The sequence below is a fragment of the Streptomyces sp. NPDC001927 genome, from assembly GCF_053594455.1.
This window is the reverse complement of sequence record NZ_JBSFEN010000012.1, coordinates 111,397-167,487: the sequence shown is the minus strand read 5'-3', so window position 1 is coordinate 167,487 and position 56,091 is coordinate 111,397. Positions and strand designations below refer to the sequence as shown.

At 72.3% G+C, this 56,091-nt stretch carries 51 protein-coding genes (2 of these 51 cut by a window edge); 29 read left to right on the top strand and 22 right to left on the bottom strand.

What is annotated here, in order from left to right; all coding sequences use genetic code 11:
• The 5 genes from ACWCO8_RS30285 to ACWCO8_RS30265 form a co-directional block, all read right to left on the bottom strand.
• On the bottom strand, nt 1-2,208 hold the 5' portion of the coding sequence (locus ACWCO8_RS30285; RefSeq protein WP_451034939.1) for an efflux RND transporter permease subunit. Its footprint begins 948 nt before the window's first position; the window shows 2,208 of its 3,156 coding nt (coding positions 1-2,208); its start codon is at nt 2,206-2,208; the stop codon falls past the left edge of the window.
• A gap of 148 nt (nt 2,209-2,356) precedes the next feature.
• The gene (locus ACWCO8_RS30280) at nt 2,357-3,049 is read right to left on the bottom strand and encodes a response regulator (RefSeq protein ID WP_451034938.1); all 693 of its coding nucleotides are present in this window, start codon (nt 3,047-3,049) and stop codon (nt 2,357-2,359) included.
• Nucleotides 3,046-4,314: a sensor histidine kinase gene (locus ACWCO8_RS30275; protein WP_451034937.1), complete on the bottom strand. Its 1,269-nt coding sequence runs from the start codon at nt 4,312-4,314 to the stop codon at nt 3,046-3,048. The genes ACWCO8_RS30280 and ACWCO8_RS30275 overlap by 4 nt, the downstream gene beginning before the upstream one ends.
• A gap of 87 nt (nt 4,315-4,401) precedes the next feature.
• The gene (gene pspAA / locus ACWCO8_RS30270) at nt 4,402-4,680 is read right to left on the bottom strand and encodes a PspA-associated protein PspAA (RefSeq protein WP_451034936.1); all 279 of its coding nucleotides are present in this window, start codon (nt 4,678-4,680) and stop codon (nt 4,402-4,404) included.
• 42 nt (nt 4,681-4,722) lie between these two features.
• On the bottom strand, nt 4,723-5,520 hold the full coding sequence (locus ACWCO8_RS30265) for a PspA/IM30 family protein (RefSeq protein ID WP_362013434.1): 798 nt from the start codon (nt 5,518-5,520) through the stop codon (nt 4,723-4,725).
• A 269-nt stretch (nt 5,521-5,789) separates the two neighbouring features.
• Here ACWCO8_RS30265 and ACWCO8_RS30260 point away from each other — a divergent pair, with 269 nt between their 5' ends.
• Together ACWCO8_RS30260 and ACWCO8_RS30255 are read left to right on the top strand one after the other, a co-directional pair.
• Entirely contained in the window at nt 5,790-6,386 is a 597-nt protein-coding gene (locus tag ACWCO8_RS30260; protein WP_451034935.1) for a DUF3043 domain-containing protein, read from the top strand.
• A 50-nt stretch (nt 6,387-6,436) separates the two neighbouring features.
• Nucleotides 6,437-7,216 (top strand): class I SAM-dependent methyltransferase, encoded by a 780-nt coding sequence (locus ACWCO8_RS30255; RefSeq protein WP_362013610.1) that lies wholly within the window; start codon nt 6,437-6,439, stop codon nt 7,214-7,216.
• A gap of 69 nt (nt 7,217-7,285) precedes the next feature.
• On the opposite strand, the gene ACWCO8_RS30250 is transcribed toward ACWCO8_RS30255, so the two are convergent.
• Nucleotides 7,286-7,495, bottom strand: coding sequence for a hypothetical protein (locus tag ACWCO8_RS30250; protein WP_451034934.1), 210 nt, complete (start codon nt 7,493-7,495; stop codon nt 7,286-7,288).
• Between the two features lie 91 nt (nt 7,496-7,586).
• Between ACWCO8_RS30250 and ACWCO8_RS30245 the strand changes: the two genes are divergently transcribed.
• The 3 genes from ACWCO8_RS30245 to ACWCO8_RS30235 all read left to right on the top strand — a co-directional run bounded on the left by ACWCO8_RS30245 (nt 7,587) and on the right by ACWCO8_RS30235 (nt 11,803).
• On the top strand, nt 7,587-8,789 hold the full coding sequence (locus ACWCO8_RS30245) for a bifunctional adenosylcobinamide kinase/adenosylcobinamide-phosphate guanylyltransferase (RefSeq protein ID WP_362013440.1): 1,203 nt from the start codon (nt 7,587-7,589) through the stop codon (nt 8,787-8,789).
• A gap of 62 nt (nt 8,790-8,851) precedes the next feature.
• Nucleotides 8,852-9,949, top strand: a complete 1,098-nt coding sequence (cobT, locus tag ACWCO8_RS30240) for a nicotinate-nucleotide--dimethylbenzimidazole phosphoribosyltransferase (protein WP_451034933.1) — start codon at nt 8,852-8,854, stop codon at nt 9,947-9,949.
• 93 nt (nt 9,950-10,042) lie between these two features.
• Nucleotides 10,043-11,803 (top strand): phosphatidylglycerol lysyltransferase domain-containing protein, encoded by a 1,761-nt coding sequence (locus ACWCO8_RS30235; RefSeq protein WP_451034932.1) that lies wholly within the window; start codon nt 10,043-10,045, stop codon nt 11,801-11,803.
• Between the two features lie 646 nt (nt 11,804-12,449).
• Here the strand turns inward: ACWCO8_RS30235 and ACWCO8_RS30230 are convergent.
• A complete protein-coding gene (locus ACWCO8_RS30230) occupies nt 12,450-13,286 on the bottom strand; it encodes a hypothetical protein (protein ID WP_451034931.1) in 837 nt (278 codons plus the stop codon).
• Between the two features lie 67 nt (nt 13,287-13,353).
• Here ACWCO8_RS30230 and cobS point away from each other — a divergent pair, with 67 nt between their 5' ends.
• Nucleotides 13,354-14,121, top strand: coding sequence for an adenosylcobinamide-GDP ribazoletransferase (gene cobS / locus ACWCO8_RS30225; RefSeq protein WP_451034930.1), 768 nt, complete (start codon nt 13,354-13,356; stop codon nt 14,119-14,121).
• Here cobS and ACWCO8_RS30220 read toward each other — a convergent pair.
• From ACWCO8_RS30220 to ACWCO8_RS30205, 4 genes are read right to left on the bottom strand one after another with little or no spacing between them, the layout of a single operon-like run.
• Nucleotides 14,118-14,750, bottom strand: a complete 633-nt coding sequence (locus ACWCO8_RS30220) for a spherulation-specific family 4 protein (RefSeq protein WP_451034929.1) — start codon at nt 14,748-14,750, stop codon at nt 14,118-14,120. The two genes, cobS and ACWCO8_RS30220, sit on opposite strands and share 4 nt — an antisense overlap.
• 9 nt (nt 14,751-14,759) lie before the next feature.
• On the bottom strand, nt 14,760-16,157 hold the full coding sequence (locus ACWCO8_RS30215) for a hypothetical protein (protein WP_451034928.1): 1,398 nt from the start codon (nt 16,155-16,157) through the stop codon (nt 14,760-14,762).
• Nucleotides 16,154-17,674, bottom strand: coding sequence for a GT4 family glycosyltransferase PelF (gene pelF, locus ACWCO8_RS30210; RefSeq protein WP_451034927.1), 1,521 nt, complete (start codon nt 17,672-17,674; stop codon nt 16,154-16,156). The genes ACWCO8_RS30215 and pelF overlap by 4 nt, the downstream gene beginning before the upstream one ends.
• A 55-nt stretch (nt 17,675-17,729) precedes the next feature.
• The gene (locus tag ACWCO8_RS30205; protein ID WP_451034926.1) at nt 17,730-19,760 is read right to left on the bottom strand and encodes a hypothetical protein; all 2,031 of its coding nucleotides are present in this window, start codon (nt 19,758-19,760) and stop codon (nt 17,730-17,732) included.
• Between the two features lie 324 nt (nt 19,761-20,084).
• On the opposite strand from ACWCO8_RS30205, the gene ACWCO8_RS30200 reads away from it, so the two are divergent.
• The 6 genes from ACWCO8_RS30200 (at nt 20,085) to ACWCO8_RS30175 (ending at nt 29,979) form a co-directional block, all read left to right on the top strand.
• Nucleotides 20,085-21,590: a leucyl aminopeptidase gene (locus tag ACWCO8_RS30200; protein WP_362013457.1), complete on the top strand. Its 1,506-nt coding sequence runs from the start codon at nt 20,085-20,087 to the stop codon at nt 21,588-21,590.
• 285 nt (nt 21,591-21,875) lie between these two features.
• Entirely contained in the window at nt 21,876-23,264 is a 1,389-nt protein-coding gene (lpdA, locus tag ACWCO8_RS30195) for a dihydrolipoyl dehydrogenase (RefSeq protein ID WP_384518324.1), read from the top strand.
• 62 nt (nt 23,265-23,326) lie between these two features.
• A complete protein-coding gene (gene sucB, locus ACWCO8_RS30190; RefSeq protein ID WP_451034925.1) occupies nt 23,327-25,090 on the top strand; it encodes a 2-oxoglutarate dehydrogenase, E2 component, dihydrolipoamide succinyltransferase in 1,764 nt (587 codons plus the stop codon).
• Between the two features lie 131 nt (nt 25,091-25,221).
• Nucleotides 25,222-25,845: a GntR family transcriptional regulator gene (locus ACWCO8_RS30185; RefSeq protein ID WP_362013462.1), complete on the top strand. Its 624-nt coding sequence runs from the start codon at nt 25,222-25,224 to the stop codon at nt 25,843-25,845.
• Between the two features lie 414 nt (nt 25,846-26,259).
• Complete coding sequence (aceE, locus tag ACWCO8_RS30180; RefSeq protein WP_451034924.1) at nt 26,260-28,965, top strand: pyruvate dehydrogenase (acetyl-transferring), homodimeric type; 2,706 nt, start codon at nt 26,260-26,262, stop codon at nt 28,963-28,965.
• Between the two features lie 51 nt (nt 28,966-29,016).
• Entirely contained in the window at nt 29,017-29,979 is a 963-nt protein-coding gene (locus tag ACWCO8_RS30175) for a helix-turn-helix transcriptional regulator (protein ID WP_451034923.1), read from the top strand.
• A gap of 7 nt (nt 29,980-29,986) precedes the next feature.
• On the opposite strand, the gene ACWCO8_RS30170 is transcribed toward ACWCO8_RS30175, so the two are convergent.
• Nucleotides 29,987-30,907 (bottom strand): SDR family oxidoreductase, encoded by a 921-nt coding sequence (locus ACWCO8_RS30170; RefSeq protein ID WP_451034922.1) that lies wholly within the window; start codon nt 30,905-30,907, stop codon nt 29,987-29,989.
• Between the two features lie 100 nt (nt 30,908-31,007).
• Between ACWCO8_RS30170 and ACWCO8_RS30165 the strand changes: the two genes are divergently transcribed.
• Nucleotides 31,008-31,535, top strand: coding sequence for a DUF4240 domain-containing protein (locus ACWCO8_RS30165; RefSeq protein ID WP_384518834.1), 528 nt, complete (start codon nt 31,008-31,010; stop codon nt 31,533-31,535).
• A 67-nt stretch (nt 31,536-31,602) separates the two neighbouring features.
• Here the strand turns inward: ACWCO8_RS30165 and ACWCO8_RS30160 are convergent, their stop codons facing one another.
• On the bottom strand, nt 31,603-32,388 hold the full coding sequence (locus ACWCO8_RS30160) for an SDR family NAD(P)-dependent oxidoreductase (RefSeq protein ID WP_451034921.1): 786 nt from the start codon (nt 32,386-32,388) through the stop codon (nt 31,603-31,605).
• 154 nt (nt 32,389-32,542) lie between these two features.
• Between ACWCO8_RS30160 and ACWCO8_RS30155 the strand changes: the two genes are divergently transcribed.
• Nucleotides 32,543-33,196, top strand: coding sequence for a TetR family transcriptional regulator (locus tag ACWCO8_RS30155; protein WP_451034920.1), 654 nt, complete (start codon nt 32,543-32,545; stop codon nt 33,194-33,196).
• Nucleotides 33,197-33,199: 3 nt separating this feature from the next.
• On the opposite strand, the gene ACWCO8_RS30150 is transcribed toward ACWCO8_RS30155, so the two are convergent.
• Entirely contained in the window at nt 33,200-33,703 is a 504-nt protein-coding gene (locus ACWCO8_RS30150) for an N-acetyltransferase family protein (protein WP_451034919.1), read from the bottom strand.
• A gap of 46 nt (nt 33,704-33,749) precedes the next feature.
• On the opposite strand from ACWCO8_RS30150, the gene ACWCO8_RS30145 reads away from it, so the two are divergent.
• Together ACWCO8_RS30145 and ACWCO8_RS30140 are read left to right on the top strand one after the other, a co-directional pair.
• Nucleotides 33,750-34,646, top strand: coding sequence for a TIGR01777 family oxidoreductase (locus ACWCO8_RS30145; protein ID WP_362013474.1), 897 nt, complete (start codon nt 33,750-33,752; stop codon nt 34,644-34,646).
• 190 nt (nt 34,647-34,836) lie between these two features.
• Nucleotides 34,837-36,204 (top strand): NAD(P)/FAD-dependent oxidoreductase, encoded by a 1,368-nt coding sequence (locus ACWCO8_RS30140; RefSeq protein ID WP_451034918.1) that lies wholly within the window; start codon nt 34,837-34,839, stop codon nt 36,202-36,204.
• 22 nt (nt 36,205-36,226) lie between these two features.
• On the opposite strand, the gene ACWCO8_RS30135 is transcribed toward ACWCO8_RS30140, so the two are convergent.
• Together ACWCO8_RS30135 and ACWCO8_RS30130 are read right to left on the bottom strand one after the other, a co-directional pair.
• On the bottom strand, nt 36,227-37,705 hold the full coding sequence (locus ACWCO8_RS30135) for a regulator (RefSeq protein WP_451034917.1): 1,479 nt from the start codon (nt 37,703-37,705) through the stop codon (nt 36,227-36,229).
• A 206-nt stretch (nt 37,706-37,911) separates the two neighbouring features.
• Nucleotides 37,912-38,823, bottom strand: coding sequence for a hypothetical protein (locus ACWCO8_RS30130; RefSeq protein WP_451034916.1), 912 nt, complete (start codon nt 38,821-38,823; stop codon nt 37,912-37,914).
• A 288-nt stretch (nt 38,824-39,111) separates the two neighbouring features.
• Here ACWCO8_RS30130 and lipB point away from each other — a divergent pair, with 288 nt between their 5' ends.
• The 4 genes from lipB to ACWCO8_RS30110 all read left to right on the top strand — a co-directional run bounded on the left by lipB (nt 39,112) and on the right by ACWCO8_RS30110 (nt 42,244).
• Nucleotides 39,112-39,930, top strand: coding sequence for a lipoyl(octanoyl) transferase LipB (lipB, locus tag ACWCO8_RS30125; protein WP_451034915.1), 819 nt, complete (start codon nt 39,112-39,114; stop codon nt 39,928-39,930).
• A gap of 126 nt (nt 39,931-40,056) precedes the next feature.
• The gene (gene lipA, locus ACWCO8_RS30120; protein WP_362013482.1) at nt 40,057-41,025 is read left to right on the top strand and encodes a lipoyl synthase; all 969 of its coding nucleotides are present in this window, start codon (nt 40,057-40,059) and stop codon (nt 41,023-41,025) included.
• 291 nt (nt 41,026-41,316) lie between these two features.
• On the top strand, nt 41,317-41,529 hold the full coding sequence (locus ACWCO8_RS30115) for an SCO2195 family GlnR-regulated protein (RefSeq protein WP_362013484.1): 213 nt from the start codon (nt 41,317-41,319) through the stop codon (nt 41,527-41,529).
• A gap of 10 nt (nt 41,530-41,539) precedes the next feature.
• Nucleotides 41,540-42,244 (top strand): DUF4191 domain-containing protein, encoded by a 705-nt coding sequence (locus ACWCO8_RS30110; RefSeq protein ID WP_362013486.1) that lies wholly within the window; start codon nt 41,540-41,542, stop codon nt 42,242-42,244.
• Nucleotides 42,245-42,324: 80 nt separating this feature from the next.
• Here ACWCO8_RS30110 and ACWCO8_RS30105 read toward each other — a convergent pair whose 3' ends face one another.
• Nucleotides 42,325-42,792 carry an RDD family protein gene (locus ACWCO8_RS30105; RefSeq protein WP_362013488.1) on the bottom strand — a complete coding sequence of 156 codons (468 nt, stop codon included), beginning with the start codon at nt 42,790-42,792 and terminating at the stop codon, nt 42,325-42,327.
• Between the two features lie 223 nt (nt 42,793-43,015).
• Here ACWCO8_RS30105 and glnA point away from each other — a divergent pair, with 223 nt between their 5' ends.
• The gene (gene glnA / locus ACWCO8_RS30100) at nt 43,016-44,425 is read left to right on the top strand and encodes a type I glutamate--ammonia ligase (RefSeq protein ID WP_362013490.1); all 1,410 of its coding nucleotides are present in this window, start codon (nt 43,016-43,018) and stop codon (nt 44,423-44,425) included.
• Between the two features lie 188 nt (nt 44,426-44,613).
• Complete coding sequence (locus ACWCO8_RS30095) at nt 44,614-45,435, top strand: excalibur calcium-binding domain-containing protein (RefSeq protein ID WP_451034914.1); 822 nt, start codon at nt 44,614-44,616, stop codon at nt 45,433-45,435.
• A 58-nt stretch (nt 45,436-45,493) separates the two neighbouring features.
• Here the strand turns inward: ACWCO8_RS30095 and ACWCO8_RS30090 are convergent, their stop codons facing one another.
• On the bottom strand, nt 45,494-45,769 hold the full coding sequence (locus ACWCO8_RS30090) for a hypothetical protein (RefSeq protein WP_362013494.1): 276 nt from the start codon (nt 45,767-45,769) through the stop codon (nt 45,494-45,496).
• 148 nt (nt 45,770-45,917) lie between these two features.
• On the opposite strand from ACWCO8_RS30090, the gene ACWCO8_RS30085 reads away from it, so the two are divergent.
• A complete protein-coding gene (locus ACWCO8_RS30085) occupies nt 45,918-46,277 on the top strand; it encodes an arsenate reductase family protein (RefSeq protein WP_362013496.1) in 360 nt (119 codons plus the stop codon).
• 4 nt (nt 46,278-46,281) lie between these two features.
• Here ACWCO8_RS30085 and ACWCO8_RS30080 read toward each other — a convergent pair whose 3' ends face one another.
• Nucleotides 46,282-47,142: an alpha/beta fold hydrolase gene (locus ACWCO8_RS30080; RefSeq protein WP_451034913.1), complete on the bottom strand. Its 861-nt coding sequence runs from the start codon at nt 47,140-47,142 to the stop codon at nt 46,282-46,284.
• A gap of 63 nt (nt 47,143-47,205) precedes the next feature.
• Here ACWCO8_RS30080 and ACWCO8_RS30075 point away from each other — a divergent pair, with 63 nt between their 5' ends.
• On the top strand, nt 47,206-47,658 hold the full coding sequence (locus ACWCO8_RS30075) for a MarR family transcriptional regulator (protein ID WP_451034912.1): 453 nt from the start codon (nt 47,206-47,208) through the stop codon (nt 47,656-47,658).
• A 25-nt stretch (nt 47,659-47,683) separates the two neighbouring features.
• On the opposite strand, the gene ACWCO8_RS30070 is transcribed toward ACWCO8_RS30075, so the two are convergent.
• The gene (locus tag ACWCO8_RS30070; RefSeq protein ID WP_451034911.1) at nt 47,684-48,577 is read right to left on the bottom strand and encodes a Gfo/Idh/MocA family protein; all 894 of its coding nucleotides are present in this window, start codon (nt 48,575-48,577) and stop codon (nt 47,684-47,686) included.
• A 195-nt stretch (nt 48,578-48,772) separates the two neighbouring features.
• Between ACWCO8_RS30070 and ACWCO8_RS30065 the strand changes: the two genes are divergently transcribed.
• From ACWCO8_RS30065 to ACWCO8_RS30050, 4 genes are all read left to right on the top strand, one after another.
• Nucleotides 48,773-50,194 (top strand): hypothetical protein, encoded by a 1,422-nt coding sequence (locus tag ACWCO8_RS30065; protein WP_451034910.1) that lies wholly within the window; start codon nt 48,773-48,775, stop codon nt 50,192-50,194.
• On the top strand, nt 50,191-51,360 hold the full coding sequence (locus ACWCO8_RS30060; RefSeq protein ID WP_451034909.1) for an ARPP-2 domain-containing protein: 1,170 nt from the start codon (nt 50,191-50,193) through the stop codon (nt 51,358-51,360). The genes ACWCO8_RS30065 and ACWCO8_RS30060 overlap by 4 nt, the downstream gene beginning before the upstream one ends.
• A 150-nt stretch (nt 51,361-51,510) precedes the next feature.
• The gene (glnII, locus tag ACWCO8_RS30055; protein ID WP_451034908.1) at nt 51,511-52,542 is read left to right on the top strand and encodes a glutamine synthetase; all 1,032 of its coding nucleotides are present in this window, start codon (nt 51,511-51,513) and stop codon (nt 52,540-52,542) included.
• Nucleotides 52,543-52,883: 341 nt separating this feature from the next.
• Nucleotides 52,884-53,435, top strand: coding sequence for a winged helix-turn-helix domain-containing protein (locus tag ACWCO8_RS30050; protein ID WP_451034907.1), 552 nt, complete (start codon nt 52,884-52,886; stop codon nt 53,433-53,435).
• On the opposite strand, the gene ACWCO8_RS30045 is transcribed toward ACWCO8_RS30050, so the two are convergent.
• Together ACWCO8_RS30045 and ACWCO8_RS30040 are read right to left on the bottom strand one after the other, a co-directional pair.
• Nucleotides 53,436-54,872, bottom strand: coding sequence for a PepSY-associated TM helix domain-containing protein (locus ACWCO8_RS30045; protein WP_451034906.1), 1,437 nt, complete (start codon nt 54,870-54,872; stop codon nt 53,436-53,438).
• Between the two features lie 44 nt (nt 54,873-54,916).
• On the bottom strand, nt 54,917-55,567 hold the full coding sequence (locus ACWCO8_RS30040) for a hypothetical protein (RefSeq protein WP_451034905.1): 651 nt from the start codon (nt 55,565-55,567) through the stop codon (nt 54,917-54,919).
• Between the two features lie 224 nt (nt 55,568-55,791).
• Here ACWCO8_RS30040 and ACWCO8_RS30035 point away from each other — a divergent pair, with 224 nt between their 5' ends.
• Nucleotides 55,792-56,091, top strand: partial view of a DUF1996 domain-containing protein gene (locus ACWCO8_RS30035; protein WP_451034904.1) — the 5' portion only. It continues 1,077 nt past the right edge of the window; the window shows 300 of its 1,377 coding nt (coding positions 1-300); the start codon lies at nt 55,792-55,794; the stop codon falls past the right edge of the window.

The following is a 56,091-nucleotide window of genomic DNA, read 5'->3' as shown; positions in this document are numbered from 1 at the left end:
CCGGACCGCCTGGGCGACGGCCATGCCGAGGGTCGTGTCGTCGAAGCCGAGCTCCGCCGCCTTGGCGTTCGCCTTGACGGAGATCCGCGGCACGGACTGGGAGAGGTCGCTCTGGACGTCGGTGACGTCGTCGAGCTTGGCGACCTCGGCCTTGACCGCCTCGGAAGCCTTCTTCAGGGTGTCCGCGTCGGAGGCCTTGACCACCACGCTGAGGTCCTGGCTGCCGAAGCCGTCGCCGGCCGCGATCGTGGTGTCGCCGATGCCGTCGAGCTTGCCGAGGGCCGCGTCGATCGCGTCCCGGGTCTTCTCGTACGAGGCCGAGTCCTCCAGGGTCAGCTGGTACGAGGCCTGGTTGGCGCCCGTGCCGCCGCCGAACGCGGCCATGAAGCCCGAGGAGCCGACGGTGACCTGGTAGTCCTTCACGCCGTCGGTGTCGGCGATGACCTGCTCGACCTTCTTCGCGGCCGCGTCGGCCGCCGCCAGGCTGGTGCCCGGGGCCAGCTCCTGCTTGATGGACATGACCTCCTGCTCGCCCTGGTCGAAGAAGTTCGTCTTCAGGAGCGGGGCCATGCCGAAGGTGCCGACCAGGACGACGATCGCGATCGCCACGCTGGTGAGCCGGCGCCGGGTCGCGAACCGCAGGACCGGGACGTACAGGCGCTGCAGCCTGCTCTTGTTCTCCTTCTCCTCCGCGAGGCGCCGGGCCTCGTCCGGGTTCTCCGACGTGCCCTTGGGGGCGCGCAGGAACCAGTACGAGAGGACCGGGACGACGGTGAGCGAGACGAGGAGCGAGGCGAGCAGGGCGGCGGTGACCGTCAGGCTGAACGAGCCGAACAGCTCCCCGACCATGCCGCCGACCAGACCGATCGGCAGGAAGACCGCGACCGTGGTGAGCGTGGAGGAGGTGACCGCGCCCGCGACCTCGCGGACGGCGGTGAGGATCGCCGACTGGCGCTCCTCGCCGTAGCCGAGGTGCCGCTTGATGTTCTCCAGGACCACGATCGAGTCGTCGACGACCCGGCCGATGGCGATGGTGAGGGCGCCCAGGGTCAGCATGTTGAGCGAGAGGTCACGGGTCCACAGCACGATCAGGGCCAGGACGACCGAGAGCGGGATCGAGACCGCGGTGACCAGCGTGGAGCGGATCGAGGTCAGGAAGACCAGGATCACCAGGACGGCCATCACGAGACCGAGCGCGCCCTCCGTGGTCAGACCGGAGATCGACTTGGAGACGGCGGGGCCCTGGTCGGAGACGACGGTCAGCTCGGCGCCCGCGCCGAGGTCCTTGCGGAGCTCGGGCAGCTTCTCCTTGACGGCGTCGGAGATGGCGACGGCGCTGCCGTCGTTGTCCATGGTGGCCATCACGGCGAGGCTCGGCTTGCCGTTGGTACGGGTGATGGAGACCCGGGAGGCCTCCTCCTGCTTCACCTCGGCCACGTCGGCGAGGCGGACCGCCTTGCCCTGCTCGGGCTTGATCCGCAGCTCCTGGAGCTGCTGCAGCGAGGTGAAGCCGCCGCCGACCTGGACCGTGCGGCTCTTGCCGTCCTCGGAGAACGAGCCGGCCGGCACCGTGCCGCCGCCGGAGCGGATGGCCTCGGCGAGCTTGCCGGCGTTCAGGCCGGCCGCCGCGAGCTTGGCGTCGTTCGGGGTGACGGAGACCTGGAGGTCCTGGACGCCGTCGATGGAGACCTGGCCGACGCCGTCGATGTCCTCAAGCGCGGGGACGACGGTGCGCTCCAGCTGGTCGGCGAGCGCCTGCTGGTCCTTGTCGGAGGTGACGGCGAGGACGACGGTCGGGATGTCGTCGGTGGAACCGGCGACGACCTGCGGGTCGACACCGTCGGGCAGCGCGACGCGCGCGCGGTTCACGGCCTGCTGGACGTCGGCGACGAGCTGCTTGGTGCCCTCGTCGCCGTAGTCGAAGGTGGCCATGATGACGGCGTTGCCCTCGGAGGCGGTGGACGTGACGCCCTTGATGCCGTCGACGGCCTTGATCGTGGACTCGAGCGGTTCGACGACCTGCTTCTCGACCACATCGGGGGACGCGCCCTGGTAGGGGGCGAGGACCGAGACCATCGGCAGCTCGATCGAGGGCAGCAGTTGCTGCTTCAGCTGCGGGATGGCTATCGCCCCGAAGACGATGGCGACGATGGACATCAGCCCGATCAGGGCCCGTTGCGCGAGGCTGAATCTTGACAGCCAGGACATGGGGTCTCTCTTCTGTGGCGTGCTCGGCAGGCGGGCGGTGATGGGTGCCCGCATCCACGATCAGCCATGAGAGGCAACGGATCCTCGGCCCCGGGGCTCAATTCCTTATGCCGCGCATACCGCGTCTGGAGTACGCCGGGGTACTCCGTCACTCCACCCTTGGACGTACCAGCCCCGACTCGTAGGCGGTGACCACCAGCTGGGCGCGGTCGCGGGCGCCGAGTTTGGCCATCGTCCGGTTGACGTGCGTCTTCACCGTGAGGGGGCTGACCTCCAGGCGTTCGGCGATCTCGTCGTTGGAGTGCCCGCCGGCGACGAGGACGAGGACCTCGCGCTCCCGGGTGGTGAGGGCGGCCAGGCGCTGCGAGTACGCCGGCGCGCCGTCCTCGCCGTCGGGGTCCGAACTGCCGCCCTGGGCGAGGAACTTGGCGATCAGCCCTTTGGTCGCCACGGGCGAGAGCAGGGCCTCCCCGGCGGCGGCGATCCGGATGGCGTTGAGCAGTTCGTCCGGTTCCGCGCCCTTTCCGAGGAAGCCGGAGGCCCCGGCGCGGAGCGACTGCACGACGTACTCGTCCACCTCGAAGGTGGTCAGCATGACGATCCGTACGTCGGAGAGCTCCGGGTCCGCCGTGATCAGCCGGGTGGCGGCGAGCCCGTCCGTGCCGGGCATCCGGATGTCCATCAGGACGACGTCGGCCCGGGTGGAGCGGGCGAGGGCGACGGCCTCGGCCCCGTCGGCGGCCTCGGCGACGACCTCCATGTCCGGTTCGGAGTTCACGAGCACCTTGAAGGCGCTGCGGAGCAGCGCCTGGTCGTCGGCGAGCAGTACCCGGATCGTCATGCGTCCTCCCCCGTACGGGCCGTAGCGGGCAGTATCGCCTGGACCCGGAAGCCGCCGCCGTAGCGGGGTGCCGCGGTCAGCGTGCCGCCGAGGGCGGTGACCCGCTCGCGCATGCCGAGCAGCCCGTGGCCGCCGGTGTCGGTGGACGGCGTCGGCTGCGGCACGCCGTTGTCGAGGACGGTGATCTCAACCGTACGACCGACCCGGATCACGCTCACCTCGGCCTTGGCGCCCGGGCCCGCGTGCTTGCGCACATTGGTCAGAGCCTCCTGGATGATCCGGTACGCGGCGAGGTCGACGGCCGCCGGCAGCCGGAGCGCCGTCGGGGCGCCCCCCGGCCGGTGGCTGAGGGGGGCGGTGTCGTCGTCGGCGCAGGCCAGCTCCACGGGGAGGCCGGCGTTGCGGAAGGTGGTGAGGAGCTCGTCGAGGACGGTGAGGCCGGGCGCCGGTTCGGTGGGGGCCTCGGGGTCGCCGGACTGGCGGAGGAGCCCGACGGTGGCCCGCAGCTCGTCGAGGGCGGAGCGGCTGGCGGCCCTTACGTGCCCGAGGGCCTCCTTGGCCTGGTCGGGCCGCTTGTCCATGACATGGGCGGCCACTCCGGCCTGGACGTTGACCAGGGCGATGTGGTGGGCGACGACGTCGTGCAGGTCGCGGGCGATCCGCAGCCGCTCCTCGGCGACCCGGCGGCGGGCCTCCTCCTCGCGGGTCCGCTCGGCGCGCTCGGCCCTCTCCCGGATGGCGTCGACGAAGGCGCGGCGGCTGCGCACCGCGTCACCGGCGGCCGCGGCCATGCCGGTCCAGGCGAAGACGCCCAGGTTCTCCTGCGCGTACCAGGGCGTCGGCCCGAAGAGCATCGAGGCGCCGGTGAGCACGGCCATGGTGATGAGGCCGACGCGCCAGGTGGTGGGCCGGTCGGTGCGGGCGGCGACCGTGTAGACCGCGATCACGGCGCTCATCACGACGGGCGCGGGCCGGTCGTCGACGATCAGCTCGACGAGGGTGACCGCGCCGGTGAAGGCCAGGACGGCGAGCGGGTCGCGGCGCCGCAGGATCAGGGCGGCGGCGCCGATCACCATGAGGCCCACGCTGCCGATGTCGGGGGTGCGGTCGCCGAAGGTGGGACCGTTCGGGCTGCCGTGGGGGTCGGCGAAGGACGCGGTGATCATGCAGATGAGCGCGCCGAGCGCGAGCGCCGCGTCGAAGGCGAGGGGGTGCGCCCGCAGCCACTGCCGGCCTCGCGGGAAGCCGCTGTCGAGGGTGGTCACGACATGCAACGGTACGGGGTGGAACGCGCCGGTGCCCCGCTCCTCCGGTGGGGAGGGGCGGGGCACCGATCTGTTGGAGAGTCCGGCTCAGCCCGGGATGAGGCCGTCGTCGGAGAGCATCGCGCGGACCTCTTCGAGGGTCGCGTCCGGCGCCGGCAGGATCAGCTCGGAGGGTTCCAGTGCGTCGTCGGGGAGGGGTTCGCCGATCCGGCGGACCTCGTCGAGGAGCGCGGACAGGGTCCGGCGGAAGCCCTCGTCGTCCCCCGACTCCATCTCCGTGAGCAGCTCGTCGTCGAGCTTGTTCAGCTCGGCGAAGTGGCTGTCGGCCAGCTTCCACTGGCCCTCCCCCATGATCCGTACGATCATGACGCGTTCCTTCGGGCTCGTTCCTGCTGGTCGCAGCGGGCTCTACTGCTTGTCGAAACGGGGCTGGGACTGCTGCTGGTCCTGCGGCGTGGCCGTGCCGTTGCCGCCCTCGATGGCCTGCTTCGAGGCCGACGGGCCTCCGGCCAGCTCCGCCTTCATCCGCTGGAGCTCCAGCTCGACGTCCGTACCGCCGGAGAGCCGGTCGAGCTCCGCCTGGATGTCGTCCTTGGCCAGGCCCGACTGGTCGTCGAGCGCGCCCGAGGCGAGCAGCTCGTCGATCGCGCCGGCCCGCGCCTGGAGCTGGGCGGTCTTGTCCTCGGCGCGCTGGATGGCCACGCCGACGTCGCTCATCTCCTCGGAGATGCCGGAGAAGGACTCGGCGATCCGGGTCTGCGCCTGGGCCGCCGTGTAGGTCGCCTTGATGGTCTCCTTCTTCGTACGGAAGGCGTCGACCTTGGCCTGCAGCCGCTGGGCCGCCAGCGTGAGCTTCTCCTCCTCGCCCTGCAGCGTCTGGTGCTGCACTTCGAGGTCGCTCACCTGCTGCTGCAGGGCGGCGCGCCGGGAGAGCGCCTCACGGGCCAGGTCCTCACGGCCGAGCGCCAGCGCCTTGCGGCCCTGGTCCTCGAGCTTGGAGGACTGTCCCTGGAGCTGGTTCAGCTGCAGTTCGAGCCGCTTGCGCGAGGTCGCCACGTCGGCGACGCCCCGCCGGACCTTCTGCAGGAGCTCCAGCTGCTTCTGGTAGGAGTAATCGAGGGTCTCGCGCGGATCCTCGGCCCGGTCAAGGGCCTTGTTTGCCTTCGCGCGGAAGATCATCCCCATACGCTTCATGACACCGCTCATGGGCTTCGCGCGCCCCCTTCTGACGGACTCGGCTCAAGCTCTCCAACAGGATCCACAGTACGGTCCCTGTCTCCATTACCGCACTGTTCGGGGGCGGATGTGCTCCTCCCCAAGGACGACTGCGAGCGGGCTCTCTCCGGCCCAGGGAGTAGATGGACCTCGGGGAAACCGTGCGTGTCGTCCGTGCGTACCCCCACAGACGCGGTCCGATACCAGATCGTTCCCGCCCGCACTGGGGTCCACACCCCCCACCACGTACTCTGGGTTTTGTGTTCCGTAGCCGTTCCAAGGAAGAGAAGGCCGCCACCGACAAGGTGAGCGTGGACTTCTCCAAGCAGACCCGCGACCCCGAGGCCCCCAAGGGCCGCCCGACCCCGAAGCGGAGTGAGGCGCAGACCCAGCGCCGTCGCGCCGCGACGGTGCCGACCGACCGCAAGGAGGCCGCCAAGCGCCAGCGCGAGGCGCGCCGCTCCGACCTGGCCCGGCAGCGCGAGGCGCTGGCGAGCGGTGACGAGCGCTATCTGCCGGCCCGCGACAAGGGTCCGGTCCGCCGCTTCGTGCGCGACTTCGTCGACTCGCGCTTCGCCATCGCGGAGTTCTTCCTGCCGATGGCCGTGGTGATCCTCGTGCTGTCGATGGTCCGCGTCCCGGTGCTGCAGAACGTCTCGCTGCTGCTCTGGCTCGGTGTGATCGTGATGATCGTCATCGACTCGATCGGCATCTGGCTCCGTCTGAAGAAGCTGCTCAACGAGCGCTTCCCGAACGAGCCGAAGCGCGGAGCCGTGGCCTACGGCCTCATGCGTACGCTCCAGATGCGCCGACTGCGACTGCCGAAGCCGCAGGTCAAGCGCGGAGAGCGGCCCTGAGCGCGGACGTCGGCACGGACACCTCCACGTCCGGCACGGCGAGCGGCCCGCTGGCCGCCGCCTCCTCCCCGTGGCCGAGCGGGTACGGCGGGCTGCGCGAAACGGTCCGCCAGGAACTCGTCGCGCGCCAGCTCGACGAGCAGATAGCCGGCCGCTACCCGGTGGGGCAGCGGCTGCGGATCCTCGACGCGGGCATGGGTCAGGGCACCCAGGCCCTGCGCCTCGCCAGGGCCGGTCACACCGTGACCGGCCTGGAGTCGGATCCCGAGCTGCTCAAGGCGGCGCGCGAGGCGCTGGCCACCGAACCGGCCGGGATCCGTGAGCGGGTCCGGCTGATCGAGGGCGACGGCCGCGAGACGGGCGTCCACTTCCTGCCCGGCAGCTTCGACGTCGTGCTCTGCCACGGCGTGCTGATGTACGCGGACGAGCCGGACGCGCTGCTCGCCGGGCTCGCCCGGATGCTGGCGCCCGGCGGTCTGCTCTCCCTGGTCGTACGGAACGCCGACGCCCTCGCCATGCGGCCGGGGCTCGCCGGGGCCTGGTCGGACGCGCTGACCGGCTTCGACTCGGACACGTACACCGACCGCAACGGCGCGAAGGTGCGGGCCGACCGGCTCGACGCGCTGACGTCGACGCTCGCGGGGATCGCGGCGCCGCTGCACACCTGGTACGGCGTACGGGTCTTCACCGACGGCGTGCCCGGCGAGGTGGGCCTGCCGGCCGCCGAGGAGCTGGAACGTCTGCTGACCGCCGAGGACCGCGCGGGGCGGACGGAGCCGTACCGCAGGGTGGCGGCGCTGCTGCACCTGTGCGGGGTACGGGGCGGCTGAGAACGACGCACGGCCCCGGAGGGCCGGGGCCGTGGTCAAGCACGTCCTGGGGCGGTCCCCGGTGTCCTGCTAGCCCTCCGCCGCCTCGCGGAGGGACATCGTGTAGATCTTCGTGTCGTCCTCGAAGAGCGACGCCTGTTCCGTGCCGCCCTCCAGGAGGTCCTTCCAGACCTCACCGATCCAGGACTCGGCGTCGCCCTGGGTCGTCCAGTCCTCCGGTTCCACCGAGGGAGCGGTCTCCGTGCCGTCGGCCTTCTCGAACCGCCACGTCCATGCCATGTCCGCCTCCTGAGGCTCACCGGATGATCGGTTTCCTGCCCGCAGCGTAGCCGGGCGCGCACCCCTCGCGGTGTCGCGGGAGGATCATTGGGTGGAACTGACTCTGCTCGGCACCGGCGCCCCCCTCGGGCTCCCCCGCCCCGAATGCCCCTGCGCCGTCTGCGCGACCTCCCGCGGCCCCCGGGCGCGCGCCGCCACCGCGCTGCTCGTGGACGAGGCGCTGCTGCTCGACCTGACGCCGGGGGCCGCGCTGGCCGCAGCCCGGGCGGGGCACTCGCTGGTCAACGTACGGCAGGTGCTGCTCACGCACCCGCACGACGGGCCCGCGGTGGAGGTGCCTGCCGGGCTTCCGGCAGCCGGAAGGGTGCCGGACGGACGCGAGTTGACGCTCATCAGCGGGCACCGGGTGCGGGCGGTGCCGATGGACTCCCCCGGTACGGGGTACGAGGTGACCTCGGCGGAGGGCGAGCGGCTGCTCTACCTGCCGCCCGGGGGCTCCCCCGCCGGTCTGCCGGAGAACCACCGGCCGCCGTACGACATGGTCGTCATGGACGTCACGGGCCGGCCGGACGCGCTGGCGCGGCTGCGGGCGACCGGGGCGGTCGGGGCGAGCACCGACGTGATCGCCGTCCACCTCGACCACGACGTGCCGAACGGGCGCGAGTTGGACCGGCGGCTCGCGGCGGCGGGGGCGCGGGCGGTCCCGGACGGCACGACGCTGTACGTCGGCGAGTACCACGCCGTGCCCGACGTGCCGCGCCGCACGCTGGTGACCGGCGGCGCGCGCTCGGGCAAGTCGGTGGAGGCCGAGCGGCGCCTGGAGACCTTCCCCGAGGTGCTGTACGTGGCGACGAGCGGGACCCGGGAGGAGGACCCGGAGTGGGCGCAGCGGGTGGCCCTGCACCGGGACCGGCGGCCCGGCTCCTGGCGTACGGAGGAGACCTGCGACCTCGTCCCGCTGCTCGCGACCGAGGGGCCCGCGCTGCTGATCGACTGCCTGTCGCTGTGGCTGACGGACGCCATGGACCAGGTGGGCGCCTGGGAGGACGAGCGGTGGGCGAGCGGGGGCCAGGAGGCGCTGCGCAGGCGGGTGGAGGAGCTGGTGGCGGCGGTGCGCGCCACGTCCCGCACGGTCGTCACCGTGACCAACGAGGTGGGCTCGGGGGTCGTTCCCGCCAGCGCGGCCGGACGGAGGTTCCGGGACGAGCTGGGGCGGCTGAACGCGGCCTTCGGGGACGAGTGCGAGCAGGTCCTCCTGGTCGTCTCGGGGCAGGCGCTGGTGCTGCGCGGGTAGGGTTCGATCACCCATTGGCCACAGCTTGGCCACAGCCGACGTCGACGTCACGAGGACGAGCCTTGAACCTGGACGACTTCTCCGATCTGATCGAGCGCCCCGACGGCGGGGTGCGGCGTGACGCCGAGGAACGCCGGGAGCGGCTGATCGTTCCGCCCGGCGCGCTCGGCCGGCTCGACGAGCTCGGCGAGTGGCTCTCGGCGGCGCAGGGTTCGGTCAAGGTGCGGGCGATCGAGCAGCCGAAGGCGGTGCTCTTCGCGGGCGACCACGGGGTGGCCTCGCTCGGGGTGTCGGGCCGCCCGGCCGGCACGGCGTACGAGCTGGTCCGCTCGGTGCTCGACGGGGCGAGCCCGCTCGCGGTCCTCGCGCGCAGCGCGGGCGTTCCGGTACGGGTGGTGGACGCCGGTCTGGACTGCGAGCCGGAGCTGCTGCCCGCCGAGGTGGTCCGGCACCGGGTGCGGCGCGGCAGCGGCCGGATCGACATCGAGGACGCGATGAGCGCCGAGGAGACCGAGGCGGCGATCCGGCTCGGGGTGGCGATCGCGGACGAGGAGGCCGACTCCGGTACGGATCTGGTGGTGCTCGGCGATCTGAGCGTGGGCGGTACGACGCCCGCGTCGACGCTGATCGCGGCCCTGTGCGGGACGGACGCCTCGGTGGTCACCGGCCGGGGCGGGGCGGGCATCGACGACCTGGCGTGGATGCGCAAGTGCGCGGCGGTCCGGGACTCGCTGCGGCGCGCGCGGCCGGTCCTGGGCGACCAGTTGGCGCTGCTCGGCGCGGTCGGCGGGGCGGACCTGGCGGCGATGACGGGCTTCCTGCTGCAGAGCGCGGTGCGCCGGATGCCGGTGATCCTGGACGGTGTGGTGGGCGCGGCCTGTGCGCTGGTGGCGCAGCGGGCGGCGTTCCGGGCGCCGGACTGGTGGCTGGCGGGTCAGGTGAGCGGTGAGCCGGCGCAGGCGAAGGCGCTGGACCGGATGGCACTCAACCCGCTGCTCGACCACGGCGTCACTGTGGGCGAGGGAACCGGGGCTCTGCTCGCTCTTCCCCTCGTCCAGGCCGCCGCCGCACTGGCGGCGGAGCTGCCCGAGAAGCCGGAGCCGACCACTCCGGAGGACACCTCGGACAGCACGGCGGACTCGCCGGACGAGGAGAACTAGACGGATCAGGGCGCCGGAAGCAGGTCCGCCACATTCGGGCGGGCGCTTCCGGCGCCCCGCCATGACGAGCGATGCCCCATATGATCGCTTTTCATGGGAGAGGTCCGTTTGTCCACCGAAGGAACGCCCAGGGGCACGGCCCGTTCGCGGCGCAGCGCCGCGTTCGCCGTCTGGTACCTGCGCGCCGTCACGTTCATCAATTTCCTGAGCGCCGTGTGGGTCTCCCTCGGCCAGGACCTCCGTCGGCACAACACGGACAACTACTTCACTCCGTACATGCTGACGGCGGGCTTCGCCTCGGGCGTCTTCACGCTCTTCCTGGCGATCACCATGCGCCGCCGCAAGCGCGCCGCGTGGATCCTCAACATCGTCCTCAGCGGGCTCTTCCTGCTGCTCTTCGCCTTCGCGATGTTCTTCCCGGAGATCCGGCAGCACGCCCAGAACTGGATCTCGCTCGTCCTCACCGCCGCGTTCGTCCTCGCGCTGATCCTCGGCCGCAAGGAGTTCTACGCGAAGGGCGACCGCTCCAACCCCTGGCTGGCCGCCGTCGTGGCGGTCGGCGGCCTGCTCGTCACCTCGCTGCTCGCCGCCGTGCTCGTCACCGTCACCAACACCTCCACCGGCACCTCCACCTTCCTGGAGCGCTGGCGGTACGGCGTGATGCGGCTGATCACCCTGGCCGCCGACGACTCGGCCTTCGACGGGATCGCCACCCCCGGCTGGGTCAACGTCGTCATCAACGTGCTCTCCACGCTGCTGATCATCGCCGTGCTCTACGCCGCGTTCCGTTCCCGCCGGGCCGTCGACCCGCTCACCGACGACGACGAGGAGAAGCTGCGGGCCCTCCTCGACAAGAACGGCGACCGCGACTCGCTCGGCTACTTCGCGCTGCGCCGCGAGAAGAGCGTCGTGTGGTCCCCCAGCGCGAAGGCCGCCGTCGCCTACCGGGTCGTCGGCGGGGTCTCGCTCGCCTCGGGCGACCCGATCGGCGACCCCGAGGCCTGGCCCGGCGCGATCGAGCCGTGGCTCGCCGAGGCCCGCGAGCACGGCTGGATCCCGGCCGTCATGGGCGCGAGCGAGGAGGCCGGCACCATCTACGCCCGGCACGGCCTGGACGCCCTTGAGCTGGGCGACGAGGCGATCGTGGAGACCGACGAGTTCACCCTCGAAGGCCGGGCCATGCGGACCGTCCGGCAGGCCTTCAACCGGGTCAAGCGGGCCGGGTACGAGGTACGGATCCGGCGCCACGAGGACATCCCCGCCGACGAGATGGACGCGCTGCTCCGCAAGGCCGACGACTGGCGCGACGGCGCCACCGAGCGCGGCTTCTCCATGGCGCTCGGCCGGCTCGGCGACCCGCGCGACGGGCGGTGCGTGATGCTGGAGTGCTCCGACGAGGACGGCGAGCTGCGGGCGGTGCTCTCCTTCGTGCCCTGGGGGCCGAAGGGGCTCTCCCTGGACCTGATGCGCCGCGACCGGGACTCCGAGAACGGCCTGATGGAGTTCATGGTCATCGAACTCCTCCAGCGCGCCAAGGAGATCGGGATCACCCAGGTCTCGCTCAACTTCGCCATGTTCCGGTCCGTCTTCGAACGTGGCTCGAAGCTCGGTGCGGGGCCTGTGCTGAGGATGTGGCGTTCGCTGCTCAGCTTCTTCTCCCGCTGGTGGCAGATCGAGTCGCTGTACCGCGCCAACGCCAAGTACCGACCGATCTGGGAGCCCCGCTTCATGCTCTTCGAGAAGAGCGCCGACCTGCTCCGCATCGGCCTCGCCGCCGGCCGCGCCGAGGGCTTCCTGGAGGCCCCCGGGCTGCCGAAGTGGATGCACCGCAAGCACCTGGAGGGCCGGCGGTGAAGTCCGCGCTGAAGGGCTTCGCCCGCCGCGAGTGGGGGCCGCTGTACACCGCCGTACGGGACGCGCTCGTCACCAAGAAGTGGCGCGCCATCCCGATGACCCTTGCGGCCGTCTGCCTCACGGCCCTCTTCCAGATCGTGCAGAACCAGGACTGGGGCTACCAGCCGGTCCAGAACATCGGGTCCGTGCGCGCCGAGGACCCGGTGTGGCTGGCCCTGCTGCGTACCCCGCTCTCGCTCTTCGTCCCCGCGCTCGATCTGCCGGTGTGGGGCGCGCTGGCGCAGATCCTGCTGGTCTTCGGTATCGCCGAGATCTGTCTGGGGCGGTGGCGGACCCTCGCCATCGCGTACCTCTCGACGCTGGCCGGGACGCTGTACGCGCGCGTGGGCATCGCGCTCGGCCCGGACAACCCGCTGGGGCTGCCCGCCTCCGACGCGCGGGTCGTGGACACGGGCCCGTCGGCGGCGGTGGTCGGCCTCGCGGTGTACGTCTGCTGGCGCTACCGCGCGCGGTGGACCGGGGCGCTCGTGGTCGTCGCGATGGTGGTGGAGGTGCTGATCAAGAGCAACCTCGCGGGCAAGGAGCACCTCGCGGCGATAGCCGCCGTGCTCGTGCTGATCGCGGTCATGGCCTGGCGCGAGCGCCGTCAGTCCCCACCGCCGGGGCCGGGCGGCGGGGCGGACCCCGAAGACCCTGAAGACCCCGAGGACCCTGCGGACCCCGAGCCGGAGTTGCGACCCGGGACCCGTTCCTGGAAGCCGCCGATCACGTCCTGAGTGCGCCGCCGCACCTTGTCCCAGCGCCGGTCGTGCCGGTAGGTGCGCAGCCGGGACTTGGCGCGGGCGCGGTGGCGCCGGCGGTAGAGGTGGCGGGACCACCAGGAGCCGGGCCGGGCGAGGCGGACGGCGCCGACGATCGCGACGAACGGCACGAGCGTGCCGATGACGGCGAGCCGGAACTTCCCCTTGACCAGCGTGATCAGGACGAAGAGGAAGTTCACGAGGAGCGTCAGGACGAAGGTGCCCCGGTTCTGCCGCTCGTCCGGGGTCAGTTCGTTGACCCCCAGCGGCGAGAAGCCGCCGAGGACCAGCATGACCAGGGCGGCGGTGAACACGACCATCTCGACACTCTGGCGGCCCTGGTCGCTCCAGTAGACGTCGTCGAGGTGCAGGATCAGCGCGAACTCGTCCAGGACGAGGCCCGCGCCGATCCCGAAGACCGCCGCGAAGACGCAGGCCGTGACGCCTTCCCGGCCGCTGGCGACCGCGCCGAAGCCACCGACGACGGTGAGGACGACACCCGGCACGACATGGTGGATGTGCAGCCCGCCGGCGGACTTCACATTGCCGAACGGGCCCTTCCCGGCCCGGATCATCCGCACGATGGTCCGCGTGACCAGGAAGGTGATCATGAAGGAGGCAAGGGCGATGAGCAGCGGGAGCTTCCCCGGCTCGACGAAGTTGCGGTAGAACCAGTGACCCATGCCACCCGCTTCCGATTTGTACGTGATGCGCAATTTACCTCGTGAGGCTCTGCCTTACCCTGCCCGGATGGACGGCCTGCGTTTCGCTTTCGGCACCCTCACCGTGCTGCCCGCCCGCATCACCCGCTGGGACCGGGACGCGGCGCGCGCCGGCATGCTCTGGGCCCCGCTCGCGGGCCTCGTCCTCGGCCTGTTCGCGGCCGCGCTCGGCGGGGTGCTCCTGCTGCTCGGCTCGGGACCGCTGCTCGCCGCGGTCGCCACGACGGCCGTCCCCGCGCTGATGACCCGCGGCCTCCACCTGGACGGGCTCGCGGACACGGCGGACGGGCTCGGCAGCGCGAAGCCCGCCGAGGACGCGCTGCGGATCATGAAGCAGTCGGACATCGGCCCGTTCGGCGTGATCACGCTCCTCTTCGTCCTGCTCGCCCAGGTCGCCGCGCTGTACCAGCTGTACGAGGAGGGCTGGGCGTACGGCACCGTCGGCGCCGCCCTCGCCGCGACCGTCGCCCGCCTCGCCCTGACCCACGCCTCCCGCGAGGGCATCCCGGCGGCCCGCCCCGAGGGCCTGGGCGCGATGGTCGCCGGCACCGTCCCGGTCCGCGCCGCGGCCCTGGTCACGGCGGCCGTCCTGGCGGCGTGCGCCGCGACGGCCGCGCTGTTCTCCCCGTACGACGCCCTGCGCCACGTCCTCGCGGCGGGCGTGGGCCTCGCGGCGGCGGCCCTGCTGCTGCGCCGCTGCGTCCGGCGGTTCGGCGGGGTGACGGGCGACGTCTTCGGCGCGGTCGAGGAGACGGCGGCCACGGCGGTGCTCGTGGCGCTGACGCTGGGCCTCTAGGGACCAGCGACGCGGTCCAAGGCGTGCGGGAGCGTGCCCCAGGGGTGGGCGCCCGTGCCCGGGACCGCGCAGTGGACCCGGGTGGTCGGGAGGGCGTCGCGGGGGGCCGCGTAGACCAGGTGGCAGTAGTGGTCGGCGACCGGCAGGTCGAGGCCCCGGTAGGAGTCCCAGGGGCCCTCGAAGGTGACCAGCAGGTCGGCGAGTTCGGCGTAGCCGGGGTCGGGGTGGGCGCCGTGGTTGAGGACCAGGGTGCGGGCCCCGGCGGCGCGGGCGGCGACGCCGATGCGGCGCACATGGCCGAGCGCCTCGGGCGCGGTCGGCACCTGGTCGAGGAAGGCGCCGTCGGCTCCGTACCAGTCGCGGTGGCGCAGCAGCTCGGCGACGACCTCGCCGTGCGGGCGGCGCCCGTACGCGGTGTCGGTGTAGCCGAGGACGCGGACGCCCGCGGTGCGGAGCCGGGCCGCGAGGGCGGCGAACGCGGGGTCGGGGGCGGTGCCCGCGCCGTTCGCCGGGTTGAGGACGACGCCGTACAGCGACGGCGCCGCCTCGACCACGGCCTCCCAGGCGTCGGGGCGGTCGGCCGGGTGCTCGTAGAAGGGCACGAGAAGGGTGGGGCTGGGGGCGTTCACGAGCCTTCCTCAGACACGGTGGGCGGTCGGTCGGACGAGCAGGGCGCAGGTCAGGACGGCCATGGCGGCGGCCGCCGCCCCCGCGACCAGCGGCCCCGAGGACGGGGCGAGGGTCTGGGCCGCGGCCGCGAGCGTGCACACGGCGGCCGCGCCGCGCACCGCGCCGAAGGCCTGGAGCAGCAGCCCGAGCCAGAGCACCACCCCGACGAGCAGCAGCCCCGACAGCCCGGCCCCGTCGGGCCCGGGGGCTCCGGGCCACAGCAGGACGCCCACGACGGCCAGGGCGAGGAGCACGGCGAGGTACGCGCCGAGGCATTGCGCGAGGGCCCCCGCAGCCGCCCGCCGGAACTCGCGCGCACTGGTCAGGGTCCGCAGCCCGGCGACGCTCAGGCGCCGGAACCGGTGCAGCAGCCACTCGGCGGGCCCCATGGAGAGCGTCAGCGCAAGCACGGGCCCCGCCCCGGTGACGAGCGCCTCGTCACCGCCCGCGTACAGCACGAGCAACCCGGTCCCGAGCCCGAAGAGCCCGTACGGGACGGAGGCGAGGAGCGGCGGGCCCGAGCGGGGGCGGCGGGGGGCGGGGCTCCGTACGCCCCCGCCCCGCAGCACCAGGGCAGCGAAGGTGATCGCCGCCGCCAGGGAGAGGGCCGGGAGGCCGGCCCTCAGGACGTCCGGGACGTCGTACCGGAACGCCGGGACCGCGCCCGCCAGCGGGGCGAGGGCGCAGAGCAGGGCGCGTTCGCGGCCGAGGACGAGGAGGACGGTCGCGGCCGCCAGGTAGAGCGACTGGCCCGTGGCGAACACGACGACCGGCCACTCGCCGGGCCCTGCCACCGCGAGGGCGACCGCCGAGCCGACGAGCGCGCCCGCCGGGGCGCCGACGCGCAGGCTGCGGACGGCGGAGTCCCGGTCACCGAGCCCGAGCCAGGTGTACGCGCGGTGCGACAGGGCCTGGTTCCAGACCCAGCCCGCCACCGCCCCCGCGAGCAGGGGAACCGTTCCCGCACCGCCGAACAGCGGGGCCCCCAGGACGTACGCGAGCCCGGGCAGGGCGAAGACGACGCCCCGCAGCAGACAGCCGCCGAGGCCGTGGTGCCAAGGCCCCGCGGGCGGGGCCTCCGGCTCGGGGTGGCGCCGCTCCACGCGCGCGTAGAGGTCCTCGGCGAGGGCGAACGAGTCGGCGCGGCCGTAGGTGAGCCGGATGTGGTCGTCCGTCATGCCGTCGGACTCCAGGATCGCGGCGATCTCGTCCGGATGCACCGCGACCGCCGCCAACCCGGCCAGCCGGTCCGCGAGTTCGTCGACGGGGTCGGCGGCGAGGATCCCCGCCCCCGCCACCCGCTGGCGCGGGATCACCGGCAGGGTGTCCCGCATCGTGCCGTTCTTCAGCCAGAGGGAACCGCTCATGACAGGGACCCCCCGCCGACGAGTTCAGGCCGCCAGGGGTCGGTGAGCAGCACGGTCCAGTCCTCCGAGGGCTCCGGCGCGGTGGGCACGGGCGGCTCGCCGGCCAGTTCCAGGTAGATCCGGCGGAAGCCGTCCACCGAGCGGTGCAGGGTGAACCGGTCGACGACCCGCTGCCGGGCCCTGCGCCCCAGTTCGGCCCTGCGCTCCCCTTCCCGCAGCAGCTCCGTGACGGCCGCGGCCATCACGGCGGGCTCGCGGGGCGGGACGACGATCCCGGTGTCGCCGACGGCCTCGCGTACCCCGCCGACATCGGTGGAGACCGTGGCCCGGCCGCAGGACATCGCCTCGATCAGCGAGAACGGGAACCCCTCGCTGATCGAGGAGAGCATCACCACGCTCCCGGCCGCGTACGCGCCGGCCACGTCGGAGACCCGGCCCTCGAAGGTGATCCCGTCGGTCACACCCAGCTCGGCGGCGAGCTTCTCCAGGCCGGTGCGGTAGTCCTCGTTGCCCGCCGGGACCGGGCCGAACAACCGCAGCCGCAGCTCCGGGAGTTCGGCGCGGGAGATCGCGTACGCCCTGATCAGCGTCTCCAGATCCTTGATCGGGTCGACACGTCCGCACCAGCTGAGGGTGGGAACCTCCGGCTCGGGCCCCGCGTAGGGGAACGCGTGCGGGTCGACGCCGTTGTAGACGGTCCGGATCCGGGCGGTGGGGGCGCCACCGCGCTCCTCCCAGCGCCGGTTGTACTGGTTGCAGGGGGTGATCAGGTCGGCCTTGCGGTAGCCGAGGGTGTTGAGCTCGCGGTAGAAGCCGAGCATCAGGGCCTTGACGGGCCAGCGCTGGGCCTCGGTGCGGTAGCCGAGGTAGCGCTCGCGGAGATAGATGCCGTGTTCGGTGAGCAGGAAGGGCACCCTTTCGAAGTGCTGGGCGGCGAGCGCCGGCAGCGTCGCGAGGCCGCTGGAGACCGCGTGCGCGACGCTGCCGTCGGATATCCGGGCGGCGAGCGGACGCAGCGCGTGTTCGAGTAAGTCGGTCGCGGTGAGCGCGTCGTGGACCGTGGGCCGGGCGGCCGCGGTCGGCAGATGCGGCATGGTCCAGATCCACATCAGGGAGCGCAGCGCGCCTTCGGAGCGCAGCGCGGCGGTCAGTCCGCCGCGCCGGGCGAGCGCGGCGAGGGCGTAGAGGCCCTCGCCGAAGTCGCAGCCGGCGTCGGGGTCGAGGATGGAGAGCAGGAAGCGCTCGTAGGTGTCGGTGAAGCGGCGCCGCTCACGGCCCCGTGGGGCCCGCCCCCGCTCCGGGGCGGAGCCCCAGAGCGGGAAGGCGGTGTGACGGGAGATGTTCGACGGCAGCTCCCAGGTCACGGGTTCGCGGCCGTTGCCGGTGAGGGCGAGGATCTCGAAGTCGACCTCGGGCATGCCCCGCACGAGCTGGTCGCACCAGGTGCTGACTCCCCCGTGCACGTGCGGATAGGTGCCTTCGGTGAGCATGGTGACGTGACGGCCACGGCTCGGCATGTGCGTTTCCCCCCAGAACGTACGGTGGTCGGTTCGTACGGTCGTACGGTCGTCGTCAGGCCGTCGGGAGCTTGAGCGTGGTCGTGGACTGGAGCGCCTCGGGGGCGGTCCAGGCCGAGCGCGCTCCCGCGTAGGCCGTGCCGAACACCGCCGTACCGAGCAGGAGTTGCTTACGCGTCCCCTCGGGGACGGTGACCGGGGCGGTCACTCCGGAGGGCGCCTTGACGGTGACGGCGGTGCCGATGCGGTACGCCGTGACCTGACCGGCCGCGAGCGCCCGGTCCCAGGCGGCACGGCGGTCGAGCTCGGTGCCGACGTCGCGCTGACGAGGATTCACCAGCGGGGCGTTGTCGGCGTACAGGGCCCGGTAGTCGGCGAGGACCCGGTCGAGGACGGGGTAGAGGATGCGGTCCTCGGCCAGGTTGGACTGGTGGACGTAGTGCGGGCGCGGGTCGTTGGCGACCACGTGCGAGAGGGCCGTGCGGGCCTCCTGCGGGACGATGTGGGCGGCGTACCCGGTGGCGGTGTCGAGCGGGGCGGGCAGGCAGGTGGAGGCCGGGTTGGACTCGCAGATCCCGCTGCCGCCGTCGGCCCGCGAGGTGTAGATCCAGTTGTACTCGTCGGCCATCTCGGCGGCGGTGCCCACGTTGTAGTACACGTTCATCGGGTGGCGCGGGACGGTCTTCGCCGCGCCGACCGCCCGCTGCTGGGGCTCGCGGGAGTTGTCGCTGGCGATCCACTTCACGCCGTTGTCGGCGAGCGCGCCGGCCAGGTACGGGTTGTCCACGGGCTGCTGCGGCGAGGTCTTCAGGCCGGAGTGCTCGCCGGTGACGAGTTCGGTGCGGTCGACGGAGATGCCCTTGGCGACGGCCCAGTTGTGGTTGTCGCGGATCTGCGCGGCGATGGTGCTGCGGCTGGTCCACTGGGTGGCTCCGGCCGCGGTCTTCGCGCACTGCCAGGGGACGGTGCTGGTGTCCTGGACGCAGCCGAGGAAGGGGTGCGTGTAGGTGTGGTTGATCCAGCGGTACTGGGCGCGGTCGGCGATCAGCTTGGCGGCGAGCGGGTCGGCGCCGGCGTGCTCGGTCTTCCACTGCTCGCCCTGGCCGCCGTTGTAGACCATGTCGAGCGTGAAGCCGGCGGCCTTCTGCCAGGCGGCGGCGTACGTGGCGTCGGCGGCGGTCATCCGGACCGGGTTCTCGCCGGCCTCGCCGTCGCCGCCGGGGCAGTCGAAGTCGCCCGGGGTGCAGTTGCGCGCGGTGTCCCAGCGGGCGTCGGGGGCGAAGACGTCGTCGACGTGGACGGAGAAGTAGTTACGGCTCTGGCCGAGGTGGACGCCCTCGGTGAGCCACTCGACGATGCCGCGCGCGAGGACCCGGAACTGCCGCTGGTACTGGTTGTAGGCGAAGGTGACGACGAGTTCGCGGCGCCCGTCGTGGGCGTACTCGCCGATCAGGCTGGCCCGTCCGCCGCCCGACACCGGCACGTCGAGGAGGCTGGTGAAGCCCGCGCGCGGGCGGCCCGCGTAGCCGTAGCTCTCGGTGATGGCGGCGTCGTTGTCCTCGAAGGTCACCGCCCCGTCGAGGTACCGGAAGGGCCCGGCCTTGCCGGCGGCGGTGAGGTCGGCGGTGGCCCCGTCGAGGGAGCCGGAGTAGCCGCCCTCGTTGGTGTAGTCGAGGCCGACGCCCGGGTGGGACCAGGTGTACGCGTCGACCTGCGGGATCTTGAAGGTCGTCTCGTACGCCGCGAGCGCGGCCTGCTCGGCGGAGTCGGGCCCGAACGCCGACTCGTGCGGCAGCACGACGCCCTGGTACTTGGCCCGGGGGCGCCCCGAGACGGTGTCGCTGAGGAAGGCGGCGTTGATGACCGGGCGACCGGAATCGGCCAGATCGACCCGGCGGTACGGGACGCCGGTGGAGCGCAGCTCGGCGACGATCGCCTGCACGGCGCTGCCGCCGTCATCGACCACGAGCACGGTGAGGTCGACCCGAGGCACGGGCGGCGCGGCGGCGCTCGCCCCGGCCGAGGGAACGACGGTCGCGAGGAGCGCGGCGGCGACCATCGCGGCGGTCCTGGCGGTTCTGGGCATGCGGGATCCGGCAGAGTCCATCGTGTGGTGTCCCCCCTCGACAGGCCCGCCGGACGCGGAGGACCTGTGGAGATGATGCGGATGATGCAAAGGAGCGTGTGCTGCCCTTGCGCGAATGAGGCGAGTGTGGACGAGCTCACCGACTCTGAGGGGTAAACGTGAAAGAGACACCACGGATGAGTGAATCACCGTCGCCGTGAGCGAACACGAAGAGCGAGCGTAGGCTCGTTCTCGGCGCTCTCCGGGCCGAAATACGATGCGGCGGGCATGGTCGGCCCATCCCTCGACCGCCACAGAACTCAATGGAAGCGAGATTTCACCACCGTGACTGCTCTCACTCTCAGCACAGCCGGCGCCGCGACGCTGCGCGCGGACGCTCTTGTCGTCGGTGTCGCCAAGTCCGGCAAGGGCCTGGTCGTCGCGCCCGGCGCCGAGGCCGTGGACAAGGCGTTCGACGGGAAGCTGGCCGCCGTCCTGGAGACCCTGGGCGCTGCGGGTGCCGAGGGTGAGGCGACCAAGCTGCCCTCCCCCGCGGGTCTGAAGACCCCCGTCGTGCTCGCCGTCGGTCTGGGCTCCGTGCCCGAGGACGGCGCGTCGTACCGCGCCGAGACGCTCCGCCGCGCCGCCGGTACCGCCGCCCGCACCCTGCACGGCGCCAAGAAGGCCGCCTTCGCGCTGCCCGTCGCCTCCACCGAGGACGCCGAGGCGATCGCCGAGGGCGCGCTGCTCGGCGCGTACGCGTACACCGCGTACCAGGAGTCCAAGGACGCCAAGAAGCCGCTCGGCGAGGTCGCCCTGCTCGGCGGCAAGCCCCGCGACAAGGCCTTCAAGGCCGCCGCGGAGCGCGCGCAGGCGCTGTCCGAGGAGATCAACCGCGCCCGCGACCTGATCAACATGCCGCCGAACGACCTCTACCCCGAGACGTTCGCCGCCATCGTGACGGCCGCCGGCAAGGAGCACGGCCTGAAGGTCCAGGTGCTCGACGAGAAGGCGCTCGACAAGGGCGGCTACGGCGGCATCCTCGGCGTCGGCAAGGGCGCCGTCCGCGGTCCGCGCCTGGTCCGGGTCGCGTACACGCACCCGAAGGCGGAGAAGACCCTCGCCCTGGTCGGCAAGGGCATCACCTACGACTCGGGCGGCATCTCCCTGAAGCCGGCCGGTCACAACGAGACGATGAAGTGCGACATGAGCGGCGCGGCCGCCGTGTTCGCCGCCGTCGTCGCCGCCGCGCGGATCGGTCTGGCCGTCAACGTCACCGGCTGGCTGGCGCTCGCCGAGAACATGCCGTCCGGCAACGCCACCCGCCCCGGCGACGTGCTGCGGATGTACAGCGGCAAGACCGTCGAGGTCCTCAACACCGACGCCGAGGGCCGTCTTGTCCTGGCCGACGCGCTGACCCGCGCCTCGGAGGAGAACCCGGACGCGATCGTCGACGTGGCGACCCTGACCGGCGCGATGGTGCTCGCCCTCGGCAACCGCACCTTCGGGATCATGGCCAACGACGACGACTACCGCACGGCGATCCACGAGACCGCCGAGGAGGTCGGCGAGGCCTCCTGGCCGATGCCGCTCCCCGCCGACCTGCGCAAGGGCATGGACTCCCCGACCGCCGACATCGCCAACATGGGCGAGCGGATGGGCGGCGGCCTGGTCGCCGGTCTCTTCCTGAAGGAGTTCGTCGGCGAGGGCATCACCTGGGCCCACCTCGACATCGCCGGCCCGGCCTTCCACGAGGGCGCCCCGTACGGCTACACCCCGAAGGGCGGCACCGGCTCCTCGGTCCGCACGCTGGTGAAGCTGGCGGAGAAGACCGCCGACGGCGAGCTCTGACCCGTCCGGTGACACGGAGCGCGGCCCCCGGACCCCGGTCCCGGGGCCGCGCGTGTTCACCCTCGACGAAATCCGTACGTTCGTACGGCCCGGTTACCTGTCCGTACGGGCGATCGGCCGGTCTCACACACCGGCCCCGCGTCCCGCCTTCCGGCAACAAGTGCGAAGATGGGTTCTCGGCAGGACAGGGCCCCCACCACAGGGCCGACATAAAAGCGGCCGGACACCAGCCGCCGCCCGGTCACAGGAGACCGGCGACGAGCGCACATGCATGGAGGACGTGACGTGGCGAACGACGCCAGCACCGTTTTCGACCTAGTGATCCTCGGCGGCGGTAGCGGCGGTTACGCCGCGGCGCTGCGCGGAGCGCAGCTGGGCCTGGACGTCGCACTGATCGAGAAGAACAAGCTCGGCGGCACCTGCCTGCACAACGGCTGCATCCCCACGAAGGCCCTGCTCCACGCCGGCGAGGTCGCCGACCAGGCGCGCGAGGCGGAGCAGTTCGGTGTCAAGGCCACCTTCGAGGGCATCGACATCAAGGCCGTGCACAAGTACAAGGACGACGTGATCTCGGGCCTGTACAAGGGTCTGCAGGGTCTCGTCGCCTCCCGCAAGGTGACGTACATCGAGGGCCACGGCCGGCTCTCCTCCCCGACCTCCGTCGACGTGGACGGCCGTCGCGTCGAGGGTCGTCACGTCCTCCTCGCCACCGGTTCCGTACCGAAGTCGCTCCCCGGCCTGGAGATCGACGGCAACCGGATCATCTCCTCCGACCACGCCCTGACCCTGGACCGTGTCCCGGAGTCGGCGATCATCCTCGGCGGCGGTGTCATCGGCGTCGAGTTCGCCTCGGCGTGGAAGTCCTTCGGCACCGACGTGACGGTCATCGAGGGCCTGAAGCACCTGGTCCCGGTCGAGGACGAGAACAGCTCCAAGCTTCTTGAGCGCGCGTTCCGCAAGCGCGGCATCAAGTTCAACCTCGGCACCTTCTTCCAGTCCGCCGAGTACACCGAGAACGGTGTCAAGGTCACCCTGGCCGACGGCAAGACCTTCGAGGCCGAGGTCCTGCTCGTCGCCATCGGCCGCGGCCCGGTCTCGGCCGGTCTCGGCTACGAGGAGCAGGGCGTCGCGATGGACCGCGGCTACGTCCTGGCCGACGAGTACATGCGTACGAACGTGCCGACGATCTCGGCGGTCGGCGACCTCGTCCCGACGCTCCAGCTCGCGCACGTCGGCTTCGCCGAGGGCATCCTCGTCGCGGAGCGGCTTGCCGGTCTGAAGACCGTTCCGATCGACTACGACGGCGTGCCCCGGGTGACGTACTGCCACCCCGAGGTCGCCTCCGTCGGCATCACCGAGGCCAAGGCCAAGGAGATCTACGGCGCGGACAAGGTCGTCGCCCTGAAGTACAACCTCGCGGGCAACGGCAAGAGCAAGATCCTGAAGACCGCGGGCGAGATCAAGCTCGTCCAGGTCAAGGACGGTGCCGTGGTCGGCGTCCACATGGTCGGTGACCGCATGGGCGAGCAGGTCGGCGAAGCGCAGCTGATCTACAACTGGGAGGCGCTGCCGGCGGAGGTCGCGCAGCTGATCCACGCCCACCCGACGCAGAACGAGGCTCTCGGCGAGGCGCACCTGGCGCTGGCCGGCAAGCCTCTGCACTCCCACGACTGACGCTCACGTCATCAACGGGCGCGACGACCACTTCCCGCAATTCGTTAGGAGCAACTGAAACCATGTCGGTTTCCGTAACCCTGCCGGCGCTCGGCGAGAGCGTCACCGAGGGCACCGTCACCCGCTGGCTCAAGGCCGAGGGTGAGCGTGTCGAGGCCGACGAGCCGCTGCTCGAGGTCTCGACCGACAAGGTCGACACCGAGATCCCGGCGCCCGCGTCGGGCATCCTGGCCTCCATCAAGGTGGCCGAGGACGAGACCGTCGAGGTCGGCGCCGAGCTCGCCATCATCGACGACGGCTCCGGCGCTCCGGCCGCCGCGCCGGCTCCGGCCGCCGCCGCTGCCGAGGCCCCCGCCGCCCCGGCCGCTCCGGCCCCCGTGGCCGAGGCCCCCGCCGCTCCGGCTCCCGCCGCCGCTCCGGCCGCCGCTCCCGCCGGTGGCGCGACCGGTACGGACGTCGTCCTGCCGGCGCTCGGCGAGTCCGTCACCGAGGGCACCGTGACCCGCTGGCTGAAGTCGGTCGGCGAGACCGTCGAGGCCGACGAGCCGCTGCTCGAGGTCTCCACGGACAAGGTCGACACCGAGATCCCGGCCCCGGCTTCGGGTGTCCTCCTGGAGATCGTCGTCGCCGAGGACGAGACCGCCGAGGTCGGCGCCAAGCTGGCCGTCATCGGCGCCGCGGGTGCCGCCCCGGCCGCCGCTCCGGCTCCGGCCGCTCCGGCTCCGGCCGCCGCCGCCCCGGCCCCGGTGGCTCCGGCCGCCCCGGCCCCGGCTCCCGCCCCGGTCGCTCCGGCCGCCCCGGTCGCCGCTCCGGCTCCGGTCGCGCCCGCCGCCCCGGTGGCCGCCCCGGCTCCGGTCGCCCCGGCCGCTCCGGCCCCCGCCGCTCAGCCGGTGGACGACGGCGCCTACGTGACGCCGCTGGTCCGCAAGCTGGCCTCCGAGAACGGCATCGACCTGGCGTCCGTCAAGGGCACCGGCGTCGGCGGCCGTATCCGCAAGCAGGACGTCCTCGCGGCCGCCGAGGCCAAGAAGGCCGCCCCGGCCCCGGTCGCCGCCGCTCCGGCCGCCGCCGCGCCGAAGGCCGCCCCGGCCCTCGAGGTCTCCCCGCTGCGCGGTCAGACCGTCAAGATGACCCGCATGCGCAAGGTCATCGGCGACAACATGATGAAGGCGCTGCACGGCCAGGCCCAGCTGTCCTCGGTCGTCGAGGTCGACATCACCAAGCTGATGAAGCTGCGCGCCCGTGCCAAGGACGCGTTCGCCGCCCGTGAGGGCGTCAAGCTGTCCCCGATGCCGTTCTTCGTGAAGGCGGCGGCCCAGGCGCTGAAGGCCCACCCGGTCATCAACGCCCGGATCAACGAGGACGAGGGCACCATCACGTACTTCGACTCGGAGAACATCGGCATCGCCGTGGACTCCGAGAAGGGTCTGATGACGCCGGTCATCAAGGGTGCGGGCGACCTGAACATCGCCGGTATCTCCAAGGCCACGGCCGAGCTGGCCGGCAAGGTCCGCGGCAACAAGATCACCCCGGACGAGCTGGCCGGCGCGACCTTCACCATCAGCAACACCGGTTCGCGCGGTGCGCTGTTCGACACGATCATCGTGCCGCCGAACCAGGTCGCCATCCTGGGCATCGGTGCCACGGTCAAGCGTCCGGCCGTCATCGAGACCGCCGAGGGCACCGTCATCGGCGTCCGCGACATGACGTACCTGACGCTCTCCTACGACCACCGTCTGGTGGACGGCGCCGACGCGGCCCGTTACCTGACGGCCGTCAAGGCGATCCTGGAGGCCGGCGAGTTCGAGGTCGACCTCGGTCTCTAAGGGCACGTGCCTGGCCTCGTGCTTGGCAACGTAACAAGCCTCACCTGCGGCGCCCCCGCCCGGAAGTGTTTCCGGGCGGGGGCGCCGCCGTATTGTCTTGAGTGTCAACGCGTCCCTTAAGGAGGGGCTTCATGAGCGTCCCCGTCGTCCACTCGCTGCGCGAACAGATCCGCGAGCACATCGTGGAGGGCATCGTCAGCGGGCGCTGGAAGCCGGGTGAGCGGATCGTGGAGCGCCGGATCGCCACCGAGCTGGAGGTCAGCCAGACCCCGGTGCGCGAGGCGCTGCGTGAGCTGGAGTCGCTGCGGCTGATCGAGTCCTCCCCCAACAAGGGTGTACGGGTACGGAATCTGACGGCGGCCGACCTGGAGGAGAGCTACCCGGTCAGGGCGGGCCTGGAGCAGATCGCGGCGGAGCTGGCGGCGAACCGGCTGGCGGCCGACTGTTCGGCCCTGGAGCCGCACGTGGCGGCCCTGTACGAGGCGGACCGGGCGGCCGACGGGACGGCGCAGGTGCGGCACACGGTGGGCTTCCACCGCGAGCTGGTGAAGGCGGCCGGGAACAGCGTGCTGCTGCACACCTGGGAGGGCCTGGGCATCGAGGTCTTCACGGCGCTTTCGATCCGCTGGCTGGGCACGGTCCAGAAGTCGTACGCGGAGGAGCACCAGGACCTGGTGGAGGCCTTCCGCCGGGCCGACCCGAACATCGGCGCCCTGGTGAAGGCCCACGTCCTGGGCTGCGCCCCGCGGGCGTAACGCTCCGCAGGGTCACCCCCGGACCTCCCCCACCCCACCCCTTCCCGAAACTCTGCCGGGGCGGGGGGGTGGGGAATGCTGCTTCCGGGGGCTCCGCCCCCGACCCCCAAGCGGCAGCTCCGCGCCGCCCGGCCGCGTGCCGAGCGCCTTCGAAGCCGCCCCACCCACAGACCGCTCATTCGTGCGACTCACCCCTCATCCGCTCCCCCACCTGCGAAAACAAGGCACCGGGTGCCCGATTTCGCGGCACCCTGTGCCGACTTTCGGGTTCCGGGGAAGTTTTTCCCTTCAACACTTTGATCGATCATCGATCGGCGGCTTACAGTCTTCGGCGGGCCGCTACCCGGCCCTTCGCCCTGTCCTGCCAGACAAGGCACCCCTTCTCCACCCCCATCTGTCCGGAAGGCGGCGATCATGACCGATCCCGTAGGCAAGATTCCGAGCGAGCTCGACCAGCTCCCGGACCGTGACACCGAGGAGACCGCCGAGTGGGCGGCCTCCCTGGACGCCGTCACCAAGGCCGCCGGCCCTCACCGGGCCGCCTACCTGATGCGCCGCACGCTCCAGCACGCCGAGGGCGCGGGTCTCGCCCTGCCCAAGCTGCTGGAGACGGACTACGTCAACACCATCCCCACCTCCGCCGAGCCGGCCATCGACGGCGACGAGGAGATGGAGCGCAGGATCACCGCCTGGAACCGCTGGAACGCGGCCGCCATGGTGACCCGCGGCGCCAAGCATGGCGTCGGCGGCCACATCGCCACCTTCGCCTCCGCGGCCTGGCTCTACGAGACCGGCTTCAACCACTTCTTCAAGGGCAAGGAGTCCGGCGACGCCGCCGGCTCCGGCGACCAGCTCTACATCCAGGGCCACGCCTCCCCCGGCATCTACGCCCGCGCCTTCCTCGACGGCCGCCTCACCGAGGCGCACCTCGACAACTTCCGGCAGGAGTCCGGCGGCAACGGTCTGCCCTCCTACCCGCACCCGCGCCGTCTGCCCTGGCTGTGGGAGTTCCCGACCGTCTCCATGGGTCTGGGCCCGCTCTCCGCCATCTACCAGGCGCGCTTCAACCGGTACCTCACCAACCGCGGCATCAAGGACGTCTCGTCCTCGCACGTGTGGGCGTTCCTCGGCGACGGCGAGATGGACGAGCCCGAGTCGACGGCGGCCCTCGCACTCGCCGCCCGCGAGGGTCTGGACAACCTGACCTTCGTCATCAACTGCAACCTGCAGCGCCTCGACGGCCCGGTCCGCGCCAACTTCAAGATCGTGCAGGAGCTGGAGGCCCAGTTCCGCGGCGCCGGCTGGAACGTCGTGAAGTCGCTGTGGGGCAACGCCTGGGACGAGCTCTTCGCGCTCGACACCAACGGCGCCCTCGTCCGCCGCCTCCGCGAGGTCCCGGACGCGCAGGTCCAGACGTACCAGACCCGCGACGCCGCCTACATCCGCCAGGACTTCTTCGGCTCCGACCCCGCGCTCGTCGCGATGGGGCAGCTGCTGAGCGACGACAAGATCCTGGAGTGCTTCCACCTCTCCCGCGGTGGCCACGAGCCCCGCAAGGTGTACGCCGCGTACAAGGCCGCCGTGGAGTTCAAGGGCGCGCCGACCGTCATCCTGGCGCAGACCGTCAAGGGCTTCACCCTCGGTGAGGGCTTCGCGTCGAAGAACGCGAACCACCAGATGAAGAAGCTCAGCACGGACGAGTTCAAGGCCATGCGTGACCTGCTCGACCTGCCGATCTCCGACGCGCAGTTCGTCGACGGCGTGGTCCCCTACGGCCACCCGGGCGCCGACTCCGCCGAGGTCCGCTACCTCCAGGAGCGCCGCGCGGCGCTCGGCGGCCCGGCCCCGGCCCGCCGCGTGCAGCCGCTCGCCCCGCTGCCCGCCCCGGCCGAGAAGACCTTCGCCGCCTTCGACAAGGGCTCCGGCTCGCAGTCGGTCGCGACGACGATGGCCTTCGTCCGGCTGGTGAAGGACCTGGTCCGCGACAAGGAGACCGGCAAGCGCTGGGTCCCGATCGTCCCGGACGAGGCCCGTACCTTCGGTATGGAGTCGCTGTTCCCGTCGCTCGGCATCTACTCGCCGAAGGGCCAGACGTACGAGCCGGTCGACCGCGACCAGCTGATGTACTACAAGGAGGCCGTCAACGGCCAGATCCTCAACGAGGGGATCACCGAGGCCGGTTCGATGGCCGACTTCATCGCCGCGTCCACCGCGTACTCCACGCACGGTGAGGCGATGATCCCGTTCTACATCTTCTACTCGATGTTCGGCTGGCAGCGCACCGCCGACCAGATGTGGCAGCTCGGCGACCAGCTCGGCCGCGGCTTCCTCGTCGGCGCCACCGCCGGCCGTACGACGCTGACCGGTGAGGGTCTCCAGCACGCCGACGGGCACTCCCCCGTCATCGCGGCCACGAACCCGGCCGCCCTGACGTACGACCCCGCGTTCGCCTACGAGGTCGCAGCGATCGTCAAGGAGGGTCTGCGCCGGATGTACGGCGAGGCCGCCGAGGGCGAGGACCAGAACGTCTTCTACTACCTCACGGTCTACAACGAGCCGATGCCGCAGCCGGCCAAGCCGGCCGGCGTCGACGAGGGCATCGTCAAGGGCCTGTACCGCTTCAACACGGCGGAGTCGGCCGGCCTGGACCTCCCGGCGAACGCCGCCCGGATCCAGCTGCTCTCCTCCGGTACGGCCATCCACTGGGCCCTGGAGGCGCAGAAGCTGCTCGCCGCCGAGTGGGGCGTGGGCGCCGACGTGTGGTCCGCCACCTCCTGGACGGAGCTGCGGCGCGACGCGCTCGAGGCCGACGCGGCGCTGCTGCGCGGCGAGGAGCAGGTGCCGTACATCCGCAAGGCGCTGGAGGGCGTGGACTCCCCGGTCCTGGCCGTCTCCGACTACATGCGCCAGGTCCCGGACCAGATCGCGCAGTGGGTCGAGCAGGACTGGTCCTCGCTCGGTGCGGACGGCTTCGGTCTGTCCGACACCCGTGACGCGGCCCGCCGCCACTTCGGTGTCGACGCGCAGTCGATCGTCGTCGCGGCCCTGGCCCAGCTCGCCCGGCGCGGCGAGGTCCCGGCCTCGGCTGTGAAGGAGGCGCGCGAGCGCTACGGCCTGTAAGGGCCTCGGGTCTGCCCCCGGCTTGTCAGTGGCGGCACGCATGATGGGTTCATGCGTGCCGCCCGGCTTATCAAGATGGTGCTGCTCCTCCAGTCCCGGCCCTCGATGACGGCGGCCGAGCTGGCGGAGGAGCTGGAGGTGTCCGAAAGGACCATCACGCGCGATGCCCTCGCCCTCTCGGAGGCGGGGGTTCCGGTGTATGCGGACCGGGGCAGGGCGGGTGGGTACCGGCTGATCGGCGGGTACCGCACCCGGCTCACGGGGCTCGCGCGCGGTGAGGCCGAGGCGCTGTTCCTGTCCGGACTGCCGGGCGCGCTGCGGGACATGGGCCTTGAGGACGCGGCCTCGGCGGCCCGGCTGAAGGTGTCGGCTGCGCTGCTGCCCTCGTTGCGCGACGCCCCGGAGTCGGCGGCCCAGCGCTTCCTGCTCGACGCTCCCGGCTGGTACCAGGAGCCGGACACGCCGGACCTGCTGCCGCCGATCGCGGAGGCGGTCTGGGACGACCGGATGCTCTCCGCCCGCTACCGCCGCGGGGACGGCGAGGTGGACCGTGACCTCGCTCCGTACGGCCTCGTGCTGAAGGCGGGCGTCTGGTACCTGTGCGCGCGTGCGGGTACGGCCCTTCGTACGTACCGGGTGGACCGCTTCACGGCGGTCGCGCTCACGGAGGAACGGTTCGTACGGGACGAGGAGTTCGACCTGTCCGCGTTCTGGGCGGAGCGCGCGGCGGAGTTCGCCCGCTCGATCCTGCGCGCCGAGGTCGAGCTGCGGCTCTCGGAGGCGGGCGCGCGCCGCCTGCCGTACGTGACGGACCGCGCGGCCGCCGAGGAGGCCCTGGCGGGCGGTACGAAGGACGGGGCGGGCCGGACGACGGCGACGCTCCTCGTGGAGAACGAGGAGGTCGCCTTCAGCCAGCTGCTCGCGCTCGGCGCGGAGGTGGAGGTCCTTGGCCCGGAGTCGCTCCGGGCCCGTTTCGTGGCGGCGGCGGAGGGCCTGTCGGCGCTCTACCGATAGTCGGCCGTCACCGGTAGTCGGCCACGTCCGGCTTTCCGCCCGACTCGCCGGCGAGCATGTAGCCCCAGGCGTCCGGCTGGGAGCCGTCCGCGTCCGTGAAGCCGTACACCTTGGCCAGTTGGCCGCTGGAGAGCGACTGGCCGGTCCAGCGGTCCCGGTCGGGGTCGGCGGCGAGGGCGGCGACGGCGCGGCCGACGTAGGTCGGGGACTCGGCGATCTCGAAGCCGGGGATCCTCTCGATGGCGTCCCGCCAGTTCTCCTCCCTCACGCCGAAGGCCGCCAGCATCTGCTCGGAGCGCAGCCAGCCGGGCGTGAGGCAGACCGCGGTGGCGCCGACGTCCTTCAGGTCGTGGGCGAGCGCGAAGGCCATCCGGATCGGGGCGTTCTTGGTGAGGTCATAGAAGAAGTTCTCCCGGAACCGCGTGTTCCATTCGGCGGTGCCGTCGGTCATCTCGACGACGAGTCCGCCCGGGTGGCGGATCAGCAGCGGAAGCGCGAGGCGGGAGGTGATCGCGTGCGTCCGCACGCCGAGCTCCATCATCCGCAGCCCGTCGGTCAGATCGGTCTCCCAGATCTTCAGGCCGAACTTGAGCAGGTGCTCCCCGCCCCACACGTCGTTGACGAGGACGTCGAGCCGGCCCCGCTCCGCGTCGATGCGCGCGATCAGCGCCTCGACCTGGTCGATCTCCAGGTGGTCGGTCGGCACCGCGACGCCCTCGCCGCCGGCCGCCGTCACCAGCTCGGCCGTCTCCTCGATCGTCTCGGTCGCACGGCCGACCTCGCTGACCCTCTCCCGGGTGGTCCGCCCGGTCACGTACACGGTGGCGCCGGCGGCGCCCAGCTGTACGGCGATGGCCCGTCCCGCGCCCCGTGTGGCGCCCGCGACCAGTGCGATCCTGCCGCTCAGCGGCTTCGTTTCGGTCTCCATGGAAGGAGCGTGACAGGAAAGTACGACATCTCCTGTCCGATTTGATTTTGGCTGTTTCCGGGTGCGCCGCCCTCCCCCACGGTCGATGCTGGATGCCGTGATGGACGAAACGGAGTTCTGGGAGATCATCGACTCGACCCGAGAGGCCGCCGAGGGCGATCCCGAGGAACACGCCGACCTGCTCGTCGAGCGGCTGCTGCAGCTCGATCCCGACTCCGTGCTCGACTTCGCCCGCCATTTCGAGGCCCGTTACAACCGCGCGTACCGCTGGGATCTGTGGGGCGCGGCGGCGGTGCTGCTCGACGGGGCGGGCGACGACGCCTTCGACTACTTCCGCTGCTGGCTGATCGGCCAGGGCCGGGAGGTCTTCGAGGGCGCGGTGCACGATCCGGACGCCCTCGCCGAGCTGCTCGACGACTTCGACGAGGAGATCGACGGGGACGGCGAGGAGCTGGGGTTCGCCGCCGACGAGGCGTACGAGCAGCTCACCGGGGCCGAGGCGCCCGACCTCGGGATCCCGCCGCAGCCGGCGGAGCCGGAGGGCGTGGCCTTCGACCTGGCGGACGACGCGGCGCTCGCGGCGCGCTACCCGCGGCTGTGGGAACGGTTCGGCGCGCTGGCGGGCTGAGGATCCGGCGTAAGAGGTACGGACCCGGGGGCCGTCCCACCCCGGGTCCGTACCGGTCCTTGGCGCCTCAGAAGTGCGTGCCGCCGTCGATGCGGACCTCGGTGCCGGTGATGAACTTCCCGTCCTCGCTCGCGAGCATCGCGACGACGCCGGCGACGGTCTCCGGACCGGCGAAGCCCTGGCCGAGGGCGGGGGCGAGCTTCATGAAGAGGGAGAGGTCGGCGTCCTCGGGGAGGCCGGGGCCGACGCTCTGCCGGCTGGCGCCGGTGCCGTCGGTCATGCCCGAGGAGATGGAGCCGGGCTGGACGGCGGTGAAGCGGATGCCCTGCTTGGCGTACTCGGCGGCGAGCGCGTGGGTCATGGACTGGATGCCGCCCTTGCTGGCCGCGTAGGCGGCCATGTACGGGTGGGCGAACTGCGCCGAGGTGGAGGAGAAGTTCACGACGGCGGAGCCGTCGCCCTCGAGGAGGGCCGGGATCGCCTCGCGGATCATCAGGAAGGTGCCGGTCAGGTTGATCCGGACGACCTGCTCGAAGGAGTCCAGGGTGGTCTCATGGGTGTGCGCGGAGCGCAGGATTCCGGCCGCGTTGACCAGCACGTCCAGGCCGCCGAGGGCGGCGACGGCGGCGGCGACGCCCGCGCGCACGGAGCTCTCGTCGGCGACGTTCACGACGACCGTGGTGAGCCGGTCGGCGGCGGCGCCGGCCTTGGCGACGGTGTCCTTGAGGCCGTCCTCGCTGATGTCGGCGGCGACGACGCGGCCACCCTCGGCGAGCATGCGCAGCACGGTGGCCTGGCCGATGCCGGAGCCGCCACCGGTGACCAGTGCGCGGCGTCCTTCGTAGCGGTTCATGTCCTGTCCGACCTCTCGATGACGAGCTTCTCGATGCCCTGATGTCTCGACGCTCTGATGTCTTGATGCAGAGCACACCGTACGCCTAGGTGGCACGTTTTGCCACAGTTGCATGAAATGCAATGTCGGCAGGGGTGGGGCGTACTCTCGTACGGTGAGCACCCAGCCCGCCGCCAGGCCCACCACCAGGTCCGCTTCCCTGACCGAGCGCCGCAAGGCGGCCACCCAGCTCGACATCGCGCGCGCCGCCGCCGAGCTCTTCACCGAGCGCGGACCGGACGGCACGACGGCCGAGGACATCGCGCTGCGGGCCGGGGTCGCGCTGCGGACCTTCTACCGCTACTTCCGCTCCAAGCAGGACGCCGTCGCCCCGCTCCTCGCGGGCGGCGCGGACCGCTGGCGGGAGTCGCTCGCGGCGGCGGAGCCCGGGTCGACCGTGCCGGCCGCCCTCGAACGGTCGATCGCCGAGGCGCTCGCGGGGGCCGACGAGGAGGCCGCCGAGGGGCTGCGCTGGACGCGCGGGCTGCTGCGGGCGGCGGCCGAGGACCCGGCGCTGCGGGCGGTCTGGTACCGGGTCAACCAGGAGTCGGAGGAGAAGCTGCTCGTCGTGGTGGCCGAGCTCGCGGGCCCCGACGCGGACCCGCTGGAGGTACGGCTCGCGGCGGCGGCCGCCACGGACGCGATCCGGGTGGCCCTGGAGGCCTGGGCGGAGACGGACGCCCCGGTCCGGGGCAAGGGCGCCCCGGCCGAACTGGCGGTGCGCTGCCTGCGCGAACTGATGGGCGGTATGGGCCCGTTGAGGCCCTAGCCGCTACGGCGTGAGCGAGCGGCCCATCAGGACGTCGTCCACGTACGCGCCGTCCAGGAAGAACTCGCCGGGCAGGACGCCCTCGACGGCGAAGCCCTCGGCTTCGTAGAGCGCGCGGGCCGGGGCGTTGTGGCCGAGGACGCGCAGGGTGATCCGCCGGGCCCCCTGGCGCCGGGCCTCCGCGAACGCGGCACGCAGCAGCGCACGGCCCACGCCCCGGCCCCGCGCGCTGTCGGCCACGGCGAGCCCCTGGATCTGGCGGACGTGCTGGTTGCAGGCGAGCGGGGTGGCCGGGACGAGCCGCAGATACCCGACGACCACCTTGGCGCCGTCCTCCGCCACCAGGTAGTCCTCGGGCTGGTGCCGCTCGTCGAAGAACGGGCGGTACGGGGGTTCGGGGGCGGGCTGCACGGCGTGCAGCGGCGACCAGGTGGACCGGTCGAGTTCCCCGAGGGCGTCCTCGTCGGCGGGAACGGCCCGGCGTATGCGCGTCTCCGGCGTGATCATGGCGGCCACTGTGCCACGCGCGGGCCCGGAAGGGCAGGATGGGCGCATGGAACGCTCCCGCATCGCCGTCACCGGCGCCTCCGGTCTCATCGGCTCGGCCCTGGTGCGCTCCCTGCGCGCCGACGGCCACCAGGTCTCCCGTCTCGTCCGCCGTCCCGCCAGGACCGCCGACGAGGTCGAGTGGGACCCCGCGCGGCTGTACGTGGACGCGGCCGGGCTCGTCGGCGTCGACGCGGTCGTGCACCTGGCGGGCGCGGGCGTCGGGGAGCGCCGCTGGAGCGAGGCGTACAAGAAGGAGATCCGCGACAGCCGGGTGCTCGGTACGCGGGCGATCGCGCAGGCCCTCGCCTCCCTCGCCGAGCCGCCGAAGGTCCTGGTGTGCGGCACGGCGCTGGGCTACTACGGCGACACGGGCTCGCGCGCCGTGGACGAGAGCGCGCCCGCCGGCGAGGGCTTCCTGCCCTCGGTGTGCGTGGAGTGGGAGGCGGCGGCGGCCCCCGCCGAGGAGGCCGGCATCCGGGTCGCGTACGCCCGCACGGGCCTCGTGGTGGCCGCCGAGGGCGGCGCGTGGGGGCGGCTCTTCCCGGTGTTCCGTGCCGGGATCGGCGGGCGGCTCGGCGACGGCCGGCAGTACTGGAGCTTCATCTCGCTGCACGACGAGGTCGCCGCCCTGCGGCACATGATCGACACCGAGTCGCTGTCCGGCCCGGTGAACCTGACGGCCCCGGAGCCGGTCACCAACCGGGAGGTGACGGCGGCGATGGGCCGGGTCCTGCGCCGCCCGACGCTCTTCGCCGTCCCCGCGCCCGCGCTGCGCCTGGCGCTCGGGGAGTTCGCGACCGATGTGATCGGCAGTCAGCGGGTGCTGCCGAGTCGCCTGTTGGAGTCGGGCTTCTCGTTCGCGTTCCCGACGATCGACGAGTCGATCCGCGCGGCGGCCTGATCCGGGCCTGGGGCCGGGACACAGACTCCGGCGGTGCGACCCCGTGCTCCGTGCACCCCCGCGCGCGCCGCTGGCGCGGGTGGGCGCGGCTGCCCGAGGCTGGCATGCCCTGAATGCGAACGAGGGCATTCCGGGGGCCTGTTGGGGGCATAGGCCTCCCACCAAGCCGCGCCGACCTGGGGAGGGGCACGTGCTCAGTACCGCACGCCACACGGATGTCGTCACGGACGTCGTCATAGTCGGGGCCGGGATCGCGGGACTCGCGGCCGCGCACCGGCTGACCAGCGCCGGACTCGGCGTCACGGTCCTGGAGGCCGGCCCCCGGGTCGGCGGCCGGATGGTCACCGACGACGTCGACGGCTTCCGGCTCGACCGGGTGGGGCCGCTCCTGACGACGTCGTACGCGGAACTGCTCCGCACCCGGGGGCTCGCCGGGGTGACGCTGCGGCCGTTCGCGCCGGGGGCGATGGTGCACAGCGACGGCCGGTACGTGCGGATCGGCGAACCGTTCCCGCACCCGCGCCGCCGTGCGCCGCACAGCCGGGGGTGGGGGTCTCCGCACGCCGCCTGGCGCGTGGGGGGCGCGTACACGGTGGCGCGCGCCCTCGCGAGCGCCCCCCGGAATCCGGCGGCCTCGTTGGACCAGGCGCGCCTCGGCGCGTCCCTGGCACGGCTCGCGGCGACCCCCGTGCAGCGCCTGCTGACGCGTCAGGAGCGGACCGCGCGCGAGGCCCTGACGGCCCGGCTGCCCGCCCGTACGGTCCAGGGCGTGCTGCGGCCGCTGGTCGCGGCCCTGCTCGGCGACCCCGACCTGGGCACGTCCAGCCGCTACGCCGACCTGGCCCTGCGCGCGTTCGCCCGGGGCCGGTTGTCCGTGCCGGAGGGCGGCTCGGGGATGCTGCCCGAACTGCTCGCGGCGGCGCTCCCGGAGGGCACGGTACGGACCGGGGTGCGGGTCACGGAGGTCGGGATCGACCGGGTCGAGACGGCGGAGCACGGGGTGTTCGGCTGCCGCTCGGTGATCCTCGCGACGGGCGCGCGGACGGCGGCCGAGCTGCTGCCGGGGCTGCGGCTGCCGGCCTTCCACGCGGTGACGGTCCTGCACCACACGGCCCCCGAGCCGCCCACGCGGGACCCGGTGCTTCTCCTGGAGTCCGACCCGGGCGGCCCGGTCGCCCACTCGGCGGTCATGAGCGCCGTCGACCCCTCACGCGCGCCCGACGGCCGGGCCCTGGTCACCTCGACGGTCCTGGGCGCCCCGCCCGACGACATGGAGCGCCGGGTGCGCAAGCACCTCGCGACGCTGTACGGGACGTCGACGGACGAGTGGGAGCTGCTCGCGCTCCACCACACGCCCGACGCGATCCCGGCGATGCCCCCGCCGCACGACCCGCGCCGACCGGTCCGGCTGCTCGCCGGTCTCTACGTCTGCGGCGACCACCGCGACACGTCCACCCCGCAGGGCGCCCTCACCTCCGCGCACCGCGCGGCCCACGCGCTCCTCACGGACCTGGGCATCCCGGTCCCGCAGGGCGCTCCGGCGGAGGTCGCGGCCTAGGAGTCCGTAAGGACCGTACGGCTCAGCCGATCGCCGCCACGCGGTCGCGGTAGGTACGGACCGCGGCCGCGTCGCGGTACGGCTCCAGGCGGCGCTCGAAGTCGCGTACGTACTCCAGGGCGCGCGCCGAGCGCATCTCGGAGGCCTGCTGGGCCGCCTCCGCGCCGAGGGCGCAGGCCTGGTCGAGTTCGCCGAGGCCGAGGCGGGCGGAGGCGAGGACCACGCGGCAGAACAGCCGGCTGCGGGCGAAGCCGGGGGCACGGAGCTGGAGGGAGCGTTCGGCGTGCTGGGCGGCGGCGCGGTACTGCTGGAGGTCGCGGTGGCAGTGCCCGAACTCGTCGGCGAGCTGCGCCTCGTCGAAGGGCCGCGCCCAGTACGGCACGTCGTCCCCGGGCCTCGCCGCCTCCAGGGCCCGCTCGGCGCGGGCGAGGGCGGCCCCGCACGCCCGCGCCTCGCCGAGCACGCTGTGCCCGCGCGCCTCGACGGAGTGCAGCAGGGCCTGGACGACGGGCGGGGCGGCCGAGCCGACGCCCTGCTGGGCGACCCGGGCCAGCTGCACGGCCTCGCGCCCGTGGCCGAGGTAGACGGCCTGCCGGCTCATGGTGATGAGGACGTACGAGCCGTACGCCCGGTCCCCCGCCGCCTGCGCGAGCCGCAGCGCCTGGACGAAGTACCGCTGGGCGAGTCCGTGCGCCGCGATGTCGTACGAGGTCCAGCCGGCCAGGCGCGTCAGGTCGGCGGCCGCGGCGAACAGGCGGCGGCCGACGGACTCCCCGTACGTGCCGCGCAGCATCGGCTCGGCCTCGTGCTCCAGGTAGCGCACGAGGGCCTGGCGGGCGTGGCCGCCGCCGTACGCGTGGTCGAGGGTGCGGAACAGCTCGCCGACCGAGCGCAGGGCGGAGATGTCGCCGCTGGAGACCCGCTGCCCGGGCCCCCGGTCCGTACCGCGCTGCCGGGGGACGGAGAGCCGGCCCTGCGGCGGGACGCGCGGGTCCTGGGCGAGCCGGCCGTCCGGACCGAGCCGGCCGTTCGGCGCCGGCGGCTCGCCCCGCGCCACCCGGTCGTCGGCGCGCCCGATCAGCCAGTCCCGGCTGGGGACGACGAGGCCCGCAGGCGTGAACGCGATCTTGCGGAGTTCGGCGTGGCTGCCGGAGTCCTTGCGCCACAGGCCGCTGACGATGTCGACCGCCTCCTCGGGCGAGGCGGCGAACTCCAGGCCCGCGTAGACCGGCGCGCAGGCGTCGAGACCGAGGTCCTGGGCGGAGAGACGGCGGCCGAGGCGGCGGGTGAAGACCTCGGCGATGAGGGCGGGCGTGGTGCCCCGGGGCTGCTGGCCGCGCAGCCAGCGGGTCACGGAGGTCTTGTCGTACCGCAGGTCGAGCCCGTGCTCCAGGCCTAGCTGGTCGACCCGTCTGGCCAGGCCCGCGTTGGAGAAGCCGGCTTCCGCGATGAGCGCGGCGAGCTGGCGGTTCGGGATGCGCTGCGGAGGTCGTTCCGTCATCAGCTGTGCGGTCTCCTGCCTTCCGGGCCCGGGTGGAACCTCGTGTGGACCCTCCTGGAACGGCGCGAATTTAGCGGCCCTCACCGCCCTTACCGCCACCTTCGCCCCACATTCATCCGATCGTGTGAGGAACGGGAGGGAGGGTTGCCGCCGGCGAGCACCTGGCGGCAACCCCGCGGGACGAGACCTGACGGGACCGGTGCCGGTCAGCCGAGGGGGCGGCAGATCACCACGGCGCCGACGTCCTGCGGCGAGCCGCTGGTGTTCCGTGCGGCGACGTTCCAGCCCCAGGGCGTCGGCAGGGACTCCTGCGGATAGACCTGGAGGCCGACGAACTGGCCGCCGCCGGTGGGCACCTCGTTCGTCGCCGACGAGCAGGTCGCGATGGAACTGCCGATGTAGTTGTGCGGCGTGCGGTACGGCTCGCCCAGCCGTACGACGTGCGGCTGGGTGGAGCAGATCACCTGCGCGGTGATGAAACCTTCGTCGAGCGCGTGGTTGTACCCCTCGGCCCGCCATCGGTCGTTGCCGACGGGGCCCGAGTCCTGGATCAGGAAGACGGACTGGTCGCCTGGCCCGATGCCGATCGCCATGTGGCCGCCGCCGCTGGCGGTCGTTCCCGCGGGACAGGCCGCCACCGCGTCGCCGACGGTGGAGCCCGGCACACCGTAGGTCGTGGTCTGGCGTACGGAGTGGGCCGCCTGGTCGCAGACGACGTAGGCGCGGATGCTCATGCCGCCCTGCGTGCTGTAGTTGCGCGCCGTGACGGACCAGCCGTCGGCGGTGTCGGTCTGCTGCGGCACGGCGATCGAGGTGGAGAGGGCGGGCTGGCCGCCGTCGGTGTCGGCGCCGCCACCCGTCGCGTAGTAGCCGGCCGGGCACTGCACGCGGGCCGACTGCTCACCGCTCGGCCCGGTGCTGCGCCACGCGCCCTCCACGCGGACGGGCTGCAGGGCGCGGGGCGCCTTCCTCGCCTCGGGGCGGGCGGGGTCCGCGGCGGCACTCGGGGTGTAGGCCGCCGCTGCGCTCACGCCGGCCGTCAGGAGCGTCGCGGTGAGGAGGGAGAGGAGGCGCCGGGCCCGGGGGCGGCGGGGCGGGGGAACAGGGGGAACGCGCATGGACGGTCTGGCCTCTCTGTGCCGTGCCGAGGGTTCGCTGCGCGGCTGACGCTAGGGCGGGCCCGGAGCGGTGAACCGATTCTCCCGACGGGACACGCCGTCACGTTCCGTAGCCGGTTGGCGGGCGTACGACCACGGACCGTCGCCCCTTCGGCCTCCGTCCGCACCGGCCCGCCGTGGGCGCGCGGCGCGGCCGTACAGTGGCATGGGCGCGAATGACGCATGGTGCCGAACCGGCCCGGGACGATCCCCGGAACCCGGCCACGGCATCCAGGAGGAGGCATTGCCGTGAGTGAGCTGCGATTCGTCCGCTTGGGCTTCGGCGAGGACGCCGTCGAGTACCAGGTGGCCTGGGACAAGCAGCGCGAGGTGCACGCGGCCCGGTTCGCCGACGAGGTCCCGGACACGTGCCTGCTCCTGGAGCACCCGCCCGTGTACACGGCCGGCCGGCGTACGGCGGAGAGCGAGCGCCCCCTCGACGGGACGCCCGTGGTGGACGTGGACCGGGGCGGCAAGATCACCTGGCACGGCCCGGGCCAGCTCGTCGGCTACCCGATCATGAAGCTGCCCCGCCCGGTGGACGTCGTCGCGCACGTCCGCCGCCTGGAGGAGGCACTGATCCGCACGGCTGCCGAGTTCGGCCTGGAGACCACCCGGATCGAGGGCCGCAGCGGAGTGTGGGTGCTGGGCGACCCGGTCGAGCAGCGCCCCGCGCTCGGCGGGCTCTCCCTGGACTTCGACCCCCGGCTGACCGACGAGGAGTTCGACCCGCGCCTCAACGGTCCCGAGTACGCCCCGTCCAACGCCGGCCAGCGCCGCGAGGACCGGAAGCTGGCGGCGATCGGCATCCGGGTCGCCAAGGGCGTCACCATGCACGGCTTCGCGCTGAACGTGAACCCGGACAACACCTGGTTCGACCGGATCATCCCGTGCGGCATCCGCGACGCGGGCGTCGCCTCGCTCGCGAACGAGCTGGACCGGGACATCACCATCGAGGACGTCCTGCCGGTGGTCGAGCGGCACCTCGCCGAGGTCCTGGAGAACGCGGAGCTGAAGGCGCGCGAGGTCCCGGAGCGCGAGCCCGCGCCCGCGGCCGTCTCCGCCTAGGAACCCCTCGGGGCCCCTGGGGAATGACGGGCCCTGGCCACAGGTTGGCCAAGCGTAAACAAAACCGCATGAACAACGGGCGTACCCTGGTGTGCGCCGAAGAATCGAAGCTACAGGGAGCCGGTCGTGTCCGCAGTCGCACCCGACGGACGCAAGATGCTGCGCCTGGAGGTCCGTAACGCCCAGACCCCCATCGAGCGCAAGCCCGAGTGGATCAAGACCCGGGCGAAGATGGGACCCGAGTACACGAAGATGCAGGGCCTCGTGAAGAAGGAGGGCCTGCACACGGTCTGCCAGGAGGCGGGCTGTCCCAACATCTTCGAGTGCTGGGAGGACCGCGAGGCCACCTTCCTCATCGGTGGCGACCAGTGCACGAGGCGCTGCGACTTCTGCCAGATCGACACGGGCAAGCCCGAGGCCCTCGACCGTGACGAGCCCCGCCGCGTCGGCGAGTCGGTCGTCACGATGGACCTGAACTACGCCACCATCACCGGCGTCGCGCGCGACGACCTGGAGGACGGCGGCGCCTGGCTGTACGCGGAGACCGTGCGCCAGATCCACGAGCAGACGGCGGCCCGCGCCGACGGCCGTACGAAGGTCGAGCTGCTCGCCCCCGACTTCAACGCGGTGCCGGAGCTCCTCGCCGAGGTCTTCGCCTCGCGCCCCGAGGTCTTCGCGCACAACGTCGAGACGGTGCCGCGGATCTTCAAGCGGATCCGCCCCGGCTTCCGCTACGAGCGCTCGCTGGACGTCATCACCCAGGCCCGTGACTACGGTCTGGTCACGAAGTCGAACCTGATCCTCGGCATGGGCGAGACCCGCGAGGAGATCAGCGAGGCGCTCCAGCAGCTGCACGCGGCCGGCTGCGAGCTGATCACGATCACGCAGTACCTGCGTCCCACGGTCCGGCACCACCCCGTGGAGCGCTGGGTGAAGCCGCAGGAGTTCGTGGAGCTGAAGGAGGAGGCCGACGAGATCGGCTTCTCCGGTGTGATGTCGGGTCCGCTGGTGCGCTCCTCGTACCGCGCGGGCCGGCTGTACCAGCAGGCGATCGAGAAGCGCGGCGAGGTCGACAACGCGACCCAGGCGGTCTGATCCTCGCCACCGTGCAGCGCGTGTGAATTCGCGCACAAGTAGTTACCGGCAGGTAGTGGCCGGAATCGCCGCGGCCCGTACGACCCCCCAGCTCAGGGGGTCGTACGGGCCGCGTCAGCGTTTCCGGAGGCGTACAGATGGCCCCATCAACGTTTCATCAGTGTTTGACCGCCGGGTCACGCACTGGTAACACCAATCTGTGAGCCTGGCTTCACTCACCGCCACAGCGGGACGCCACACTCCGCTCCACCCCCCACCTCATCTCATCCATGCTTGAGGGAGGACCCCGTCATGCAGGCCGCGACACATGTCCGTGCCACCGCCATCCCGTCCGTCACCGACGCCCTGAAGGCCGTCGAGGCGCTGCTGCTCGCCGGCGGCCAGCGGACCGCCCGCCGCAACGCCTGGACGTCGGTCCTGGAGGACCGCCGCCGCGCGAAGGACAGGGTCGAGGCCCAGGATGTGATGGAGGCCGTGGCTGGCCGCGCTTCCCGGGCCACGTAAACTTCAGGACATGGCGAGGAAGGCAAACACGGGCAGCGGTGACGCTGCGAACCAGGGGCGACTGAAGCAGATCGCCCTCACGTACAAGATGACCCGAAAGGCTGACCCCAAGGTCGGGCTTGTCGTCGCGGGCGTGGGCATCGTCGTACTCGGTGTCCTCCTCGCGATCGGCTTCCTGATCGGTCACCCGGTCTACCTGGGCATTCTGGGCTTCATCCTGGCGCTGCTCGCGATGGCGATCATCTTCGGACGACGTGCCGAGCGCGCGGCCTTCGGCCAGATGGAGGGCCAGCCGGGCGCGGCCGCGGCGGTGCTGCAGAACGTCGGGCGCGGCTGGACCACGACCCCGGCGATCGCGATGAATAAGAGCCAGGACGTCGTGCACCGCGCGGTCGGCCGGGCGGGCATCGTGCTGGTGGCCGAGGGCAACCCGAACCGGCTGAAGCCGCTGCTCGCGGCCGAGAAGAAGAAGATGGCCCGGATCGTCGTGGACGTCCCGGTCACCGACATCATCGTGGGCAACGGCGAGGGTCAGGTACCCCTCAAGAAGGTCCGTACGACCATGCTGAAGCTCCCGCGCGTCCTCTCGGGCCCGCAGGTGACGGCGGCCAACGACCGGCTGCGGGCGATGGGCGACCTGATGAGCAACATGCCGCTGCCGAAGGGTCCGATGCCGAAGGGCATGCGGATGCCGCGCGGCGGAAAGATGCGCTGACCCTCTGAGAAGTCTGTGACGAAGAAGGGGCACCCCGGAGGTACGGGGTGCCCCTTCTTCGTATGCCTGGTCCTACGGTGTCAGATCCGAACCTGGACGGCGCCGGAGAGGCGGTCGTGGAGGCCGCGGCCGTCGCGGTCCCAGATGAGGGCCGGGATGGCGAGGCAGACGAGGACGCTGCGGAGGAGGACGCGCAGGATGCCGAGCCGGCCGCCGGTCACCGAGGCGACCCGGAGGCCGAAGATCCGCTTGCCCGGGGTGGAGCCGATGGTGCCGACCGTGAGGACGCTCAGGACGAGCAGGATGAGGAGCGCCCAGTTGCCGGTCGCCTGGCTGTAGCCGTCCGTGACGAGGCCGTATGCGATCACCATGCAGAGGGCCCAGTCGACGGCGAGGGCGCCGATCCGGCGGCCGGGGCGGGCGATCGAACCGGGCCCCTCCTCGGGGAGCCCGAGCTGCTGACCGCGGTAACCGAAGTCGACGCCTGCGTTCTCGGCCGCCGCGCGGGGGCCGGACAGCCATGATCCGAGTGCTTCCCTGTTGTCCACGCGTCCACGGTACTGTGCCCGTTTTTGATCACTTCGGCCCGGGTGGCCGAGGAGCGCCGAGGGGCGGAGCGACACCCGGGCCGGTTAACTTGGGCGAAACAAATGGGTCACGCTTGAGAAATCCCCCCTGCCTATGGTCGGGTCCAGCGTGTGCCACCGCACTGGCCGCACAAAACGAGCTTGCAACCCCGCCCCTCCCCGGGCCGGGAGTAGGAGGAGTTGGATGTTCCAGAACGCCGACGAGGCCAAGAAGTTCATCAAGGACAATGACGTCAAGATGGTCGACGTCCGTTTCTGTGACCTTCCGGGAGTGATGCAGCACTTCACGATCCCGGCGACGGCGTTCGACCCGTCCGACGAGCTGGCCTTCGACGGCTCGTCGATCCGCGGCTTCCAGGCCATCCACGAGTCCGACATGGCGCTGCGCGCCGACCTGTCGACGGCCCGCCTGGACCCGTTCCGCCGCGACAAGACGCTGAACATCAACTTCTTCATCCACGACCCGATCACGGGCGAGCAGTACAGCCGTGACCCGCGCAACATCGCGAAGAAGGCCGAGGCGTACCTCGCCTCCACCGGCATCGCCGACACCGCGTACTTCGGCCCCGAGGCCGAGTTCTACGTCTTCGACTCCGTGCGCTTCAACACCACGGCCAACGAGGGCTTCTACCACATCGACTCCGAGGCCGGCGCCTGGAACACCGGTGCGGTCGAGGACAACCGCGGCTACAAGGTCCGCTACAAGGGCGGCTACTTCCCGGCCCCGCCGGTCGACCACTTCGCCGACCTGCGCGCGGAGATCTCCCTGGAGCTGGAGAACGTCGGCCTCCAGGTCGAGCGCCAGCACCACGAGGTCGGCACGGCCGGCCAGGCGGAGATCAACTACAAGTTCAACACGCTGCTCGCCGCGGCCGACGACCTGATGCTCTTCAAGTACATCGTGAAGAACGTCGCCTGGCGCAACGGCAAGACCGCGACCTTCATGCCGAAGCCGATCTTCGGCGACAACGGCTCGGGCATGCACGTCCACCAGTCGCTCTGGGCCAACGGCGACCCGCTGTTCTACGACGAGACGGGCTACGCGGGCCTCTCGGACACCGCCCGCTACTACATCGGCGGCATCCTCAAGCACGCCCCGTCGCTGCTCGCCTTCACCAACCCGACGGTGAACTCGTACCACCGCCTGGTGCCCGGCTTCGAGGCCCCGGTCAACATGGTGTACTCGCAGCGCAACCGCTCCGCCGCCATGCGTATCCCGATCACGGGCTCGAACCCGAAGGCCAAGCGCGTCGAGTTCCGCGCGCCGGACCCGTCCTCGAACCCGTACCTCGCCTTCTCGGCGCTGCTCCTCGCGGGCCTCGACGGCGTGAAGAACAAGATCGAGCCGGCGGAGCCGATCGACAAGGACCTGTACGAGCTGGCTCCCGAGGAGCACGCGAACGTCCAGCAGGTCCCGACCTCGCTCCCGGCGGTCCTCGACGCCCTGGAGGCGGACAACGAGTACCTGCAGGCCGGCGGTGTCTTCACCTCCGACCTGATCGAGACCTGGATCGACTACAAGCGCACGAACGAAATCGCCCCGATCCAGCTCCGCCCGCACCCGCACGAGTTCGAGCTGTACTTCGACCTCTAAGCCGGACGCGGCACACCGCTGCACGAGGCCCCGTCGCTCTCCCCGGAGAGTGGCGGGGCCTCCGCGTTGTGCGCGGCCGCGTGTCTCAATTTGTGCAACACCTGTGCGGCGATCTTCACTTGGTGTTTACGATTCCCTCGCATTTTGCTGCCGCTCCTCGGAGTGGCCCTGCTGCGAGGAGCGCCGCCGTGTACCCGAATCAGCCTGCTCAGCCGTACCCGAACCCTTACGGGACCCAGGTGCCGCCGCCGGTGCGGCGGCGGTGGTGGCAGCATCCGGCGCTGGTCATCGCGGCGTTGGTCGTGCTGCCGCCCGCGGGGATCGCGCTGGCCTGGCTGAGTCCGTGGAGCGGCCCGAAGAAGATCCTGGCCACCGCGCTCTCGGGGATCTGGTTCCTGCTGCCGTTCTTCGGCGACCCGCCGGCGGAGAAGAAGGACGACGACGCCAAGGCGAAGACGGTGGCTTCGGCGAGCCCGACGCCCCCGCCGACGGCCGTCAGCCCGTCGCCCACTCCCTCGCCCAGCGCCGATGTCGTGATGCCGAACGTCGTCGGCAAGGCGTTCTCGGACGCCGAGGCCGCCGTGGAGGCGCTGATCGACGGGGAGTTGCGGGCGGGCAGTGCGTACACCGATGTCAGCCTGCCAGCGGACCACGCGACCTGGATCGTCTGCTTCCAGGGGCCGGCTGCGGGGGCCCGGCTCGTGCCGGCGACTGCAGATCCGAATGTCGATCTGGTGGCGCCCGGTACGACGTGTCCCGCCACCACCGGGACCGTACTGCGTCCCACGCAGTCGCCGAAGGCGACACCCAAGCCGACGGTGTCCCCGAAGCCCAAGCCTCAGCCCGTGCGCACGACCCCCGCTCCGGAGCCCACGCGGGACGAGCCGGACAACGTGTACTACCAGAACTGCGCCGCCGTGCGAGCCGCCGGTGCCGATCCGATTCACGTCGGGGAGCCCGGCTACGGACGTCACCTCGACCGTGACGGGGACGGCGTCGGCTGCGAGTGACGTGGCGAGGCCCCGGAGCGCGTGGCTGCGCTCCGGGGCCTCCGGTGTTCCTCTCCGGTCAGCGGCCGTAGCGGATCAGGGCGCGGACCATGCGGCACGTGGTGTCCGAGGGCGGGTGGATGCCGATGAGTTCCGCCGTCGTGCGTATCTTGTCGTTGCTCGCCCGCGCCGGGTCGTGAACGCCCGCGTCGAGCAGGACGATCGCGAGGCGCATGGCCTTCAGGCGGCGGTTGTGGCTCACGTACCACTCGCGGGGGCGGCCCGCGGGGAGCGGCTGCTTCTGGAGGGGCTTCCAGGGTTCGAGGGACGGTGTCCGGATCACGGCGAGTGCCATGGGCGACCTCCTGGCGAATGCGGGGTGCGGGCCCTCCCCGGGACCCTCACCTTCACCCCCTATTTTAGGCGCCCCCACTGACAATCGCCCCTGTTCAGACCGGGTTTGAGGGGTACTGGACGGGCGCGCGCCGGGTACCGTTGGGGCCATGGAGATCTGGATCAATCCCGCCTGTTCGAAGTGCCGTGGCGCGCTGCATCTGCTCGACGAGGAGGGCGCCGAGTACACCGTCCGGCGCTACCTGGAGGACGTACCGAGCCCGGCCGAGATCAAGGACGTCCTGGAGCGGCTCGGGCTCGAACCGTGGGACATCACGCGGACCCAGGAGGCGGTCGCGAAGGAGCTCGGCGTGAAGGACTGGGCGCGCGACGAGGCGAGCCGTGAGCGGTGGATCGAGGCCCTGTCCGCCCACCCCAAGCTCATCCAGCGGCCGATCATCACCGCCGACGACGGTACGGCCGTGGTGGGGCGGAGCGATGAGGCGGTGCGGGACGCGCTGTCCCGCTGACGGGTCACGCGGTCGTCAGGAAGCGCGCCACGCGCTCGTACGTCCCCCTCGGCGCGCCCGCCGGCAGCGTGTGGTGCGTGGCCCCCGCCAGCGTCGCCGTCTCCACGTGCGGGGCGGTGGCCCGCGCCCGGGCCGCCACGTCGGCCACGGCGTGGGCCCGGCTCCGCTCCGCGAGGAGCAGGAGCGTCGGCGGCTTCAGGGTGGCAAGGGCGGCGAGCGCCGGGCGGGGGCCCGTGACCGGGCGGGTGCTCGGGAAGTCGGCCGCCAGCGTCAGCAACCGCCGCCCTCCAGGGTCGAGTTCGGCGCCGCCGCCCGTCTCCCACCGCAGGAACGCGTCGGTCCGGGAGGGAGTGGGACGCAGCAGCATGGGCAGGGCGCGGAGCAGGTAGCGCGGGCTGAAGCCGGTGAAGCAGTTCGTCGGGTCGAGGAGGACCAGCCGGTCGACGCGCCCGGGGGCCCGCAGGGCGTGGTGGAGGGCGATCCAGGCGCCGTAGGAGTGGCCGACGAAGGCGGCGGAGTCGAGGCCGAGGCCGTCGAGCAGCGCGCCCAGCCAGGCCGTCAGGTCGTCGACGGTACGGAGGGGCCTGCCGGCCGCCGGGACGCTACAGCCCGGTTCTCCGATCAGGTCGACCGCGTGGACCCGGTGGGTCCGGCCGAGCGCGGCGGCCATGGCGTGCCAGCCGGTGGCGGTGGCGCCGCCGCCCGGCAGGAGCAGGACGGGCGGGGCGCCCGCGGGGCCATGGCTGAGGAGATGCGTCGTGCCGTACGCCGTCACCCGCTCGGAGGTGGTCGTACCGGCGGGCCACCGGGCGAGCTCGGCGTCGTAGGCGGCGAGGAAGGCAAGGGGGACGGTGGCCTTGGGCATGGCGCAGACCTCTCGCTCGGCGATAATCTCGCTGAGCGAGATAATACGGCGAAGGGGCGGCGCATGACAGACTCACCGGAGCTGCGCATCTTCCATCTGCTGCGCGCGGTCACGGTCGAATACGGCTTGCGCCAGGGCGAGTTCGCCGCAAGCAACGGCATGCACGCCACGGACCTCCGCGCCCTGATCTGTCTGCTCGACGCCGAGCGCGCGGGGACGGACGCGACCGCCGGATGGCTCGGCGCGCAGCTCGGCCTCAACTCCGCCGGGACGACGGCCGTCATCGACCGTCTCGAACGGCTCGGCCACCTCGCCCGCGTCCGGGACAGCCGCGACCGCCGCCGCGTGCTGCTCCGCGTCGAGGAGAGCGCCAAAGAGCTCGGCCGGGCCTCCTTCGGCCCGCTGATCGACGGAACGGTGGCCCTGCTCCGGGAGTTCGACGCGGGCGAGGTGGATGCCGTACGGCGGTTCCTTACGGGCGTACGGGAGCTCATGGCCCCGGAGGAGCCGGCGTGAGGTAGGGGACGTGGGCCTGCTCGCCCTAGGCCGACGAGCCCGTCACCTGGGCCTCCGCCTGCGCCAGGATCTCCGTGAGCCGGGCGCCGAAGTGGGCGTCGCAGGGGTGGGGCTTCTCCGTCCGGGCCGCCTCGATCAGGGCGTCGATCGCCCGGCCGTACGCGTCCACCGCGCCGTCCCAGCGCGGGAGTTCCACCCGGCCCCGCTCCCCGTACAGCGTCATCGCGGCCTCCGCCGCCTCCGGGGGTGCGGAGAGGGTGAGGGTCGCCGTGCTGCTCGCGCCCGAGGTGTGGCGCAGGACCAGGTGGTGGGTGTCCGCCGGGCCCCGGGCGGCGGTCACTTCGGTGACGTCGCCGAGGATCGGGAGGTACGCCGAGAGGACGTGCGGGCCCACGTCCCACAGGCCGCCCTTCTCGCGCCGCCACGGCGAGGCCGCGTACGCGCTCGCGGAGCCCGGCGCGAAGAGTGAGCCCAGCCAGTGCGCCTCGCCCAGGAACCAGCCGCCCGCCGCCGCCTGTTCGTCGATCCAGCGGGCCGTCGGCTCCGCGAAGCGGAGCGTGCAGAAGACGACCGAGGCGGCCCTGCCCTGGTCCGCGACATCGGCGACCTGGCGCGCCGTCTCGACCGTCGTCGCCACCGGCTTGTCCAGGAGCAGATGGCGGCCCATCGCCGCCGCCCGGAGCGCGAGCGGGGACTGGACGTCCGGGGGCAGCGCGAAGGCGATCGCGTCGCAGGACTCGAAGAGGTCCTCCTCGTCGTCGTACGCCGTCGTGGCGAAGGCGGCCGCCAGTTCGGCCGCGGCCTCGGGCCTCCGGCCCCAGACCCCGGCGAACTCGACACCGGGGTGCGCGGCCAGCGCCGGCGCGTGCGTCCGTGCGGCCCAGGGGCCCGTGCCGAGGAGTCCGATGCGCATCTTCATGGGGCCAGTCTGCCGTGTCCCTCCGACAACGTCCCCCGGCGGAAATCCGGTGGCGTTCCCGCCCCGCCTCGGTGTTACGTTGCCTCCGCCGGCCGCGGGACTCCGGTGCGACTTCCGGGACCTGCCTTTGAAGCAACGTTTTCGCTGTTCGCTCCCCCATTCCCCGGCCGGCGACCCCACCCCTGCGAGGACCTCATGACGGAGACGTACGCCGACCTCATCGCCGCCGAGGACGTCCTGCTCTTCGTCAACGCCGCCGTCACCTCCACCGGCCAGCGGGAGTTCCGGTCGTCCGCCGGGGAGCAGCGGCTCTCGCTCGCCTTCCTGCACGAGTACGTCCGCGTCAACTACCGGCCCGTGTACGCCGCCGCGCTCGCGCTCGACATCAACGACCACAACGCGGCCACGATCGTGGAGCAGTTGCTGCGCACCGCCGACGAGACCGGTGGGGCGGACGAGAAGCGGGCCGAGGGGCGGCTGATCGCCGCCCGGCTCGCCGCGCTGCCCCCGCAGCGGGTCTACCGGCTCTTCCGCGCCCTGCGCGCCGCCAAGGTCAACAACCGCCGCACGCGCGCGATCGTCCGCGACTGGCTGGCCGGCCGCGCCGACCTCGGTCACGACGCCGTCAAGTACCGGGCCGGGCTGAAGGCCACCGCCCGCCACACCCACCTTCCCCTCCCCGAAGCCGAGTGCGGCGACTTCCTCTTCCGGCCCGGTCGCCGGGTCCGTTACGAGCACCCGTACCTGGACGCGTTCCGGCGCGCCCACTACGAGCAGGGGGCGCTGTACGAGCTGCCGTTCACCGTCGCCGAGGGGTTCGCGGCCCGGCACGGCGTCCCGCGCGAGGTGTTCCTGGAGCGGATCGCGCCCCGGATGACCCGCCTGGAGCGGCTGCGCACGGAGCGCGCCCGCGACCTGACCGTGATGCCGCTGACCCGGCTCGCGCTCTACGTCCTCTCCCTCCCCTTCGGGGAGAGGGTCGCGCGGCGCGAGGAGCTGACGGGTGCGCTGCGGGCTGCCGCCCACCGGGTCGCGGGGCCGTACGCCGGGACGTGGGGGCGGGTCGCCGCGGTGCTCGACGACAGTTACTCCGCCTCCGGTTCGGCCGTGAAGCGGCGCCGGCCGCTGGCCGTGGCCCTGGGCTGCCACTTCCTCCTCGACGCGCTCGCCGCGCCGGGGGCGTACACCGCGCACTGGACCTCGGGCACCACCGATCCGCTGCTCGTACGCCCCTGGGGGCCGACCCCGCTCGGGACGCGGATCCTCGACGCCCTGGAGAGCCCCGAGGGCCGCGCCCCCGACCGTCTGGTGATCGTCTCGGACGGCTGGGACAACGCCCCGCCGGGCCTCGCGGGCGAGGTGCTGCGGGTCTGGCGGACCCGGCTCGATCCGGAGCGCCGGACGAGCGCCATTCATGTGAACCCCGTATACGACGCGGACGGGTTCGACGTGCGCCGGCTCGCGCCGAGCGTGCCGACGGCCGGGATCCGGGACGCGGAGGACCTGGCGGCGCTCGTGGAGGTCGCCCAGTTCGCGGAGGGGCGGACGGGGCTCGCGGAGCTGCTGGCCTATCTGGACCGGCGGGTGGAGCTGTTCCTGAAGGAGGCGCGACGGTGACCCGGATCGATCTGACCGGTCTGGAGGTCCGGCCCGCGCAGGTGTGGGGCGGGGTACGACTCGTACCGCTGGTGCGGGCCGAGCCGGTGGAGGGGCTGCGGCTCCACCGGCAGGCGTACGGACCCCAGGCGTACGGAGACTCCGTCGACCTCGGGGACCGTACGACCTACACCTCGTACATCCCGCACGGCTTCGTCGCGGACTGGTCCGGGGAGGAGCGCGAGGCGGCCGCGTACGGCACCCGGCTCGGGGCCGACGCGCCGCCCGCCGTTCCCGTGCGCCGCACCCCTCACCACCGGCTCGCCAAGCGCCGTCGCAAGGACGGGCGGGCGGAGAAGCGGCTGCGCTTTCTGCCTCTGCACCTCGCCCTGGAGGGGTATCTGGCGCTCCACTTCGGCGGGCCTTCCGTCGTCTGGGACGAGTGGTCCCAGCAGGCGGTCCGCCAGGGGCTTTCGGCGCGGGCCGAGGCGGCGTACGCGGGGTGGAGCGTGCCGGGGCTCGCGGAGGCGCTGCGGGTCTTCGAGATCCACCCGGGGCAGTGCGGACTCATGCTGTACGTGGCCGACTCCCTGGCCGCCGCGTTCGTCGTGCCCCACCCGCAGGACTACCGCGCGCTCCACCCGACGCTGATCGAGGACCTGTACGGGGAGCTGATCCACCAGTACGCGTTCTACGGCGCCGAGGTGCCGGAGTTCACGGCCCGCATCCGGGACGGGGCGGGCTCCGTCCGTACGCTCGCCGATCTGCGGGCTGCGGCCCGGGCGCAGGAGCGTGCGTGGGCGGAGGCGCACGACGGGCTCATGGCGCGCGACCTGCTGGAGACCTCGTACGCCTACGAGCGCGTGTACCGGATGGATTCGTACGATCTGTACCGGTTCCTTCCGCCGTTCCTGCGGGGCGGTCAGGAGCAGCACATCGGCGAGCTGATCGCCGACCACAAGGGCCGGACGGTGTACCTGAAGACCTTCCGGCTGTCCGAGAACCAGATCCGGCGCGGTCATCTCCTGCGCCGGCTCGCGGAGTGCGACTGGCACCTGGGCCGGACGGCCGAGGCGCTGGGAACGTCGTACGCCGAGCTCGTGCGGCGGGTCGAGAACGCCGGATTCGCGTCGCTGCTCGACGTCCACGCCACCGCACGACGGGTCCGTGAAACACAGGAAAGCTGAGTAACACGGGGTTCACATTCGGGCAACGACCGGGAAATCCCGTGTTGCCAAGCTGCGCGCAGACAGACAGACACACACCACCGCAGCTCTCGCAGCGTCGCGAGCCGCAGCACGCTCCCCGCAGCAGCAGCACGCCAAAGGATGAGGCCCGTGACCTTCAAGGCTGAGTACATCTGGATCGACGGCACCGAGCCGACCGCCAAGCTTCGTTCGAAGACGAAGATCATGCCGGGCTCGGGCGCCTCCCTGGAGGAGCTGCCCATCTGGGGCTTCGACGGTTCCAGCACGAACCAGGCCAAGGGCCACGCCTCGGACCGCGTCCTGAAGCCGGTCTTCGTCTGCCCCGACCCGATCCGCGGCGGCGCCGACGTGCTGGTGATGTGCGAGGTCCTGAACACGGACATGACGCCGCACGACTCCAACACGCGTTCCGCGCTGGCCGAGGTCTACGCGAAGTACGCCGCGCAGGAGCCGATCTTCGGCATCGAGCAGGAGTACACCTTCTTCGACGGCGAGCGCCCGCTCGGCTTCCCGGTCGGCGGCTTCCCGGCCCCGCAGGGCGGCTACTACTGCGGTGTCGGCGCCGACGAGATCTTCGGCCGTGACATCGTCGAGGCGCACCTGGAGAACTGCCTGAAGGCGGGTCTGGGCATCTCCGGCATCAACGCCGAGGTCATGCCGGGCCAGTGGGAGTTCCAGGTCGGCCCGCTGGCGCCGCTGGAGGTCGCGGACCAGCTGTGGGTGGCGCGCTGGCTGCTCTACCGCACGGCCGAGGACTTCAAGGTCTCGGCGACGCTCGACCCGAAGCCGGTGAAGGGCGACTGGAACGGCGCGGGCGCGCACACCAACTTCTCCACGAAGGCGATGCGCGAGGGCTACGACGCGATCATCACCGCGGCCAAGTCGCTGGGCGAGGGCTCGAAGCCGCTCGACCACGTCAAGAACTACGGCGCCGGCATCGACGACCGCCTGACGGGCCTGCACGAGACCGCCCCGTGGGACGAGTACTCCTACGGTGTCTCCGACCGCGGCGCCTCGGTCCGTATCCCGTGGCAGGTCGAGCAGGACCAGAAGGGCTACATCGAGGACCGTCGCCCGAACGCGAACGTGGACCCGTACACGGTGACCCGCCTGCTGGTCGACACCTGCTGCGAGGCCCTGGAGAAGGCCGGCCAGGTCTGATCCGCACCCGCTGTCCCGAAGGGGCGCCCCACCGTCGAACGGTGGGGCGCCCTTTCGGCGTTGCGGCCGGTAAGGGGGTCGTCGCGGGTATTCCCGAGTAGTAGAGTAGGGATATGGCCATCACCCAGAACGACACCGCGACAGGTCGCTTCGACCTCGAGCCGTTCTGGCCTTCCCGTCAGCACCACGACTTCGACCGGTGCTGTCGGCGCGTGAGGAACGCGTCGGCCCTCTAACGCCCCGACCGGTGTGTGAACCGGTCCCGGCCTTCGGCCGACGCGCGAAACGACGTCGTACGTCTTCGTCTTCTCTCCGTCTCGCGCGAAAGAGCTGAGCTTGCCATGGCCCACACCCAGACCGCCCAGACCGCTCCCCTCACGCCGCTCCGCCCCGGCCGGCACCGACTGCGGGCCGTCGATCCCAACGAGGTCGTCGACCTCTCCCAGGTAGCGGAGTTCCTGCCGCCCGGTGCCACCCTGCTGCCCGCGCCGCCGCACGCGCTGCCGACGCTGCCCGGGCGGCCCCCGATGGTCGGGTATCTCGTGCTGCTGCCGGCCGGCGGGCAGCCGGCGGCCGCGGCCCCGGTGGCCCCCGTCGTCCCGGAGGACGAGCAGGGGCCCGTGACGATCGACTCCGCCCGGCGCGTCGCCCATGTCGACGGGGCCCAGATGGACCTCACGTACCTGGAGTTCGAGCTGCTCGCCCACCTCGTCGCCCACCCGCACCGGGTCCACACCCGCGACCAGCTCGTCACGACGGTGTGGGGGTACGGGCACGTGGGCGACGGGCGGACCGTCGACGTCCATGTGGCGCGGCTGCGCCGCAAGCTGGGCGCCGAGCACCGCCACACGATCCAGACCGTGCGGCGGGTCGGCTACAAGTACGCGCCCTGATCAGGCCGCCGGGGACTCCTCGGAGTCCTGCGACGCCTGGGACCTCGCCTTCACCCTGGCCACCAGGGCGAGGGCGAGGTCCACGACCAGGAACGCCACCAGGCTGAGCCCGAGCATCGGGACGAACCAGCCCACCAGGGCCGTCACCGCGAGCAGCGGAAGCAGCATGGTCGGCGGAACCTTCCGCCACGCCCCGCGCGCGACCGGGCGGCCGGGGCGGCGGAGCCACCACATCCGGTAGCCCCAGACGATCAGCAGGATGAGCGCGAGGGCGAGAGCGGCCAGCGCGAGCTGGTTGACCAGGCCGAAGGTCACGCCCATGTGCAGGTCGATGCCGAAGCGGGTGAGCTGGGCGAGCACCGGGTAGTCGGTGAACCGCAGCTCGTCCATGACCGCGCCGTCGGCCGGGTTCACGGCCACCGAGTCGAGGTGCACGGGGAACTGGGCGTCGGTCTCCTTGACGACGTAGCCCTTGCCCTCGGAGGGCAGGACGACGGACAGCTTGCCCTCGATGCCCTTCGCGCGGGCCGCCTCGAGCACCTTGTCGATGCCGACGTCCGGGCCCTTGGGGGCGGCCGTGTGGCCGCCCATGTCGTGACCCTCGTGCTCCGAGGAGCCGCCGCCCGCCCCGGCGAGGGTCGCGGAGACGGACGGGGTCGCGCCGCCCAGCTGGTCCTGGACCGCGCCGATGTTCTCGCCCGCGTACCGCGACCAGGTCAGACCGGTCGCGGAGAGCACCACGAGTCCGGCGACCGCCCACAGGCCGACCGTGCCGTGCCAGGAGAGCGTACGGCGGCGGGACTTGGGGCCGCGCTCCGGTACGAAGAGGTCACGTCGGTTCTTGCGGCGCCGGCCGATCCAGAGCGCCAGGCCGCCGAGGGCTATCACCCAGAGCCAGCTGGCGGCCAGCTCGCTGTAGTTGCGGCCGAGGTCGCCCAGGTGCAGATCGCGGTGGAGCTCGTCGATCCAGGTGCGCAGCGGGAGCGCGCCGGAGCTGCCGTAGCTGGGGAGCTGGCCCCGGATCTCGGCGGTGTACGGGTCGACGAAGACGGCGAGGGACTTGCCCTCCTCGACGTCGGGGTCGGCCATGAGGACGCGGGTGGTGGCGCCGTCCTCGGCGGAGGGCCAGACGGCGGTGACGGTGCCGTTGGGGTTCACCTTGGTGGCGGCGTGGACCTGCTGCGAGAGCGGCAGGACCTCCTTCCCGACGGGGACCTCCAGCTCGTGCGCGTAGACGATCTTCTCCGCCTGGAAGGAGAGCGCGTACAGCAGGCCGCTTGCGGCGGCGGCGAGCAGGAAGGGGGCGATGAGGACGCCGGCGTAGAAGTGCAGGCGCAGGACGAGGGGGCGCAGCGCGCTCCAGGTCCCGGGGCGGGTGGCGGTTCTCTCGGGTGGCGCTTCGGCGGATTCCGGGCGCGCGAGGTCGTCGATGGTCATGACTGTCCTAGGAGTCGGTGTCGACAGGGGGAATCGCCCCCGGGTCAGACGTGTGCTCCGAGGGCGGTGGCGCGGGGTACGGACAGCCGGGGCGGGCCGCGCCGGGAGAGGCTGTGCGCGAGGACGACGTCGTGCGGACGGCGCCGGGTGCGCGGGCGGGGGCGTACGGACCGGGGCGGCTCGGGTACACGGACGACGGCAAGCAGCAGGCGCAGCGGGGTGAAGGCGAGCGCGGCGACGGTCCGGGCGAGCGCGAAGAGCGCGGCCTCGCCCCTGGCCAGCCAGAGGCCGCAGACGACGGCGGCGAGGAGGTGGGCGGCGAGCATGCCGAGGGAGGAGTGGCTCCCGCCGGCGCCCATCGTCATCGCCATGGCCGAATCCATCGCATGGCCCGCCGCCGGGTCCAGGGCCGCGTGCGCCGTGGTCGGGTCCGTGGCCGCCATGTGCGCCATGGCCGGGTCCGTGATGGCGGCGTCCGTCATGGTGGCGGAGTGGTCCGTCGCCGTGTGGCGGGACGTGCCGCCGCCGTGTCCCTGGCCGGCCGAGAAGATCAGGTGCAGCGCCGTCTGGACGGCCGCGAGGCCGCCCGCGATCGCCACCGGGCCGCGCCGCCGGCCACCCGCCAGCCACGCGATGCCACCCGTGACGGCGAACGCCGCGTACAGCGAACCCGCCGGGATCTCGTGCGCAGACATGGACGAATGCCCCACAGCGGCCAATACCACGCAGACCGCCGCGAAAAGCGCGGCTCGCAGGGCGCGTATCGGCGACCGGGACTCCGTCATGATTCGGCCATGGTGACATCCCGTCGCCGCGAGCGGGAGACCGCCTCCCTGGTCAACCTCCCGGTCGATGCGTCGAACGAACATAGCTATCGATCGGGCTGAACGCGTGGGGCGTGGCGTGCGTATGGAGTCCCATGCGACGCACACGAAAACGTTCGACACGCGCGAAACGAGTTGTGGCCGTCTCCGTCGCCCTGATTCTGGGCGCGGGCGGCCTGGTCGCCGTCAATGTCTACGCCTCCGCCGGCGAGGGCCGGGGCGATCCGCCGCCGTCCGACGCGCGGAACGCGGTCTCGACGATCGACTGTCCCGACGCGGCCGAGGAGCTGACCGACGTACCGGAGGAGGCTCGGGACTCCGTGGACCGGGAACTCGCGGCCCTCGACAGCCAGATCACGGCCGCCTACCAGCGGCTCGCCGACGACAGGGAACGG

Bases quoted from the DNA above. Each gene is read 5' to 3' on its own strand.
- ACWCO8_RS30175 (WP_451034923.1), top strand. From the start codon at position 29,017: ATGCGTGCCGCCCGGCTTATCAAGATGGTGCTGCTCCTCCAGTCCCGG.
- ACWCO8_RS30070 (WP_451034911.1), bottom strand. From the start codon at position 48,577: ATGAAGATGCGCATCGGACTCCTCGGCACGGGCCCCTGGGCCGCACGG.
- ACWCO8_RS30250 (WP_451034934.1), bottom strand. From the start codon at position 7,495: ATGGCATGGACGTGGCGGTTCGAGAAGGCCGACGGCACGGAGACCGCT.
- ACWCO8_RS30185 (WP_362013462.1), top strand. From the start codon at position 25,222: ATGAGCGTCCCCGTCGTCCACTCGCTGCGCGAACAGATCCGCGAGCAC.
- ACWCO8_RS30115 (WP_362013484.1), top strand. From the start codon at position 41,317: ATGCAGGCCGCGACACATGTCCGTGCCACCGCCATCCCGTCCGTCACC.
- ACWCO8_RS30110 (WP_362013486.1), top strand. From the start codon at position 41,540: ATGGCGAGGAAGGCAAACACGGGCAGCGGTGACGCTGCGAACCAGGGG.
- ACWCO8_RS30170 (WP_451034922.1), bottom strand. From the start codon at position 30,907: ATGGAGACCGAAACGAAGCCGCTGAGCGGCAGGATCGCACTGGTCGCG.
- ACWCO8_RS30040 (WP_451034905.1), bottom strand. From the start codon at position 55,567: ATGTCTGCGCACGAGATCCCGGCGGGTTCGCTGTACGCGGCGTTCGCC.
- ACWCO8_RS30090 (WP_362013494.1), bottom strand. From the start codon at position 45,769: ATGGCACTCGCCGTGATCCGGACACCGTCCCTCGAACCCTGGAAGCCC.
- ACWCO8_RS30150 (WP_451034919.1), bottom strand. From the start codon at position 33,703: ATGATCACGCCGGAGACGCGCATACGCCGGGCCGTTCCCGCCGACGAG.
- ACWCO8_RS30145 (WP_362013474.1), top strand. From the start codon at position 33,750: ATGGAACGCTCCCGCATCGCCGTCACCGGCGCCTCCGGTCTCATCGGC.
- ACWCO8_RS30085 (WP_362013496.1), top strand. From the start codon at position 45,918: ATGGAGATCTGGATCAATCCCGCCTGTTCGAAGTGCCGTGGCGCGCTG.
- sucB (WP_451034925.1), top strand. From the start codon at position 23,327: ATGTCGGTTTCCGTAACCCTGCCGGCGCTCGGCGAGAGCGTCACCGAG.
- pelF (WP_451034927.1), bottom strand. From the start codon at position 17,674: ATGCCGAGCCGTGGCCGTCACGTCACCATGCTCACCGAAGGCACCTAT.
- aceE (WP_451034924.1), top strand. From the start codon at position 26,260: ATGACCGATCCCGTAGGCAAGATTCCGAGCGAGCTCGACCAGCTCCCG.
- ACWCO8_RS30135 (WP_451034917.1), bottom strand. From the start codon at position 37,705: ATGACGGAACGACCTCCGCAGCGCATCCCGAACCGCCAGCTCGCCGCG.
- ACWCO8_RS30215 (WP_451034928.1), bottom strand. From the start codon at position 16,157: ATGAGCGGTTCCCTCTGGCTGAAGAACGGCACGATGCGGGACACCCTG.
- ACWCO8_RS30050 (WP_451034907.1), top strand. From the start codon at position 52,884: ATGGCCCACACCCAGACCGCCCAGACCGCTCCCCTCACGCCGCTCCGC.
- ACWCO8_RS30230 (WP_451034931.1), bottom strand. From the start codon at position 13,286: ATGGGTCACTGGTTCTACCGCAACTTCGTCGAGCCGGGGAAGCTCCCG.
- glnA (WP_362013490.1), top strand. From the start codon at position 43,016: ATGTTCCAGAACGCCGACGAGGCCAAGAAGTTCATCAAGGACAATGAC.
- pspAA (WP_451034936.1), bottom strand. From the start codon at position 4,680: ATGATCGTACGGATCATGGGGGAGGGCCAGTGGAAGCTGGCCGACAGC.
- ACWCO8_RS30235 (WP_451034932.1), top strand. From the start codon at position 10,043: ATGGGAGAGGTCCGTTTGTCCACCGAAGGAACGCCCAGGGGCACGGCC.
- ACWCO8_RS30165 (WP_384518834.1), top strand. From the start codon at position 31,008: ATGGACGAAACGGAGTTCTGGGAGATCATCGACTCGACCCGAGAGGCC.
- ACWCO8_RS30280 (WP_451034938.1), bottom strand. From the start codon at position 3,049: ATGACGATCCGGGTACTGCTCGCCGACGACCAGGCGCTGCTCCGCAGC.
- ACWCO8_RS30265 (WP_362013434.1), bottom strand. From the start codon at position 5,520: ATGAGCGGTGTCATGAAGCGTATGGGGATGATCTTCCGCGCGAAGGCA.
- ACWCO8_RS30065 (WP_451034910.1), top strand. From the start codon at position 48,773: ATGACGGAGACGTACGCCGACCTCATCGCCGCCGAGGACGTCCTGCTC.
- ACWCO8_RS30075 (WP_451034912.1), top strand. From the start codon at position 47,206: ATGACAGACTCACCGGAGCTGCGCATCTTCCATCTGCTGCGCGCGGTC.
- ACWCO8_RS30080 (WP_451034913.1), bottom strand. From the start codon at position 47,142: ATGCCCAAGGCCACCGTCCCCCTTGCCTTCCTCGCCGCCTACGACGCC.
- cobS (WP_451034930.1), top strand. From the start codon at position 13,354: ATGGACGGCCTGCGTTTCGCTTTCGGCACCCTCACCGTGCTGCCCGCC.
- ACWCO8_RS30205 (WP_451034926.1), bottom strand. From the start codon at position 19,760: ATGCCCAGAACCGCCAGGACCGCCGCGATGGTCGCCGCCGCGCTCCTC.
- ACWCO8_RS30045 (WP_451034906.1), bottom strand. From the start codon at position 54,872: ATGACCATCGACGACCTCGCGCGCCCGGAATCCGCCGAAGCGCCACCC.
- ACWCO8_RS30160 (WP_451034921.1), bottom strand. From the start codon at position 32,388: ATGAACCGCTACGAAGGACGCCGCGCACTGGTCACCGGTGGCGGCTCC.
- ACWCO8_RS30130 (WP_451034916.1), bottom strand. From the start codon at position 38,823: ATGCGCGTTCCCCCTGTTCCCCCGCCCCGCCGCCCCCGGGCCCGGCGC.